Annotated in this window: 53 protein-coding genes (1 of these 53 only partly in view); 24 read left to right on the forward strand and 29 right to left on the reverse strand. The window is 57.0% G+C overall.

Going from position 1 to position 57,204, the window contains the following annotated elements; genetic code table 11:
* Both ABLO27_RS21990 and ABLO27_RS21995 read right to left on the reverse strand, forming a co-directional pair.
* Window positions 1-169 carry the beginning of a P-loop NTPase gene (locus ABLO27_RS21990; protein WP_353035752.1) on the reverse strand. 926 nt of this gene lie to the left of the window's left edge, so 169 of the gene's 1,095 nt are visible here — the first part of the coding sequence; the start codon lies at window positions 167-169; the stop codon falls past the left edge of the window.
* 7 nt (window positions 170-176) lie between these two features.
* A complete protein-coding gene (locus ABLO27_RS21995; protein ID WP_353035753.1) occupies window positions 177-365 on the reverse strand; it encodes a DUF6494 family protein in 189 nt (62 codons plus the stop codon).
* 149 nt (window positions 366-514) lie between these two features.
* Between ABLO27_RS21995 and ABLO27_RS22000 the strand changes: the two genes are divergently transcribed.
* Window positions 515-1,219, forward strand: a complete 705-nt coding sequence (locus ABLO27_RS22000) for a hypothetical protein (RefSeq protein WP_353035755.1) — start codon at window positions 515-517, stop codon at window positions 1,217-1,219.
* Window positions 1,220-1,235: 16 nt separating this feature from the next.
* Here the strand turns inward: ABLO27_RS22000 and ABLO27_RS22005 are convergent, their stop codons facing one another.
* Window positions 1,236-3,200: a 4Fe-4S binding protein gene (locus tag ABLO27_RS22005; RefSeq protein ID WP_353035756.1), complete on the reverse strand. Its 1,965-nt coding sequence runs from the start codon at window positions 3,198-3,200 to the stop codon at window positions 1,236-1,238.
* Window positions 3,201-3,405: 205 nt separating this feature from the next.
* Between ABLO27_RS22005 and ABLO27_RS22010 the strand changes: the two genes are divergently transcribed.
* From ABLO27_RS22010 to ABLO27_RS22050, 9 genes are all read left to right on the forward strand, one after another.
* Window positions 3,406-3,975, forward strand: coding sequence for a DUF3305 domain-containing protein (locus tag ABLO27_RS22010; RefSeq protein WP_353035758.1), 570 nt, complete (start codon window positions 3,406-3,408; stop codon window positions 3,973-3,975).
* Between the two features lie 13 nt (window positions 3,976-3,988).
* The gene (locus ABLO27_RS22015; RefSeq protein ID WP_353036058.1) at window positions 3,989-4,669 is read left to right on the forward strand and encodes a DUF3306 domain-containing protein; all 681 of its coding nucleotides are present in this window, start codon (window positions 3,989-3,991) and stop codon (window positions 4,667-4,669) included.
* 64 nt (window positions 4,670-4,733) lie between these two features.
* Entirely contained in the window at window positions 4,734-5,342 is a 609-nt protein-coding gene (locus tag ABLO27_RS22020; protein WP_353035760.1) for a TorD/DmsD family molecular chaperone, read from the forward strand.
* A gap of 58 nt (window positions 5,343-5,400) precedes the next feature.
* Entirely contained in the window at window positions 5,401-5,601 is a 201-nt protein-coding gene (locus tag ABLO27_RS22025) for a twin-arginine translocation signal domain-containing protein (protein WP_353035762.1), read from the forward strand.
* A gap of 103 nt (window positions 5,602-5,704) precedes the next feature.
* Entirely contained in the window at window positions 5,705-8,596 is a 2,892-nt protein-coding gene (locus tag ABLO27_RS22030) for a formate dehydrogenase subunit alpha (RefSeq protein ID WP_353035763.1), read from the forward strand.
* Between the two features lie 12 nt (window positions 8,597-8,608).
* Window positions 8,609-9,202 (forward strand): formate dehydrogenase FDH3 subunit beta, encoded by a 594-nt coding sequence (fdh3B, locus tag ABLO27_RS22035; RefSeq protein ID WP_352941558.1) that lies wholly within the window; start codon window positions 8,609-8,611, stop codon window positions 9,200-9,202.
* Window positions 9,203-9,355: 153 nt separating this feature from the next.
* Window positions 9,356-10,573 carry a formate dehydrogenase subunit gamma gene (locus ABLO27_RS22040; protein WP_353035764.1) on the forward strand — a complete coding sequence of 406 codons (1,218 nt, stop codon included), beginning with the start codon at window positions 9,356-9,358 and terminating at the stop codon, window positions 10,571-10,573.
* Between the two features lie 12 nt (window positions 10,574-10,585).
* Window positions 10,586-11,995, forward strand: coding sequence for a c-type cytochrome (locus ABLO27_RS22045; protein WP_353035766.1), 1,410 nt, complete (start codon window positions 10,586-10,588; stop codon window positions 11,993-11,995).
* On the forward strand, window positions 11,992-12,120 hold the full coding sequence (locus ABLO27_RS22050; RefSeq protein WP_353035767.1) for a hypothetical protein: 129 nt from the start codon (window positions 11,992-11,994) through the stop codon (window positions 12,118-12,120). Before ABLO27_RS22045 ends, ABLO27_RS22050 begins: the two co-directional genes overlap by 4 nt.
* 174 nt (window positions 12,121-12,294) lie before the next feature.
* Here the strand turns inward: ABLO27_RS22050 and ABLO27_RS22055 are convergent, their stop codons facing one another.
* From ABLO27_RS22055 to ABLO27_RS22065, 3 genes are read right to left on the reverse strand one after another with little or no spacing between them, the layout of a single operon-like run.
* Entirely contained in the window at window positions 12,295-13,131 is an 837-nt protein-coding gene (locus ABLO27_RS22055; RefSeq protein WP_353035769.1) for a substrate-binding domain-containing protein, read from the reverse strand.
* Window positions 13,128-13,946: an ATP-binding cassette domain-containing protein gene (locus ABLO27_RS22060; protein ID WP_353035771.1), complete on the reverse strand. Its 819-nt coding sequence runs from the start codon at window positions 13,944-13,946 to the stop codon at window positions 13,128-13,130. Before ABLO27_RS22060 ends, ABLO27_RS22055 begins: the two co-directional genes overlap by 4 nt.
* Window positions 13,939-14,646: an ABC transporter permease gene (locus ABLO27_RS22065; protein ID WP_352941545.1), complete on the reverse strand. Its 708-nt coding sequence runs from the start codon at window positions 14,644-14,646 to the stop codon at window positions 13,939-13,941. The genes ABLO27_RS22060 and ABLO27_RS22065 overlap by 8 nt, the downstream gene beginning before the upstream one ends.
* Before the next feature lie 325 nt (window positions 14,647-14,971).
* Between ABLO27_RS22065 and ABLO27_RS22070 the strand changes: the two genes are divergently transcribed.
* Window positions 14,972-16,351, forward strand: a complete 1,380-nt coding sequence (locus tag ABLO27_RS22070) for a glycoside hydrolase family 3 protein (RefSeq protein WP_353035772.1) — start codon at window positions 14,972-14,974, stop codon at window positions 16,349-16,351.
* Window positions 16,352-16,361: 10 nt separating this feature from the next.
* Here ABLO27_RS22070 and ABLO27_RS22075 read toward each other — a convergent pair whose 3' ends face one another.
* The 7 genes from ABLO27_RS22075 to hutI all read right to left on the reverse strand — a co-directional run bounded on the left by ABLO27_RS22075 (window position 16,362) and on the right by hutI (window position 25,070).
* Window positions 16,362-17,912, reverse strand: coding sequence for a TRAP transporter large permease (locus tag ABLO27_RS22075; RefSeq protein WP_353035774.1), 1,551 nt, complete (start codon window positions 17,910-17,912; stop codon window positions 16,362-16,364).
* Window positions 17,909-18,412, reverse strand: a complete 504-nt coding sequence (locus ABLO27_RS22080; RefSeq protein ID WP_353035776.1) for a TRAP transporter small permease subunit — start codon at window positions 18,410-18,412, stop codon at window positions 17,909-17,911. The genes ABLO27_RS22075 and ABLO27_RS22080 overlap by 4 nt, the downstream gene beginning before the upstream one ends.
* Before the next feature lie 260 nt (window positions 18,413-18,672).
* Window positions 18,673-19,773 carry a TRAP transporter substrate-binding protein gene (locus ABLO27_RS22085; RefSeq protein WP_352941538.1) on the reverse strand — a complete coding sequence of 367 codons (1,101 nt, stop codon included), beginning with the start codon at window positions 19,771-19,773 and terminating at the stop codon, window positions 18,673-18,675.
* Between the two features lie 51 nt (window positions 19,774-19,824).
* Window positions 19,825-21,498: a urocanate hydratase gene (gene hutU / locus ABLO27_RS22090; RefSeq protein ID WP_353035777.1), complete on the reverse strand. Its 1,674-nt coding sequence runs from the start codon at window positions 21,496-21,498 to the stop codon at window positions 19,825-19,827.
* Entirely contained in the window at window positions 21,495-22,325 is an 831-nt protein-coding gene (hutG, locus tag ABLO27_RS22095; RefSeq protein ID WP_353035779.1) for an N-formylglutamate deformylase, read from the reverse strand. Before hutG ends, hutU begins: the two co-directional genes overlap by 4 nt.
* Window positions 22,312-23,868: a histidine ammonia-lyase gene (gene hutH / locus ABLO27_RS22100; protein WP_353035781.1), complete on the reverse strand. Its 1,557-nt coding sequence runs from the start codon at window positions 23,866-23,868 to the stop codon at window positions 22,312-22,314. The genes hutG and hutH overlap by 14 nt, the downstream gene beginning before the upstream one ends.
* Complete coding sequence (gene hutI / locus ABLO27_RS22105; RefSeq protein ID WP_353035782.1) at window positions 23,865-25,070, reverse strand: imidazolonepropionase; 1,206 nt, start codon at window positions 25,068-25,070, stop codon at window positions 23,865-23,867. The genes hutH and hutI overlap by 4 nt, the downstream gene beginning before the upstream one ends.
* Before the next feature lie 80 nt (window positions 25,071-25,150).
* On the opposite strand from hutI, the gene ABLO27_RS22110 reads away from it, so the two are divergent.
* Both ABLO27_RS22110 and ABLO27_RS22115 read left to right on the forward strand, forming a co-directional pair.
* Window positions 25,151-26,530 carry a formimidoylglutamate deiminase gene (locus ABLO27_RS22110; RefSeq protein ID WP_353035784.1) on the forward strand — a complete coding sequence of 460 codons (1,380 nt, stop codon included), beginning with the start codon at window positions 25,151-25,153 and terminating at the stop codon, window positions 26,528-26,530.
* Window positions 26,531-26,546: 16 nt separating this feature from the next.
* Window positions 26,547-27,248, forward strand: a complete 702-nt coding sequence (locus ABLO27_RS22115; RefSeq protein ID WP_353035786.1) for a GntR family transcriptional regulator — start codon at window positions 26,547-26,549, stop codon at window positions 27,246-27,248.
* A gap of 85 nt (window positions 27,249-27,333) precedes the next feature.
* On the opposite strand, the gene ABLO27_RS22120 is transcribed toward ABLO27_RS22115, so the two are convergent.
* From ABLO27_RS22120 to ABLO27_RS22130, 3 genes are all read right to left on the reverse strand, one after another.
* Window positions 27,334-28,224 carry a hypothetical protein gene (locus tag ABLO27_RS22120; RefSeq protein ID WP_353035788.1) on the reverse strand — a complete coding sequence of 297 codons (891 nt, stop codon included), beginning with the start codon at window positions 28,222-28,224 and terminating at the stop codon, window positions 27,334-27,336.
* A gap of 156 nt (window positions 28,225-28,380) precedes the next feature.
* On the reverse strand, window positions 28,381-30,525 hold the full coding sequence (locus ABLO27_RS22125) for a xanthine dehydrogenase family protein molybdopterin-binding subunit (RefSeq protein WP_353035790.1): 2,145 nt from the start codon (window positions 30,523-30,525) through the stop codon (window positions 28,381-28,383).
* 9 nt (window positions 30,526-30,534) lie between these two features.
* Window positions 30,535-30,987 (reverse strand): (2Fe-2S)-binding protein, encoded by a 453-nt coding sequence (locus ABLO27_RS22130; RefSeq protein WP_353035791.1) that lies wholly within the window; start codon window positions 30,985-30,987, stop codon window positions 30,535-30,537.
* Window positions 30,988-31,108: 121 nt separating this feature from the next.
* Here ABLO27_RS22130 and ABLO27_RS22135 point away from each other — a divergent pair, with 121 nt between their 5' ends.
* Window positions 31,109-32,029: a LysR family transcriptional regulator gene (locus ABLO27_RS22135; protein ID WP_353035793.1), complete on the forward strand. Its 921-nt coding sequence runs from the start codon at window positions 31,109-31,111 to the stop codon at window positions 32,027-32,029.
* A gap of 378 nt (window positions 32,030-32,407) precedes the next feature.
* Here ABLO27_RS22135 and ABLO27_RS22140 read toward each other — a convergent pair whose 3' ends face one another.
* Window positions 32,408-33,292: a hypothetical protein gene (locus ABLO27_RS22140; RefSeq protein ID WP_353035795.1), complete on the reverse strand. Its 885-nt coding sequence runs from the start codon at window positions 33,290-33,292 to the stop codon at window positions 32,408-32,410.
* Window positions 33,293-33,645: 353 nt separating this feature from the next.
* Between ABLO27_RS22140 and ABLO27_RS22145 the strand changes: the two genes are divergently transcribed.
* Window positions 33,646-34,398 carry a class I SAM-dependent methyltransferase gene (locus ABLO27_RS22145; RefSeq protein ID WP_353035797.1) on the forward strand — a complete coding sequence of 251 codons (753 nt, stop codon included), beginning with the start codon at window positions 33,646-33,648 and terminating at the stop codon, window positions 34,396-34,398.
* Window positions 34,399-34,605: 207 nt separating this feature from the next.
* On the opposite strand, the gene ABLO27_RS22150 is transcribed toward ABLO27_RS22145, so the two are convergent.
* From ABLO27_RS22150 to ABLO27_RS22160, 3 genes are all read right to left on the reverse strand, one after another.
* Complete coding sequence (locus ABLO27_RS22150) at window positions 34,606-36,147, reverse strand: tripartite tricarboxylate transporter permease (RefSeq protein ID WP_352941512.1); 1,542 nt, start codon at window positions 36,145-36,147, stop codon at window positions 34,606-34,608.
* A 12-nt stretch (window positions 36,148-36,159) separates the two neighbouring features.
* The gene (locus ABLO27_RS22155; RefSeq protein WP_353035799.1) at window positions 36,160-36,591 is read right to left on the reverse strand and encodes a tripartite tricarboxylate transporter TctB family protein; all 432 of its coding nucleotides are present in this window, start codon (window positions 36,589-36,591) and stop codon (window positions 36,160-36,162) included.
* 113 nt (window positions 36,592-36,704) lie between these two features.
* The gene (locus ABLO27_RS22160) at window positions 36,705-37,694 is read right to left on the reverse strand and encodes a Bug family tripartite tricarboxylate transporter substrate binding protein (RefSeq protein WP_353035800.1); all 990 of its coding nucleotides are present in this window, start codon (window positions 37,692-37,694) and stop codon (window positions 36,705-36,707) included.
* Window positions 37,695-37,880: 186 nt separating this feature from the next.
* Between ABLO27_RS22160 and ABLO27_RS22165 the strand changes: the two genes are divergently transcribed.
* From ABLO27_RS22165 to ABLO27_RS22180, 4 genes are all read left to right on the forward strand, one after another.
* A complete protein-coding gene (locus ABLO27_RS22165; protein ID WP_353035802.1) occupies window positions 37,881-38,552 on the forward strand; it encodes a response regulator transcription factor in 672 nt (223 codons plus the stop codon).
* Entirely contained in the window at window positions 38,545-39,942 is a 1,398-nt protein-coding gene (locus ABLO27_RS22170; RefSeq protein WP_353035804.1) for a sensor histidine kinase N-terminal domain-containing protein, read from the forward strand. The genes ABLO27_RS22165 and ABLO27_RS22170 overlap by 8 nt, the downstream gene beginning before the upstream one ends.
* Window positions 39,939-41,009, forward strand: coding sequence for an ABC transporter substrate-binding protein (locus tag ABLO27_RS22175; RefSeq protein ID WP_353035806.1), 1,071 nt, complete (start codon window positions 39,939-39,941; stop codon window positions 41,007-41,009). The genes ABLO27_RS22170 and ABLO27_RS22175 overlap by 4 nt, the downstream gene beginning before the upstream one ends.
* A gap of 102 nt (window positions 41,010-41,111) precedes the next feature.
* The gene (locus ABLO27_RS22180; RefSeq protein ID WP_353035807.1) at window positions 41,112-41,489 is read left to right on the forward strand and encodes an iron chaperone; all 378 of its coding nucleotides are present in this window, start codon (window positions 41,112-41,114) and stop codon (window positions 41,487-41,489) included.
* A gap of 108 nt (window positions 41,490-41,597) precedes the next feature.
* On the opposite strand, the gene ABLO27_RS22185 is transcribed toward ABLO27_RS22180, so the two are convergent.
* Window positions 41,598-43,706, reverse strand: coding sequence for a TonB-dependent receptor domain-containing protein (locus ABLO27_RS22185; RefSeq protein WP_353035809.1), 2,109 nt, complete (start codon window positions 43,704-43,706; stop codon window positions 41,598-41,600).
* 239 nt (window positions 43,707-43,945) lie between these two features.
* Here ABLO27_RS22185 and ABLO27_RS22190 point away from each other — a divergent pair, with 239 nt between their 5' ends.
* The 5 genes from ABLO27_RS22190 to ABLO27_RS22210 all read left to right on the forward strand — a co-directional run bounded on the left by ABLO27_RS22190 (window position 43,946) and on the right by ABLO27_RS22210 (window position 48,681).
* Window positions 43,946-45,049: a hemin-degrading factor gene (locus tag ABLO27_RS22190; RefSeq protein ID WP_353035811.1), complete on the forward strand. Its 1,104-nt coding sequence runs from the start codon at window positions 43,946-43,948 to the stop codon at window positions 45,047-45,049.
* Complete coding sequence (locus ABLO27_RS22195) at window positions 45,046-45,942, forward strand: heme/hemin ABC transporter substrate-binding protein (RefSeq protein WP_353035813.1); 897 nt, start codon at window positions 45,046-45,048, stop codon at window positions 45,940-45,942. The genes ABLO27_RS22190 and ABLO27_RS22195 overlap by 4 nt, the downstream gene beginning before the upstream one ends.
* 44 nt (window positions 45,943-45,986) lie before the next feature.
* Window positions 45,987-47,084, forward strand: a complete 1,098-nt coding sequence (locus ABLO27_RS22200; protein ID WP_417714833.1) for a FecCD family ABC transporter permease — start codon at window positions 45,987-45,989, stop codon at window positions 47,082-47,084.
* Between the two features lie 10 nt (window positions 47,085-47,094).
* Window positions 47,095-47,922, forward strand: a complete 828-nt coding sequence (locus tag ABLO27_RS22205; protein WP_353035817.1) for a heme ABC transporter ATP-binding protein — start codon at window positions 47,095-47,097, stop codon at window positions 47,920-47,922.
* A 177-nt stretch (window positions 47,923-48,099) separates the two neighbouring features.
* Window positions 48,100-48,681 (forward strand): DUF6959 family protein, encoded by a 582-nt coding sequence (locus ABLO27_RS22210; protein ID WP_353035819.1) that lies wholly within the window; start codon window positions 48,100-48,102, stop codon window positions 48,679-48,681.
* A gap of 11 nt (window positions 48,682-48,692) precedes the next feature.
* Here the strand turns inward: ABLO27_RS22210 and ABLO27_RS22215 are convergent, their stop codons facing one another.
* The 8 genes from ABLO27_RS22215 to ABLO27_RS22250 all read right to left on the reverse strand — a co-directional run bounded on the left by ABLO27_RS22215 (window position 48,693) and on the right by ABLO27_RS22250 (window position 56,985).
* Window positions 48,693-49,241: a TlpA family protein disulfide reductase gene (locus ABLO27_RS22215; RefSeq protein ID WP_353035821.1), complete on the reverse strand. Its 549-nt coding sequence runs from the start codon at window positions 49,239-49,241 to the stop codon at window positions 48,693-48,695.
* Window positions 49,242-49,439: 198 nt separating this feature from the next.
* Entirely contained in the window at window positions 49,440-50,948 is a 1,509-nt protein-coding gene (locus ABLO27_RS22220) for a mannitol dehydrogenase family protein (protein WP_353035823.1), read from the reverse strand.
* Window positions 50,949-50,951: 3 nt separating this feature from the next.
* A complete protein-coding gene (locus ABLO27_RS22225) occupies window positions 50,952-51,725 on the reverse strand; it encodes an L-iditol 2-dehydrogenase (protein ID WP_353035825.1) in 774 nt (257 codons plus the stop codon).
* Entirely contained in the window at window positions 51,722-52,726 is a 1,005-nt protein-coding gene (locus tag ABLO27_RS22230; RefSeq protein ID WP_353035827.1) for an ABC transporter ATP-binding protein, read from the reverse strand. Before ABLO27_RS22230 ends, ABLO27_RS22225 begins: the two co-directional genes overlap by 4 nt.
* An 11-nt stretch (window positions 52,727-52,737) precedes the next feature.
* On the reverse strand, window positions 52,738-53,568 hold the full coding sequence (locus tag ABLO27_RS22235; protein WP_353035829.1) for a carbohydrate ABC transporter permease: 831 nt from the start codon (window positions 53,566-53,568) through the stop codon (window positions 52,738-52,740).
* Between the two features lie 12 nt (window positions 53,569-53,580).
* Window positions 53,581-54,447, reverse strand: coding sequence for a carbohydrate ABC transporter permease (locus ABLO27_RS22240; RefSeq protein WP_353035831.1), 867 nt, complete (start codon window positions 54,445-54,447; stop codon window positions 53,581-53,583).
* Between the two features lie 116 nt (window positions 54,448-54,563).
* Window positions 54,564-55,868 (reverse strand): ABC transporter substrate-binding protein, encoded by a 1,305-nt coding sequence (locus ABLO27_RS22245; protein ID WP_353035833.1) that lies wholly within the window; start codon window positions 55,866-55,868, stop codon window positions 54,564-54,566.
* 85 nt (window positions 55,869-55,953) lie between these two features.
* Entirely contained in the window at window positions 55,954-56,985 is a 1,032-nt protein-coding gene (locus ABLO27_RS22250) for a LacI family DNA-binding transcriptional regulator (protein WP_353035835.1), read from the reverse strand.
* Window positions 56,986-57,204 lie beyond the last annotated feature (219 nt).

Raw genomic sequence — 57,204 nt, forward strand, 5'->3', positions numbered from 1 at the left:
GGTCATCCATCTCGCTGACGCGACCTGCATCAATCTCCATGACGAAACGGACATTGCCTCCGCCCACCTGAAGGGCGCGCATCATGCCGGAGGCCACGATATCGTCACCGGTGATCGGGTCAGCGATCGTTTTCAGTGCATTCAGAACGGTTTCGCGCGTCAGGGACACGTTTGGCTTACCCCTCTATTTCGCCGTCAACCACGTGTTCAAGACCGAGTTCCTCGATCGTGACGACGGCCTTGACCTTGAACGTTTTGCCGTCGGCAGGGCCTGCCTTGCGCACGGCTTCTTCGATCGCCTGCTGAGAGGTAACGCCCACCTGCTTCAGGAATTTGCGCATCGACATGTTGAAATCGTCACTCATCTTGTTCTCCTTGTGATGGCAGGGTGCATTGACGGCTCATGGAATTGGCTCCTAACCTATGGCCACTTGCCAGCAACGTGAGGGAGGAGCGCGTGTGCTGCCGTTTTCTGGTTTTGTGCCTGTTCAGTTTGATAATAAGTGCCGGATTCATGTCATCTGGCAAGGCCAACTCGCGGTCATTCCGGCTGAGTGCGCCGGAGACGCTGGTTGCGTCGGGATTTCTGAAACACCTGCTTCCGAGATTTTCTCTCAAGACCGGCGTCCGGATTGAGATCGTTTCCGAGGCAACTGATGCAGACGCGCGGTTTTCAGGTTCGTCTGACGGGATTCCCGTATTCTCCGGGCTGGATAGCGAATGGGTTCTGGTGATTCCCAGGGAAAACGAACATGTGATCCGGTTCAGGGACTGGATCACCGGCGAGGTCGGCAGAAAGACCATTGACGCGTTTCGTGCTGACGGGAAAGCGGTCTTTACCGCCTCTGTCGCCAAACCCAAAGACGAAGGTCCGCAACTGATTTCCGGAGACGTCGTATCCGGAGAAAAGCTTGCTGTTCTCCATTGCGGACGCTGCCACATGGTCAACGAAACGACTCGCTTGACCACGATCGGCTCGACGCCGTCATTTGCGATCATGCGGAATTTTTCGGACTGGCGGACACGCTTTGAGGCCTTTTTCTCACTCAACCCGCATCCGTCCTTCACCCAGGTTGAAGGTGTCACGGAGCCCTTCGACGTCAGCCGGCCGCCCTCGATTGTTCCTCTGGAACTGACGCTTGACGAGCTTGACGCCATTCTGGCTTTCGTCTCGCGGATCCAGCCTGCGGATCTTGGAGCACCAATCCAGTACGATTGATCGGGTCTATTCGGCGTCAATGGTCACGCCGTTTGCTGATATAATCGTCGGTCGTGCGAACGCGCGGACGTTCTCCCATGGCGAAGGGATTGTTTTGCGAGTGGTAGACCGAATTCACCCGGCAGTCGTCGCACATTTGAATGAGCTTGATAGCCTTGTTGTCCTGGAACATGGAATGATTGCCGGCAAGCTTTTCCGTGAGCCTTTCAACAGTGGATCGCACGCCGAACGGCTTGCCACATTCGATGCACGAAAACGGCTCTTCCTCCTTGAGGACAACAGGTGCAAGAGCCTCGTCGCCAAGGTTCAGGCGCGGCTCCAGCGTCAGGGCACTTTCCGGGCACAGGTTGGCGCAGATGCCGCATTGCAGGCAGGCGTCCTCCTGGAAACGCAGCTGCGGCATGTCCGGGTTTTCCTTCAGAGCTCCGGAGGGGCACAGAGAAACGCAGGAGAGGCACAGCGTGCAGGCAGCGACGTTCAGATTGACAGCGCCATAAGGCGCCCCTGATGGCAGCGCAATGACAGCATCGGATTCATTGAGTGCTTTGGCCGCCAGCCGGGTCACTTGTCTGCGCGAACCGAGAGGCAGGATGGGTTGGGTGGCCCGAACCTCATCATGGTCGCTGTAGAGGTCAGTTTCCAGCGCATCCGGATCTACCGCTTCAATCAACTGGACACGGTCTTGACCGGCCACGGTATTTGCCAGGCCCAACTGAAGCGGCATGCCGTCCTTTTCCGTCTTCGGCGACAGAAGAATGGTGACGGTAGCGAAACCGGCTGCCAGTGCGGCGAGGGCTTCCGCATGGCCGAAGCTGGCCAATGCTGTCATCTCCAGCGGTATGACATCAGTGGGCAGGCCTTTGCCATAACGGGCACTCAGACGGATGAGATCGGCGCCGTGACTGCCGTCATGAACCAGGAGGCGCGGGGCATTGGCGTCAAGTTTCCTCCAGGTGGAGGCAAGCGTTTCAATTCGCTTGAACGTATGGTCCACCGGTGGTGCATCGTAGGAGATGGCACCGGAAGGGCAGACAGCGGAGCAATTGCCGCAACCGGCGCAGGTCATGGCATCAACGGCGACATGATCGCCATTGGGTGTGATGGCTCCGGTTGGGCACAGGTCCAGACATCGTGTGCAGCCGGTTTTCTGTGCTCTTGAATGAGCACAAAGATGCTCATCGAGCTTGATATAGATCGGTTTTTCAAAGGTTCCGACAAGCTGAGAGGCTTCCAGCAAAGCCTTTGTTCGGGCTTGGATGCTGCCAGGATCAGCGCGCAGATAACCTTCACGCTTCTCCGGTGCCGGGAACAACGGGCCCGCTCGTCCGAGATCAAGAACGATGTCGCATTCGGTCCTGCCACCGCTGCGGGGAGCTGTCCAACTGAAGGCACCACGTCCACCCGGAATGCGCTCCTGCAAGGCGTCGAAGGAGAGTTGGAACTGACCGAGTGAACCTTTCGCAGATTTGATCCGACCTCTGACAATGTCGAAACGGCGATCATCAGAGAGCGGTAATTCGGCATCCGGATCAAGGAGAACGGTTATGCTCAGAATATCGCAAAGGTCCTCAGCAGCTGAAAGTGCTGTTTCCGTATCCCCCAGAATGAGACAGGTGCCACCGGACGTGACATCCACGACCTTTTCACCAGGCTGCGGTAAAGCCGCTTCAGCAATCAAGGCTGCCATCTTCGCGGTTGGCGGAGGGCTGGCTTCCACCCAGCCCGCGCGGTCCCGGATATCAACCGTTCTCGGGTCATCAGTTTCCAGGTCGCCGGCAATCTCTTCGAAAAAGTGCTGTTCCTGGCTGCAGGCAATCATCACATCGCCGTCCCGGATCGCCTCTTCGGTGATTGCCGCTTCAGACCGGCAGAGTTCTGAATGGACCTTGGAGCACGGAATGCCGGTTGCCGATTCGATCTGTTCTGCGTTGATCGACTGACTTTTCAGGCAGTCGCACAGCAGAATCTTGCTGTATGCCATTGCTTGCGCGTCCTCTCCCCCGGACCATCGCCTCCCAATTCTCCTCGCGGAAAGTCGATTTGTCCGACTGACATAACAAGGGCGGTTGTCCGCCCGCGTCAAGTTCGACTTCTGCGGGGCTTGAAATTTGTCCGGCTTGCTACAGCATGTAGGACAAATAACAAAAAACGAAATGGAAACCGGCGGGTGGGAGGAACGATCCGCAGTGACAAGCGAACGAACACGCACAATGCCGGTCGGTGTTGTGGTCAGACGGTTGCCGGGTGTGACGCGCTGGCAGAAGTGGTCCTGGCGACCTGTATCGCTTCTGCCCGGAGCCAAGGAAGCGGACTGGGCGGTGCTCCGGGAAGAGGGGGACGCGGTGGAGTACCACGCTGCGACCCTGAGCCTTGAGTTGCACCGCACGGACACGGAAGCCTATCTGACCGCGCTATCGGACAAGGTGCCTTCAATCTACGTCGTCATGCGTCCGGCCGACGAGACCGAGCGCGACGTGCCGATGGATGTGATGTTCCTGACCGCATCTGCCTATGAAGGTCAGGATTATGCCGATGCCAGCGACGTCATGGTCGAAAAGGTGCCGATGCCTCCGGGGTTGATCGCCTGGATCAGGGAATTCGTCGAGGCGCACCATGAAGAGGAAATCTTCATCAAGCGGAAGCGGGACAAGAAGAGGATCGATCTGGTGGAAGACGGCGTCGGAGACCCGAGGATCCGGCAGCTCAGCGATGTCTACCGGGCGCCGCGCCGCAAACCGAAGGACACTTTGCAGTGATCGGGTGGAAGCGATGAGCGGATCTGAAAAGACGGGCACGGATTTCTGGTCCCGCCGCAAGGCAGCTGTGCGCCAGGCGGATGAAGCGGAACAGGCTGAAAAACAAGCCGAAGCACAGGCAGAGGCCCGGGCTGAACTGGAGCAGAAGACCGATGAGGACATTCTGCAGGAGCTGGAACTGCCGGATCCGGACACGCTCGGCGAGGGGGATGACTTTTCCAGGTTCCTCTCCGGCGCGGTGCCGGAACGCCTGCGCCGCCGGGCGCTGCGCCGGCTCTGGGCATTGAACCCGGTTCTGGCCAATCTGGACGGTCTTGTAGAATATGCCGAGGATTATACCGACGCTGCTACGGTCGTCCCCGATCTTCAGACGGTCTACAAGATCGGAAGGGGAATGCTGGACCAGTTTGCTGCGGACGATGAGGCGGATAAGGCGGAAGTCGAAATTACCGAGGTGACCGAGGCAGAGGAAATACAGGAAAGTGGTTCTGAGTTGCAGTGCGAAGAAAATACTGCGCCGCACAATGATTTTTTACAAAAAAGAAAAACATCTATGCAATTGACGCAAAGTGACGAACTCGTGCACTCTAGAAAACAAGGGGCCGACTCACTTGACTTACCAGATTCTGCCCTAGTTGATGCTGAAGAAGAACCTCGTCCATCGAGGCGCCGAATGCGATTCGACTACTCTTAATACTAAAGTCGAATGTCGGGCTGAAAGTAAAGTTACTGCTGCGTTTGAGGGAGGAGCATCGCGGATGTCCGCAGTGTCAATGGAATACGTGATCGATCCGGAAGATCGGGCGCGAGCGGATCTCTACGACTTCATGGGTCTTCTTCTTGTCAAACCTGCTGATGCCGAGCTTCTGCAGAAGCTTGCCGGCCTCAAGGGTGACGACACTCCCATCGGAAATGCCCTCAGTGTTCTGGCAAAGATTGCTTCGGTGACTTCACCTGAAACTGCGGAAAGAGAATTCAACGCCCTTTTCATCGGACTGGGCCGGGGTGAGCTGCTGCCCTATGCCAGCCACTACCTGACCGGGTTCCTGAATGAAAAGCCACTTGCCAACCTGCGCGAGGATATGGCGAAACGCGGCATCAGCCGTGCTGAGGGAAAACACGAACCGGAAGACAACATCGCGTCACTCATGGAAATGATGGGCGGGATGATCGTCGGCCGGTTCGGTTCGGTTACCTCCGTTGGCGAGCAACGCGCATTTTTTAAGGCTCATGTCGAACCATGGGCCATTCATTTTTTCACCGATTTGGAAGCAACGAAGAGCTCCGTGTTCTACGGAGCAATCGGATCACTTGGCCGGCATTTCATGGAGGTTGAAACAGAAGCTTTCGGCATGCTGCCCAATTGAAATTCGCGTTGGCAATTTAGGCGGCAGCTGCCGCCGCAAGGAGAGGAGGATTGCAACGATGAAACGACCCGAACAGGCGAAGCCCAAGGAGGGGGCTGGACGCCGGGACTTTTTGAAACTGGCTGCCTTGTCGGCACCGGCTGCCGTGGCTGCAACCGCAGTCAGCGGTACAGCCGAAGCCGCTGAAGCTGATCCCACATCGACCAAGATGCAGGACACCGCGCATACACGCGCTTATTTCGACAGCGCCCGGTTCTAACTGGACCCTGTGAGTACCCCCGGCCGATGGTTGCGTGACGCCCGATGGCCGGATCACTGAAAACCCAGCCACATCAGAAATGATGCTAGCAAGGTAGGGCAATATGCTTAGGAAAAAGACCAATGGGGTTGCGCGACGCCCCCAGGGTGCAAGTATCCTTAGAGACGCTGCACATAAATCGGTGGACCGCCGAACCTTTCTGAAGGGATCCGGTCTTGCCGCAGGCGGCCTGGCCGCCATTACTGCCACAGGTGGTTCCGTAACCAGAGCCAAGGCACAATCCGCAAACGATGCGGTCAATCTGGTAAAATCCGTATGTACGCACTGTTCCGTGGGATGCACGGTCATTGCTGAAGTAAAGAATGGCGTCTGGACCGGCCAGGAGCCGGGGTGGGACAGCCCGTTTAACCTCGGCGCTCACTGCGCCAAAGGCGCCTCGGTGCGTGAACACGCCCATGGTGAGCGCCGCCTGAAATACCCGATGAAGAAGGTGGATGGCGAGTGGAAGCGGATCAGCTGGGACGAGGCGATCAACGAGATCGGCGACCAGATGATGCAGATCCGCGAAGAAAGCGGTCCCGACAGCGTCTACTGGCTGGGCTCGGCGAAACACAACAACGAGCAGGCCTATCTCTTCCGCAAGTTTGCGGCCTACTGGGGAACCAACAACGTCGATCACCAGGCACGTATCTGCCACTCGACGACGGTTGCCGGCGTAGCCAACACATGGGGCTACGGCGCCATGACCAACAGCTACAACGACATTCACAATTCCCAGGCGATCTTCATCATCGGCGGTAATCCGGCGGAAGCCCATCCGGTTTCGCTGCTGCACGTGCTGCGCGCCAAGGAGCAGAACAACGCGCCGCTGATCGTTTGTGATCCGCGCTTCACCCGCACCGCGGCCCATGCCGACGAATATGTGCGCTTCCGTCCGGGTACGGACGTTGCCCTGATCTGGGGCATTTTATGGCACATCTTCGAAAACGGCTGGGAAGACAAGGAGTTCATCCGCACCCGTGTCTGGGGCATGGACCAGATCCGCGAGGAAGTCGCCAAGTGGTCGCCGGATGAAGTCGAGCGGGTCACCGGTACGCCCGAAAGCCAGCTGAGACGCGTTGCCCGCACATTGGCAAACAACCGTCCGGGCACCGTGATCTGGTGCATGGGTGGCACACAGCACACCAACGGCAACAACAACACCCGTGCCTACTGCATTCTGCAGCTTGCCCTCGGCAATATGGGCACGAGCGGTGGTGGCACCAACATCTTCCGCGGCCACGACAACGTTCAGGGCGCAACCGACCTTGGTGTTCTCAGCCACACCTTGCCCGGCTATTACGGCCTGAGCGCAGGCGCCTGGGGGCATTGGTCCCGCGTTTGGGAGGAAGATCCGGAGTGGCTCAAGAGCCAGTTCGCAACCGTCAAAGGTGCGGACGGCAAGGATAAGAACCTGATGAACCTGACCGGTATCCCGGTCAGCCGCTGGATTGACGGCGTTCTGGAGGATCCGGCCAACACGGATCAGCCGAATGCGGTCCGTGCGATGGTTCTGTGGGGGCACGCTCCAAACTCGCAGACCCGTATGACGGAAATGAAAACGGCAATGGAAAAGCTGGATATGCTGGTCGTGGTCGACCCCTATCCGACCGTTTCCGCCGTGCTTCACGACCGGACCGACGGCGTCTACCTCTTGCCGGCCTGCACCCAGTTCGAAACCCGCGGTTCCGTGACCGCGTCGAACCGGTCTCTGCAGTGGCGCGACAAGATCGTCGATCCGTTGTTCGAGAGCTTGCCGGATGAAGTCATCATGGCCAAGTTCGCGAACAAGTTCGGTTGGGCCGATCGTCTTTTCCGCAACATCGAAATGGAAGATGCGGAAACGCCGAATGTCGAGAGCATCACCCGCGAGTTCAACCGCGGTCTCTGGACGATCGGCTATACCGGTCAGTCGCCTGAGCGGATCAAGTCGCACATGGCCAACCAGCACACATTCGACCGAACGACGCTTCAGGCGGTCGGCGGCCCGAATGACGGCGAATATTACGGAATGCCGTGGCCGTGCTGGGGAACCGCGGACATGAAACATCCCGGAACGCCAAACCTCTACGACATGTCAAAACCTGTCGGTGAGGGCGGGCTGTGCTTCCGTGCGCGCTTCGGCGTGGAACGGGACGGCGACAACCTGCTTGCGGATGGAGTTTCCAATCCGGGTGCGGAAATCCAGGATGGCTATCCCGAGTTCACCATGCAGATGCTGATGGACCTGGGATGGGATAGCGATCTGACGGAAGAGGAACGGCTTGCCATTGAAGGTGTCGCCGGTCCGAAGACCAACTGGAAGACCGACCTGTCCGGCGGCATCCAGAGAGTGGCCATCAAGCATGGCTGCGCGCCATTCGGCAACGCCAAGGCCCGTGCGGTCGTCTGGACGTTCCCGGATCCGGTGCCGCTCCACCGCGAGCCGCTCTACACCAACCGCCGGGATCTGGTGGTGGACTATCCGACCTACGAGGATCGGAAGTTCTACCGTCTGCCAACCCTTTATGCCTCGATCCAGAAGCAGGATTTCTCGAAAGAGTTTCCGATTATCCTGACCTCCGGACGCTTGGTGGAATACGAGGGTGGCGGTGACGAAACCCGGTCGAACCCATGGCTTGCTGAACTTCAGCAGGACATGTTTGTCGAAATCAATCCAAGGGATGCCAACAATCTCGGAATCCGGGACGGCGCTCAGGTCTGGGTTGAAGGTCCGGAAGGCGGCAAGGTCAAGGTCATGGCAATGGTGACCGAACGGGTCGGAGAAGGCGTTGCCTTCATGCCGTTCCACTTCGGCGGTCATTTCCAGGGCGAGGACCAGCGGTCCAAGTATCCGAAAGGTGCCGATCCGTATGTTCTGGGGGAAAGCAGTAACACCGCTCAAACCTACGGCTACGACTCGGTGACTCAAATGCAGGAGACCAAAGCGACTCTCTGCAGGATCTCGGCAGCGTAAGGAGGAGACGCAATGGCAAGATCAAAGTTCCTTTGTGATGCCGAACGCTGCATTGAGTGCAATGCCTGCGTTACGGCGTGTAAGAACGAAAACGAAGTGCCGTGGGGGATCAATCGACGCCGCGTCGTGACCATCAACGATGGTAAGCCCGGCGAACGGTCGATCTCCGTGGCCTGCATGCACTGTTCGGACGCGCCCTGCATGGCGGTGTGCCCGGTCGATTGTTTCTACCAGACCGAAGAAGGTGTGGTCCTGCATTCCAAGGACCTTTGCATTGGCTGCGGCTACTGCTTCTATGCCTGTCCGTTCGGTGCACCGCAGTTCCCGCAGGCGGGCAACTTCGGTTCGCGCGGCAAAATGGACAAGTGCACCTTCTGCGCTGGTGGTCCGGAAGAAAACAATTCGACCGTCGAAAAGGCAAAATACGGCAGCAACCGTATTGCCGAAGGCAAACTGCCGCTCTGTGCGGAAATGTGCTCCACCAAGGCTCTGCTGGCCGGTAATGGCGACGTTGTTTCAGCCATCTACCGTGAACGCGTCGTTGCACGCGGCTTCGGCTCGGGTGCCTGGGGTTGGGGTACGGCCTACGGCCAGAAAGGCGGCTGACCCGAACTCAAGGATGCGGGTACCCGTTCACGCGGGTAGCCGCTGACATTGAGTAGGTAGCAACAATATTTGGACAGGGGCGGTGCTTGCCGGCATGCGTTGGCGCGTGCCGCCCCGTCTGTCTCCGTTGATTTCAGGTGTGAGGATCCCGTCATGAAGCGTTTGATACTGGCGGCTGTCGTTCTTCTTGCTTTCCTGACACAAGGGTTTGCGCAGGATCAGGCTCCGAGCCAGGAACAGGCAACTGAGCGGGCCGCGACCGGCGGTGCACAAACGCTGGAAGACATCATGCGGCGTCAACGCGGTGAAAAGGTGGATTATGATTTCCGCCGAAGCGCCACCGGGGATCCAAATTCAGCTGCATCAATCTCTTCACAGCTGGGCACGCTGGGCGGAGTTTCCGACCCTGAGCTCTGGAGGGCGTTGCGGTACGGCACCGCAGACATCACCGTATCGTCCGGCGGAACACCCGCTACGGTTCTGATGCAGGATGGCGGTATGCGCTGGCTGGAGTGGCGCAAGGGGCCGTTGGCGACTTACGGTGCCTACCTGCTGCTCGGCACACTCGTGTTTCTTGCGCTCTTTTATCTCCTTCGCGGCCGCATCAGGATAGACGGCCAGAAAACCGGCCAGACCATCACCCGCTTCAAGGCAATTGAGAGGTTTGGTCACTGGCTGCTTGCCGGAAGTTTCATCCTGCTTGCAATCACCGGATTGCTGACCCTATTCGGTCGGTTCGCGATCATCCCGCTGATCGGCAAGGATGCCTTTGCTCCTGTTGCCCTGGCCTCAAAGTGGATCCACAACAATGTCGCCTGGGCCTTTATTCTTGGCCTCATCATGGTCTTTGTTATGTGGGTTTCTCATAACATACCGAACAAGACCGACCTGAAATGGATCGCAGTCGGCGGAGGACTGTTCAAGAAGGGCGTGCACCCGCCAGCGCGAAAATTCAATTTCGGCCAGAAACTCATTTTCTGGGGCGTGATCGTCCTGGGAGCTTCCATTTCTATCTCCGGAGTATCGCTTCTCTTTCCCTTCGAATTTCCGATGTTTGCGGCCACTTTCGAGGTTCTGAACGCAACCGGTATTCCGCAGCTTCTCGGGTTCGGCACGTTGCCGACGCAACTTGCTCCTCATGAGGAGATGCAATTCGCGCAACTTTGGCATGCCATTGTCGCCTTCCTGATGATGGCGATGATCCTGGCACATATCTATATCGGCTCGGTCGGCATGGAAGGCGCGTATGAAGCGATGGGATCAGGTGAGGTTGAACTGCAGTGGGCGCGCGAACACCACGGCCTCTGGGTGGAAGAGGTAGAGGAAGCCGAAAGGCAGGCCGATGCCAAACACGCTGTACCAGCCGAATAGGCGCAAGACATCATGCGTGTTTCCCGCGGCTTTCGTTCGTTGATCGGCAGTCTGAAGGGCGTGGCAGATAAGTGGCGTGTTTCCGTGACTGTCGCGCCAACCGCTTTCGCCGTTCTGCTCTTCACCTGTTTGAGTTCGCCGGGGTCCGGAGCTGAATTTCAAACCCTGAAAGGGCATGGCGGGCCGGTGATGGATATCTCCGTTTCACCGACAAACGGACTTGTCGCAACGGCGAGTTTCGACAATTCGGTAGGGGTCTGGTCGGGCCGGACGCCCCGTTGGCTTGAGGGGCACGAGGCGGCTGTGAAGGTGGTTCAGTTCGTTGACGGAACCCGCATCGTTTCTGCCGGTGACGACAATGACCTGATCCTTTGGGATCTGGAGACCGGAACAAAGACCCGTTTGCAGGGGCACACGGCCAAGGTGACAGGGCTTGCCGTTTCTCCTGATCGTCAATTGATTGCCAGCGCCAGCTGGGACACCCGTATCGGGCTTTGGCCTTTGAGCGGTGGCGAGCCAGTGTTTCTTGAAGGACACACCGCAGGCGTCAACAAGATTGCGTTTTCGCGGGATGGCAAGTGGCTTTTTTCTGCCTCCGTCGACGGCTCGATCAAGCTCTGGGAACTCGGAGAGAATGTCGAGAAGCGCGTCATTGACCGGAATGGCTTCGGCATCAACGTGATGGTGCTCGGGGGTGACAAGGCGGGATCGGCTGCATGGGTTGCCTATGGCTCGCAAGATGGTGTGACCCGGATCGTTGACCTTGCGACGGATGAGAGGTTGCATGACTTTGCGCTTGAGCGCCGCCCAATCCTGGCAATGGCACTCAGTCCGGATGGGTCGCGGCTGGCAACGGGGGACGGTCACGGTTTCATTACCGTTATCGACACGAAATCCTGGTCGATCGAAAAGGATTTCAAGGCGGCGTTGAAAGGGCCAATCTGGGCGCTGGCGTTTTCAAAGGATGGTCAGGTGCTGCATGCCGGGGGGATCGAGAACATCGTTTATTCCTGGCCGGTGGCAGATCTTGCGTCCTACGATCCCATGGCACAGGAAACACCACAGTTTCTGCGCAAACCGGAAGACATGTCCAACGGCGAGCGGCAATTCGCGCGCAAGTGTTCGATCTGTCACGCCCTGACCATTGATGGCGGACGCAAGGCCGGGCCGACGCTTTACAATGTTTTCGGCAGGAAGGCGGGGACCCTGGAAGGGTATCCCTATTCAGAGACCCTGGCCGGTTCTGATATTATCTGGTCGGAAGAGACGATCGACCAACTGTTCCTGGATGGGCCGGATCACTTCATTCCGGGATCCAAAATGCCAATGCAGCGGATAACCGGCTCGGAAGACCGCGACGATCTGATAGACTTCCTGAAAACGGCAACAAACGCCGAAACAACTGGTGGAGGAACGCAATGAAAGCCATGCTTCTTGCCTTTGTTGCGATCGCGGTTATTGCGATCGGGGCCAACCAGGTCCTGGAACATCTGGGTTTCTCCAGTGCCGAGCAGACGAGCAGTTCTTCAGTACGATTGGGAGATTAGGTGCCGGAGGCGAGACGTCATGGGCATGAGAGCTACTCCCTCTCCTTGTGGGGAGGAGAGGGAGCGGGTTAGAGGGCAGACATTCGCGACGCCGAGTGTCTGCCCTCTCCCAATTTGGTTACGAGCAAGGGCAATTTCATCTGCTTGCAGCTGAAAACGTTGACAAAAATGAAGTCAGCTGGACCCGTCATTCGCATTCGGGAAAAACAGCTGCTGTCCGTCCACCTTGTAGGACGCTATCGCCGCCTGACCTTCCTTTGACAGCAACCAGTCGACAAAAGCCTGTCCCAACTTCGCCTTTACATGCGGATGGGTCTCTGGGTTCACCAGAACAACGCCATACTGGTTGAACATCTTCGGGTCACCCTCAACCATGATTTCGAAGTCGGCCTTGTTGCCGAAGGCGATCCAGGTGGCGCGATCGGTCATGATGTAAGCGCCCATTCCGGTGCCGGTGTTCAGGGTTGCGCCCATTCCCGAACCGGTCTCCCGGTACCAATCGCCAGATGCCGCGCCGGCATCAATTTCAGCAGCTTTCCATATTCTCAGCTCAGCCTTGTGCGTGCCGCTATCGTCGCCTCGGGAAGCGAACAGAGCTTTGGCTTCGGCGATCTTCCGAAGGGCCTCAATCACATTGTTCGAACCGGATATCTTCGCCGGGTCGGAGGCCGGACCTACGATTACAAAGTCATTGTACATGACATCCGAGCGGGCGACGCCAAAGCCGTCGGCAACAAATTTCTCTTCAGATGGTTTTGAATGAACCAGCAGAACATCGCCGTCGCCATTGGCGGCATTCCTGATAGCCTGTCCGGTGCCAACGGCAACCACTCTGACCTGAATGCCGGTCCTGTCCTGGAACCTGGGCAGAAGATAATCGAACAGACCCGAATTCTGGGTAGACGTGGTCGATTGAACGATGATGAATTTCTCGTCTGCCTCTGCCTGTTGACCTGCTAGTTGAAAAATCATGGCGGCGCCGAGGAGCGCCAGAAAAGCTCTTTTGATCAACTGATCCTCCCGGAGTGATCACGCAAAATTTGGGTGTTGGGTCCAAGATAGAGACGACCGTCGCGCCAGGCGCGTACTGGTTCGCTTTGAGGAGAATTGAGAACCTCTTCGACTGAACCGGTCTCGGCAACCTTGCCGCCCTGCAGAAAGATCACGTCTTCGCCCAATCGCCTGGCCTGGCCGGCGTCATGGGTCACCAGAACAATGGTTACGCCACGGGCATTGGCATCCATCAGCAGGTCTTCAATGGCTGCGGTGGAGGCGGGGTCCAGGTTGGCAGTCGGCTCATCCAGAAAGAGAAGCGACGGTTCACATGCAATCGCCCGCACCACGGCAAGGCGTTGTTGTTCACCACCGGAAAGCAGGCGGGCTGGCCGCTGCGCCAGATGCGACAGGCCTGCCGATGCCAGGGCCTTGTCGATTTTCCTGGCCCGATCTCCACCGCGCAGACCGCGTACAGAAAGCGCAAACTTGAGATTGGCCAGAACGGAGCGGCGCAGCAGAACCGGGCGCTGGAAAACCATTGCCTGTGTGCGCCGCGCCTGCGCGCTCAACGGTTTCGATTGCCAGAGTACCTCGCCCTGATGGGCTTTGAGCAGCCCGTGAAGAAGACGTAGCAACAGGCTTTTGCCTGCTCCGTTGGGGCCCATGATCAATGTGCGCGAGCCTTGCCGGATTTGAAGGTCGACACCATCGAGCAGAACTTCCTTGCCGGCTGAAAACGTAAGTCCGTTGGCCTCCAGAAGGGGAGCCTCCTGATGGGCGAGCGGCGACGAGGAAGGTGCGGATGCCGTGTCGAAAGCAAGATCACGCATAGGCGGCCCTCGCGGCTGATGCCCGAAGGGCCATGACGCAGGCATTCACGACGAAAGCGATCAGAAGGAGAATGACGCCGAGTGCCAGGGCAAGCTGAAGATTGCCCTTTGAGGTTTCCAGCGCGATTGTTGTCGTCATGACGCGGGTCACGTGGTTGATGTTGCCTCCAACGATGATCACGGCTCCGACTTCTGCAACGGCGCGGCCAAAGCCGGCGAGCGCAACCGTGAGAAGGCTGTAACGAGCATCCCACAGGAGCGACGTCAATCGGTCGAGCGGACCGACGCCCATCGAGGCAAACTGCTCGGAATACTCACGATAGAGATCCTCAACGAGTTGCCGGGTCAGGGCGGCAACGATGGGTGTCACCAGAACCATCTGCGCGATGATCATGGCAGTTGGGGTATAGAGCAGTCTGAGCGGACCGAGAGGACCGGTTGCAGACAGCATCAGGTAAACAAGCAGGCCGACAACGACCGGGGGCAGCCCCATGAGAGCATTCAGGACAACAGCCAGAAATGTGCGACCTGGAAACCGGAAAGCTCCGACTGCGGCACCGAGGGGAAGGCCGATCAGGCAGGCGAAAAAGACAGCCGTCAGGGTCACCCGCATGGACAGGCCAATGATTTCCATCAGGTCCGGATCAAGTGCGAAGACAAGGCCGAAAGCGCCGCCGAGCACACTCCAGAAACTGTCCATTCCTGTATTTCCTCCCGTTCATGGGAAAAAATAACGTAAAATGCATAAAAATAAAAGCTGAATGCGCCTCATTCAGCATCAAAAGCGCCATAGTTGCTGCTTGGGTACTCGTGTCTCGAATGAGATTTGGTGAGTGCCGCACTTTCGGGAGATTGTTTCTACGTTCCGTGTTCAATTCAATATGGATCGGGACTGTGGTGATCACGACCTTGTTTTCAGAATGTCGGGTCATGGCGCGCCAGATTGCGTCGCGACGGGAGCTCTCGTAAAATTTCGCTCGCGGAATTTGGCCTCTAGCTGTTTGGACTGAAAGGCGGTGCCGGTTGTGAGGGGTTTGAGCATCCTGAGTTCCGGTGTCTTGTTTGCCCTGCAATTGCTCTTTGCAGAGGCTCATCCAACTGTCGCGCATGAGGCGCCCTCGTCAACCATCTCGCGTCACATCACTGAGGTCGAATTACCTGCCGGTGCAATTCCCGGTTCGAAGCCGGAAAAGGCCGATGCGGTTGCGAAAGCCGAGGCTGAAAGGGAACTCAAGCGAAAAATCGGCCAGATGATCCTTGTCGGTTTTCTGGGAAACGGCACCGGACAGTCCGGCTATCAGCTGGTTCAACGTCAACTGAAGAATGGCGAAGTGACCGGCGTCCTTTATCTCGGCAGGAACCTCAAGAACCGAGCGGCAATCCTGCAGATGAACGCGGGACTGAAGGAGGTTGCTTCAGCGCATGCACCGCCGCTCATTGCAATCGATCAGGAAGGAGGAAAGGTACAACGCCTCAAGCGGTGGCATGGATTCCCGCAGACCTTGTCTGCAAAACGGATGGCACGGGCGCGCAATCGGGAAAAGGCGGCAGCTGCTTATCGCCTTCTGGCCAAGAACCTGTCGAACTGGGGATTCAATCTCAATCTAGGACCGGTCGTCGATCTCGACATCAATCCTCGCAATCCGATAATCGGTCGTCTCGGGCGATCCTATTCCAGAAACCCGGAAGTGGTGATCAGCTACAGCGCAGCCTTCATTGACGAGCATCGCAGTGAAGGCGTCATGACGGCGTTGAAGCATTTTCCCGGCCATGGATCCAGCTGGCGGGACAGTCACAAGGGGATGGTCGATGTTTCCAGGACATGGTCACCAAAGGAGCTGGAGCCGTTCGAACGCCTGATATCGCAAGGGCGAGCGGATCTGATCATGACGGCACATGTTCATAACAAGGCATTGCAGACGCCGGACGAAACGTTTCCGGTCTCGCTCTCCGCCACCGCCCTGACAGAAGTCTTGCGTGGCAAGCTTGGATTTCAGGGGGTGATCATCTCGGACGATTTGCAGATGGATGCGATCCGAAGAAATTATGCCTTTGCCGATGCAGTTGTTGGCGCAGTGAATGCGGGTACCGATATTCTTCTGTTCGCGAACGACAAGCGCCCCGATCCGAACATACCTGCCAAGGTTGCCGCCATTCTGATTGAAGCCGTCGGGAAGGATCCGAAGCTCGAGCAGAAAATAACGGCCGCGTATGAGCGCATACGCGAGCTGAAACATCGCCTTGAAGTGATCCCGTCACCTCCAATTCCGAAGCCTGGCTCCGATCGCTCTGCAGCCGCGGCACCAGAAGCAGGATTGGACAACCGGCAAAACCGGATACCCGAAAATGCTGATGCTTCCTTGCACGGCCCGCGGCTGAACCTGCCGGAAGGTTTCGCGCCTTAGGACGCGACCCTCAATAGAGCGTTCGTGGCAGCCATGTCGCGATTATCGGGAAGATCCAGAGAATGCCGACCGCCAATATCTGCAACAGGATGAAGGGCACGACGCCTCGATAGATCTGACCGGTGGTGATTTCCTTTGGTGCCGCTCCTCTCAGATAGAACAGCGAAAAGCCAAACGGCGGGGTCAGGAAGGAGGTTTGAAGGTTGATCGCGATCAGAACCGTCAACCAGATCGGATCGATGCCCATCAGGATAAGCGGCGGGATCAGCACCGGCAGCAGGATCACCGAGATCTCGACAAAATCAAGGAAGAAGCCGAGAACGAAAACAAACAGCATGGCAAAGATGAGGGCGCCTGTCGGTCCGCCGGGCATTTCGTTGAGAATGTCATGCACGCGGTCTTCACCGCCGAGGCCAACAAAGACCAGGGAAAAGAAACTTGCCATCAGGATGGTCGCGAAGATCATCGAGGTGACGGTGAGGGTCGACAGAAGAGAGGCCTTCAGAAGACCGTCGGAAAAAGCTGCTTTCAGGATGCGCAGGACAACGCCAAGCGAGAAAATGGCCAATCCGGCGTAGACCGCTGCAAGAATGTAGCCGCCGATGGTGATGTCCGAGCGTTGCAGGCGGACGGGCATTACCGTTGCCGCAACGGCCAGAAAGAGAAGAGCGGCTGTTGCCAGAACGATCAGGCGGGTGGAAACGCCCAGGCGACGACCCGCAAGAAGAATGGCGCCGATAGCCCCAACCGAAGCTGCTTCGTTGGGGGAGGCGATGCCGCCGAGGATCGACCCAAGAACCGCGATGATCAGGAGAATGGGCGGTACGATTGCGGCCGCGATTTCTCTGGTCGAAGGTTGGTCGACATGCTCTTTCATTGCCGGAGCGTCGCTGGGGAACAGCCGCGCACGGCCAAGAATGTAGAGGCAATAGACGACCACGAGCAGCAGGCCCGGCACCATGGCGGCGGCAAAGGTCTGGCCCACCGAAATGGTCTCGATGGTGAATTTGCCTTGGGCATACTGCGCCTGTTGGAAGGCGTTCGACATGACATCTGCGAGAATGATCAGCAGCGTCGAGGGCGGAATGATCTGGCCGAGTGTCCCGGCGGTGCAAACCATGCCGGAAGCAAGTTTCGGATCGTAACCATTGCGCAACATGGTCGGCAGGGCAATCAGGCCCATGGCAACAACCGTTGCTCCGACGATGCCTGTGGAGGCTGCGAGCAACGCACCGACCAGGACAACGGACACACCGAGCCCGCCATTCATGCGGCCGAAGAGGCGGCCCATCGTTTCCAGAAGCTCCTCGGCGATCCGGCTCTTTTCCAGAATGACACCCATCAACACGAAGAGCGGAATGGCCGTCAGGACCGGATTGGTCAGAACCCCGAAAAAGCGCTGGCCCATGGCGCCCATGAGTTGAATGTTGAAGTCGCCGAGTATCCAGCCAAGAAGGGCAAAACCGGTGGCAACGCCGGCAATGGTGAAGGCAACCGGATAACCAAGCAGGATGAAGGCGATCAGTGCGCCGAACATGATGAGGTCGAGAGGCAGGCTCATGCTTGGTGGCCTTTCAGGCGCAAGATGTCACGGATCAGTGCCGCCAGGCCTTGAACAAGCAGCAATATGCAATAGGCCGGAATAAGTGATTTCAGAAGAAAGGAGGCTGGAATTCCGCCAACTGAAATCGGACCCTCCAATATGGCCCAGCTTCCGCGGACATAAGGCCAGGAAAACCACATGAGGACGACAAGTGCCGGTGTGAGCAGGAACAGATGGCCGAATAGGTCAATCCAGGCCTGGGTGCGTTTGGTGCACTTGGCGTAAAAGATATCTACCCGGACGTGGGCGTTTACGAGAAACGTATATCCGGCCCCCAGCATGAAGATCGCTGCGTGGAAATAGAGCACGCCTTCATCAAGGAAAATGAAACTGTACCCGAAGACGTAGCGTAGCAGCACGATCACGAATTGCAGCAACAGCATGCCGAGAGCTGCCCAGCAAAGCGTGTGGCCTATTACGGCATTGACGCGCTCCAGCGCGCCCGCAAGTCTTTCCATCGCAGTTGGTCCTGCCGTTTTAAAGTGTCGTCGCCCGACATGCTCTGTCTGAAAAGGGAACAGTTTTGCACTGGTTGTCATCCCGGTTTGACGCGTCAGCGGCAAGACCGGGATCCAGCAATCCGGGTCGTCAGATGTAGCATAAGCACGATTCGGCCTGGTACTGGATCCCCGCCTTCGCAGGGATGACAATTCAGGCAGTAGAGGGGCTGAAAAGTCCCTCCACTGTGAGTTTGGTCAGTTCACTCGATCGTGTTTGCTCAGTCGTACTGATAGTCGAGCAGACGTGCGTTCATCTGGCCGTTGTCGGCGTACGGCATGTATTCACGCATCAGTTTGCGGTAGGCGAGGAAGCTTTCGGTGATCCGCTGGACAAGCTCGTCGTCACTTGCGCGCAGGTCGGCAATCACTTCGCCCGCTGCATTGCCCATGGCAACGATGACATCGTCCGGAAGCTTGCGCACCATCACGTCATGCTCGTTGACCAGCTGGGTCAGGGCCTGGGCGTGCTTGGTGTTGTACTCAGTCAGGACGTCGTTGTAGAGGCTGGCACAAGCGTGGGAAACCGCTGCTTTCAGATCATCCGGCAGGTCGTTATAGGCTTCCAGGTTGACCGCGCACTCTTCTGCAGATGACGGTTCGCCAACACCCGGCCAGTAGTAGTTCTTTGCGATCTGATAGTAACCGAGGGCACTGTCCGTCCACGGGCCAATGAATTCACCCGCGTCGAGGGCACCGGACTGGAGGGCCTGGAACATTGCCGGGCCACTCATGGCCTGAACGGCCATTCCGAGCTTGGAGCACATTTCGGAAGCAAGACCCGTTGAACGGAACTTCAGGCCTTTCAGGTCGTCAACGCTGTTGATCTCGGTACGGAACCAGCCGGCCCACTGCGGTCCGGAGTTGCCGCAAAGGAATGGCTTCAGGTTGAAGCGGCCATAGATTTCATCATAGAGCGCCTGACCTCCACCATGGATCAGCCAGCCTGCCTGTTCCGGTGCTGTCAGACCAAATGGCTGGGAACCGAACAGAAGAATGCCCTTGGACTTGGAGCCCCAGTAGGCAGGAACCGCGTGGTACAATTCGGCAGTTCCCTGGCCAACGGCATCGAAGACGCCGTTGCCCGGCACGATTTCGCCGGCAGCGAACAGCTTGACTTCGATGCGGCCACCGGACAGGGCGGTGATGCGGTCAGCCAGCATCTGTGCGGCAACACCTGGGCCGGGAAGGTTTTTCGGCCATGCGGTGACCATTCGCCACTGGCGCACGTCCTGTGCAATGGCGGGAGCGGCCAGAGTTGTTGCTGCTGCGGCGGCCACGGTTCCCGTTGCACCGGCTTTCAGAAAATCACGTCTTTTCATACTATTTCCCCTCGTTTCAAGGTTCCGGATAAGAGCGTTCTGCCTTGGGTTCTAATTGCCCAATATCCCCGGCAGGTTAAGCCCCTGTTCTTTCGCGCAATCAAGCGCGATTTCGTAACCGGCATCGGCGTGACGCATCACACCGGTGGCCGGGTCGTTCCAAAGCACGCGTTCAATGCGGCGGTCGGCATCTTCAGTGCCATCGCAGCAAATCACCATGCCGGAATGCTGTGAAAAGCCCATGCCGACACCGCCGCCATGGTGCAGCGACACCCAGGTCGCGCCCGAGGCCGTGTTCAGCAAGGCGTTGAGAAGCGGCCAGTCCGAGACGGCGTCGGAACCGTCCTGCATGGCTTCGGTTTCGCGGTTCGGCGAGGCGACGGAACCGGAGTCCAGGTGGTCGCGGCCGATCACGATCGGTGCCTTCAGCTCGCCGTTGCGAACCATTTCGTTGAAGGCAAGGCCCAGACGGTGACGCTGGCCAAGGCCAACCCAGCAGATGCGTGCCGGAAGACCCTGGAATGAAATCCGCTCCCTGGCCATGTCCAGCCAGTTGTGCAAATGCGGATCATCCGAGATCAGTTCCTTCACCTTGGCATCGGTCTTGTAGATATCCTCAGGGTCACCGGAAAGCGCGCACCAACGGAACGGTCCGATGCCACGGCAAAAGAGCGGACGAATATAGGCCGGAACGAACCCCGGGAAGGCAAAGGCGTTTTCGAAACCTTCTTCCAGCGCGACCTGGCGAATGTTGTTGCCGTAGTCGAGCGTCGGCACACCGGCATTCCAGAAATCGACCATGGCCTCGACATGAACGCGCATGGAAGCGCGGGCGGCTTTCTCGACCGCCTTCGGATCGGTCTCGGCCCTGGCGCGCCATTCGGCAACGGTCCAGCCTTGCGGCAGGTAACCGTTGACCGGGTCATGAGCGGAAGTCTGATCCGTGACGATGTCCGGCTTCACACCGCGCTTGACCAGTTCTGCGAAAACATCTGCCGCATTGCCGATGAGTGCCACGGACTTGGCGTCGCCTGCCTTCGTCCAGCGATCGATCAGCTCAAGAGCCTCATCGAGCGAGTGGGTCTTTTCATCGACGTAACGGGTGCGCAGACGGAAGTCGGCGCTTTTCTCGTCACATTCAACGGCAAGGCAGCAGGCCCCGGCCATAACCGCTGCCAGAGGCTGAGCACCACCCATGCCACCGAGACCGCCTGTCAGGATCCAGCGTCCTTTCAGATTGCCGTCATAGTGCTGGCGACCGGCTTCCATGAAGGTCTCATAAGTGCCCTGAACGATGCCTTGTGTGCCGATATAGATCCACGATCCGGCGGTCATCTGGCCGTACATGGCCAGGCCCTTCTTGTCGAGCTCGTGGAAGTGATCCCAGTTTGCCCAGTTCGGCACCAGGTTCGAGTTTGCGATCAGAACTCTCGGAGCATCCTTGTGGGTCTTGAAGACACCAACAGGCTTGCCGGACTGCACCAGAAGCGTCTCGTCTTCGTTCAATGTCTTGAGGCTGGAGACGATGCGGTCGAAATCTTCCCAGGTACGGGCTGCGCGGCCGATTCCGCCATAAACGACCAGCTCATGCGGGTTCTCCGCGACATCCGGATGAAGATTGTTCATCAGCATGCGCAACGGAGCTTCGGTCAGCCATGACTTGGTGTTGAGTTCAGTGCCGGTTGGCGGAAATACGTCGCGTGCGTTGTGGCGGCGATCTGTCATCGTTCGCTCCCTGGAGTTTTTTTGTCTTGTTCGGCGAGTGCCGGCGCGAGATCTTGCAGCGCGCCGAGGATGTTCTTGAGGTGATGGCGCAAGCGCTCCGCCTTTTCTTCGTCATAGGCAAAGGGCGTGTCTTCGGTGGCAAGATGGGTCTTTTGGGCAAGTTCCATCTGAACGGCGTGGAAGCCTTCGTCAGGCCGGCCATAGTGGCGCGTTGTCCACCCACCCTTGAACCTGCCGTTCAAGACGCACGTGTAGTCTTCAGCAGCTTTGGTTCTTTCGTAAACGGCGGCTTCGATCGCCGGGGCGCAAGTCGCGCCGTTGTTGGTGCCGGTGTTGAAGTCGGGCAGCGTGCCTTCAAACAGAAAGGGCACCACCGAGCGAATGGAGTGGCAATCGTAGAGGATCGCAACACCGTGCTTTGCCCTTACCCGTTCCAGTTCGGCCAGCAGGGCTGCATGATAGGGCGCGTGCCATGAAAGACGGCGAGCCTCGATCTCGGCAACGCCTGGTTCCTGTCCCTCAAGATAAATCGGGCGACCGTCAAAGTCGGTGGTCGGACACAAGGTGGTCGTATTCTGACCTGGGTAGAGGCTGACGCCTTCCGGATCGCGATTTGCGTCGATGACGTAGCGATGGAAGTTTGCCCGCACCATCGTGGCGCCCGGAAGCAGGTCGGAATAAAGCCGGTCTACATGCCAGTCGGTGTCGGCAAGCTTTTGACCGGTCGCATTCAGCTTGTCCCAGATTTCGGCAGGCACATGCGTGCCGGAATGCGGGACGCCCAGAACAATCGGACCTTCACCCCGAAAAACGTCAACCGGCTGCATAGGCGTCTCCAAGCTTGATCATGTGATCTTCGGAGAGAACCGACACCAGTGCCCGCGACCGTACCAGGTCGGCCGCCTTTTCCAGGTCGGGTGCAAGGTAGCGATCCTGCGTCAATGCCGGAACATGCGAGCGCAGTTCATCGATAACGGCTTGAAGCGCCGGGCTGGTCTTCAATGGTGCGCGGTGCTCGATCCCCTCAATCGCGCAAAGCAGTTCAACACCCAGAATGTGAGAGAGGTTTGCGTTCATCCGACCCAGGCGCCGGGCACCATGCGCCGCCATGGAAACATGGTCTTCCTGGTTGGCACTGGTTGGCGTGGAGTCGGTCGAGCAGGGATTGGCAAGATGCTTGTTCTCGCTCATCAGGGCAGCCGTGGTGACTTCGGCAATCATCATGCCGGAGTTGAGGCCCGGGTCCTTGGCGAGGAATGGAGGCAGGTCGAAGGAAAGGGTGGGGTCGACCATCAGAGCAATCCGGCGCTGGGCGATTGCGCCAAGTTCCGCCACGGCCAGAGCGATCTGGTCTGCCGCGAAGGCGACCGGTTCGGCGTGGAAGTTGCCACCCGACACGATCCGGTCTGTATCGATGAGAACAAGCGGATTGTCCGTTGCCGCATTGGCTTCGATCTCGAGCGTCGTTGCCGCCATGCGCAGCAGGTCGACACAGGCACCGGCCACCTGCGGCTGGCAGCGAATGCAATAAGGATCCTGAACGCGCTGATCGCCTTCCCGGTGACTTTCCCTGATTTCGGATCCGGCCATGACTTCGCGCATGCTGCGGGCAACTTCAATCTGGCCCCGGTGGCCACGCAACTCGTGGATTTCCGGCAGCAACGGTGCGGTCGATCCCATGATTGCGTCGGTGGAAAGGCTTGCCGACACCAGCGTTGCTTCAGCCAGCCTCCAGGCTTCCATCAGACCGACAAGTGCGCAGGCTGTCGAAAACTGCGTGCCGTTAATGAGGCCGAGACCTTCCTTCGGGCCAAGCACCACCGGTGTCAGGCCTGCCCGGGAGAGGGCTTCGCCACCCGGCATCCGTTCACCGGCAAACTCGGCTTCGCCTTCGCCGATCAGAACCGCTGTCATATGCGCAAGTGGAGCCAGGTCACCGGACGCGCCAACAGAGCCCTGTGCCGGAATGACGGGTGTCACACCTTTTTCCAGGCAATCTTCAATGAGTTTCAGAACCTCGAAGCGGACCCCGGATGCCCCGCGACCTAGCGAAAGCAGCTTCAGAACCATCATCAGCCGCGTCGTTGTCTGGTCCAGTGCTTCGCCGACGCCACAGCAATGAGACAGGATCAGGTTCCGCTGCAGCGTTTCGGTATCTTCGGCAGCAATCTTGACGCTGGCAAGCTTGCCGAAGCCGGTGTTGACGCCATAGACGGCGTCGTCGCCCTGTGCTGCCCTGGCAACACGTTCCGCAGCCAGATTGATTGCCGCTTCGGCGGACCTGTCGACGCGCACGGGAAGCTGCTCCCGGTAGATGCGTTCCAGGTCGGCCAGGGTGACGGACCCCGGTGTCAGGATAAGGGCGCTCATTCAGAGCCTCCGAAGATGCGTTTTTCAAGTGCGTTGAAGCCGATCCGGTAGCTGAGTTCGGCCGGATGGCGAACGTTCCAGACGGCAAGGTCGGCCCGGTTTCCGGCTTTCAGCGTGCCCTGATCGTTCAGGCCAAGGGCCTTGGCTGCTTCTCGGGTCACGCCTGCCAGTGCTTCTTCCGGTGTCATGCGAAAGAGTGTGCAGCCCATGTTCATTGTCAGCAGCAGAGACGCGAGCGGAGAGGAGCCCGGATTGCAGTCCGTTGCCAGTGCGACCGGTACCTTGTGCTGGCGAAGCAACGCCAAAGGCGGCTGCTGGGTTTCATGAAGCGTGTAGAACGCGCCTGGCAGGAGAACGGCAACTGAGCCGCTTGACGCCATTGCCTTGACGCCGGCTTCGTCAAGATATTCCAGATGATCGGCGGACAGTGCGCCATAGGATGCGGCAAGCGCCGTTCCACCGAGATTGGACAATTGCTCGGCGTGAAGCTTGACCGGAATGCCCAGTGCGCGCGCCTTGTCGAACACCAGGGCGATTTGCGCAGGTGAAAACGCGATGCCCTCACAGAAGCCGTCGACCGCATCAACAAGCCCTTCTGCGTGGGCGGCTTCCAGAGCGGGAAGGCAGACCTCTTTCAGGTAATCGTCAGGGCGATCCTTGAATTCGGGCGGAATGGCATGGGCGCCGAGGAAACTGGTGCGGACGTTGACAGGCCGTTCTTCGGCGATCCGCCGGGCGGCCCGCAACATCCTGAGTTCGGTGTCCCGGTCGAGGCCGTATCCGGACTTGATCTCAAGGGACGTGACACCTTCGGCGATCAGGGCGTCGACGCGCGGAAGCGCAAGCTGGAGCAATTCGTCTTCGCTGGCTTCGCGGGTTGCCTTGACGGTCGATACGATGCCGCCGCCTGCGCGGGCGACTTCCTCGTATGAAGCGCCTTCGAGCCGCATTTCAAACTCGCGAGCCCGGTCGCCTCCGAAAACCACATGGGTGTGGCAATCGATCAGACCAGGCGTAACGAGCCTTCCCTGAAGATCGTCGCAAGGCCAATCGGAATAGCGCTCAGGAAGATCCAAACCTTTGCCGCACCAGCAGATTTTCCCGTCTTCGATCGCCAGCGCACCGTCTTCAATCAAACCATAGGGCTCACCTGTTTCAGTGAGCGTTGCCAGCTTGGCATTGGTCAGAACACGCTGGGACACGAGTGATCTCCGGCTTGATTAGATTGCGTTATACGATAATATGCATGCACATATTAACGTGTCAACGAAGGAATAGCGGCATGTCGACAGTCAGTGGTGCGACGGTTTTTGCAGGCAAGGCGCTTCTGCCCGAAGGGTGGGCCAAAAACGTCGCGGTGACCTTTGACGAAAAGGGCGTGATCACGTCCGTCCGGCAAGGAGCTGAACCGGAAGGCGTGCAGGCCGGAACTCTGCTGCCGGCTCCAGTCAACCTGCACAGCCATGCGTTCCAGCGCGCAATGGCGGGCATGAGCGAACGGCGCGGAGCCGAAGCGCGGGACAGTTTCTGGACCTGGCGGCAGATCATGTTCCGCTTCCTGGATGCGCTGACACCAGACGACGTCGAGGCCATCGCCGCATTCGTGCAGATGGAGATGCTGGAGGCGGGGTATTCGGCCGTTGGCGAATTTCACTACCTGCATCATCAGGCGGGAGGTGCCACTTACGATAACCTCGCGGAGATGTCGGAGCGGATCGTTGCGGCAGCACAGGAGACAGGCATCGGTCTGACGCATTTGCCGGTTTTCTACCAGTATGGAGGCTGCGACCGCCGGCCGCTTGCACCGGGACAAATCCGGTTCGGCAATGATTTCGACCGTTTCCAGAAGCTGCACGAGTTGGCATCAAAAGCAATTCAGTCACTGCCGTCCGACGCGGTTATTGGTGTTGCGCCCCACTCCCTTCGCGCAGTCGACCAGCAAGACCTGAAGAATGCGGTGGCCCTCGCCGGCGCAAGCCCCTTGCACATGCATCTGGCCGAACAGGTTGCTGAAGTCGACGAAGTTCAGGCAGCGTGGGGCAGACGGCCGGTGGAGTGGCTGCTTGCCAACCAGGATGTGTCAACCAACTGGTGTCTGATCCACTGCACGCAGATGACGCCGGAAGAAACGGTTGGACTGGCAAAATCCGGTGCTGTTGCAGGCCTTTGCCCGATCACCGAATCCAGCCTTGGTGACGGCATTTTCGATGGGGTTCGGTATCTTGCAAATAACGGCCGCTTCGGTGTCGGTTCGGATTCCAATATCAGAATTTCCCTGTCGGAAGAGCTGCGCACGCTGGAATATTCGCAGCGCCTCAGAGACAAGTGCCGGGCTTCCGTGGCAACTCCGGAAAAGTCGACCGGCCGCGTCATTTTCGAAGGCGCCGTCGCCGGTGGAGCACAGGCCGCCGGGCGCAAGGCCGGCGTGCTGGCGGAAGGGGCCTACGCGGACTTCCTCGCATTGGATGACAAGGCCATCGACCTTGAAGGCCGCGAAGGTGATGAAATCCTCGATACTTACATCTTTGCCGGCGACGACCGGATGGTTTCGGATGTCTGGTCTGCCGGAAGGCATGTTGTTCAGCACGGAAAACATGTAAAAGGCGACGCCATCCGTGCGAGATACCGGGCAACCATGGCCTCGCTGCGCAACAGGCTCTGATAGAACAGGCTCCGATTTGACGCTGACCGATACAAATTCCTGGACAGGCATCCGCGAAGTGCTTTTGCGGAGGATCCACGACCGGGTCTGGCAACCGGGGGAGCAGATCCCTCATGAGGCAGACCTGGCGCAGGAATTTGGCTGCGCACGAACCACCGTCAATCGGGCTTTGCGGGACCTGGCGGAGAGTGGCCTCGTCATCCGCAAGCGCCGCGCCGGAACCCGCGTGGCACTCAATCCGCCGCAGCGGGCAACATTGACCATTCCGATTATCCGTGAAGAGGTCGAGGCGCTCGGCCGGACCTACAGGCACTCCTTGCTGGAGCGGGATCTCAGGCCGCTGCCCCCCATGCTGCATGGCGCGTTTCAGGTTTCACTGGGTGAAGACGTTCTGTTTTTGAAGACACTGCATTTTGCCGACGACCGGCCATATGCCTTTGAAGAACGCTACATCAATCTGAAAGCCGCGCCCGGCGCTCAAGACATGTCTTTCGAAGACGTCAGCGCGAACGAATGGCTGGTGCACAACGCACCCTACAGCCACGGCGACCTGTCGTTTTTTGCGGTGAATGCAGACAAGACACTGTCCCGAAAACTGGACACAGCTTCCGGAACAGCCTTGTTCGCGATGGAGCGCATTACCTGGTCAGGGGAGGTGCCGATCACACATGTCCGCCTGATCTTCGCTCCCGGCTATCGCATGCGCACGGAGATCTGAGGGGGAAGGGGCGGCCTTGGCGCTGAAAGGTGGGTTCTGAATGGGGCCGGGAGTGGACTGTCGGGTTTTCGGCGTTTCGATTGGGTTATTGCACGACTGAAAAGCGTTTGGCCGGTAGTGCAGAAAACGAAGCATCATAGAAATAGGTTAGCCACACGGTCCCGCCGTCGAAATAGATATCCGAAACGCCTTGCGTATCGGCGCCAAGTTTCAATGGCCGCACGTTTCTCTTGGCATCCAAACTCATCAACTTGGACTCTTGATGGTCTTCATGGCCACGATAGGCGCCGAGGATCAATTGCCCATCAATCACCTCGACAGATTCGAGGTTACCAAAACCATCCGAGAGTTTTTCAGACACCGCGGTTCCATGTATGTCTGAGACACGAAAGATAGCGCTGTCCCAGGCGTCGTCAGCGCCCCATGACGCAGCAAAGATTTTGTCGTTATCGATTTCAAACCTGGCAAGGCCGTTTATTTGGATTTTCGGGAGATAGGGCTGAATGGTGCCCGTTTCGGACGAAACACTCACAAAGACCCCGCGCCCGAAATCGCTGACAACGAGCGTGGTCTTGTCCAACACTTCGATATCATAGAAAAAAACACCGTCCACATCGAAGCTTGTGCGCCAGTTGACAATACCGTCAGGTGTCGTGGAAATAACCTGCTTTCCGTCTACGATTATGATCTGGTCGTTGACTTCGACCATTCCAGTAGGGTTCCGCAACCCTTCACCATCCGAGAGTGTGACGATTTTGAAAGAACCGTCAGCACCGATCTCATAAAGCCCACCATTTGCAGCATCTGAGCCAAACTCCTCCCCTGGACCACCTGGACCAATCGCAACCGCGAAGAGTTCTGATCCGATTGGCAGAACCGCTTCGCTATAGGGCGGCAGACCGCCGCCAGTTGTCTCGTCGGCAAAGGCCGGTTGGACCATCATCAAAACGATCAGAGAATGCAGAGTTTTCATCATTGGAATATGCCTTTGACTTTTTTTGAAAATGCTGGGGAGGCCTGAAACGCGTGATCGTGCAAACGAGGCGAAATCTGTGTGGCCTCATGGCTGATCGGCGAACGCTACTGAAACGAAGGTCATGACCCTTCTGTTCTTGTAACCAGACACTCCCTGTTAAGGCCGGAAAGGCAGTTGCGTCACGCGCTCGCCAGTCAGGCTGAACACCGCATTTGCAACAGCTGGCAAGAGTGGGGGAAGACCCGGTTCGCCGACACCACCCGGTTCTTCAGCCCCTTCCAAAATACTTACGTTGATTTGCGGCATTTCCGGCAGGCGGAGCGGCTCATAGTCATGAAAATTGGACTGATCTATCTCTCCATCGGATAACGTGATTTCTCCGCGAAGAAATGCACTCAATCCAAACACGATGCTGGAGTGCATCTGTGCCTCGACTTGCCCAGGGTTCACCGCAACCCCGCAGTCTATGACGCAAGTTACCTTGTGAACATGCAGTTCGCCATCAACGATCTGCACCTCAGCCACCTCTCCGACAATGCTCTCAAAGGATGTAACCAGAGCAACACCGCGTCCCACATCGGCATTAATCGGGGCTGACCACCCGGCTTCGTCGGCAAGCTTGTCCAGAACAGCAAGATGGCGCGGTTTGCTCCGCAGGAGTTTCCGGCGTAACCCCAACGGATCTTGACCGCTGACATGTGCCAGATCGTCGATCAAACTCTCTACGACAAATGGATTGTGCGACGCACCGACCGCCCGCCAGAAATGGACGGGAAGCCCCGGATCATGATCAATCCATTCGATGCGTGTGTTTGGGATGTCATAAGGTAAGTTGACCAACCCTTCGACAGCTTGTTCGTCGACACCATCATCCCGGATAAGAAAAGGCAGGCGCGACCATTTGGAGACTGACGGCTTTGCGATTTTGATATCAAGCGCGGCGATTTCTCCAACCTTGTCAAGGGTTCCGGTGGCGCGCGTCAGGTTGAATGCCCGATATCTTCCAGCACGCATATCGTCTTCCCGAGAGTAGATGAGTTGGACAGGTCGACCGGTCGCCATCGCGATTTCTGTCGCAGCCTCGATGAAGTCCTGAGCGGACCGGCGCCCGAATCCGCCGCCCAGGAAAGTCGTGTGCACAGTAACGTTTTCCGGATCGATCCCGGCTATCTTGCCAACGGACGACTGAACGAGACTTTGCGCCTGAGTAGGGCCCCAGACTTCGGCAACTCCATCACCGATGGAAACTGTGAAGTTCATCGGCTCCATACAGGCATGAGCCAGATAGGGCTGTTCGAACTCGCGGGTAATCCTTCTTCCATCAACGACTGCCTCGCCATCACCAGTGGCTTCGGCAATTTTTCCTGGAGTGTCGAGAGCTCTGCGATAGCCGTCGCGAAGATCATCCATGTCAATGCCCGCAAACGGCCCGCGACCCCATACGATGTCCACATCTTCACTGGCTGAATGGGCTGCCCAAAAATGATCCGCAACGATCGCCACGCCTGTCGAGATTGATAAGACATCAATGACACCCGGACGGGCCAGCGCTCGTTCAGCATCAAAAGTCTGAACGGGTGCCTGAAACTGCGGAGCGGAGATCACTACCGCGGTTACCATGTTCGGAATCCTAACATCAATGCCGTAAACCGCCTGACCGGTGGTCTTCTGGTTTGTATCCAGCCGTTTGACCAGTCTACCGATGACCGAACGTTCACCGGCAGACTTCAGCGAAGGATCGTCCGGGACAGGCAGCTTCGAGGCATCAGATACGAGGCTGGCGAATGTCGCTCGTCTTCCATCTGGAGCGGCAACGACGCCCTCGGCTACCGAAAGGGTCTTGATATCGACGCTCCACTTGTTGGCTGCAGCTTGTTCCAGCATCATGCGGGCTGCTGCTCCCATTTTTCGCATTCGCGTCCATTCGCTGCGGAGCCCGCTTGATCCACCGGTGATCATAAAGCCATTGAATGGAAACCCGAATATTGGTGCAGACTTCGCCTGCACCACTGAAATTGATCCCCAAGAACATCCAAGTTCATCTGCTATCAGCTGAGCTATGCCGGTCTGCGTGCCTTGTCCCATTTCGGACTTTCCGACGGTAAGGGTTACCTGCCCGTCCGAAGTAATCTCGATGAAGGCATTGGGCGCGAATCCATTTCCATCGGTATCGGCATCATCGCGAAGGGTTGTCTCGGCGAGTGAGGGATTTGAAGCGAACGCGGCCACAATCAATCCACCGCCGAGCGCGGCGCCAGAAGCCAAGAAGCCACGACGGCTGAAGACAGTAATTTCAGACACGATAGTCACCTAAGCCTGCGCAGCAGCAACAATGGCTGCACGAATGCGTGCGTAGGTACCGCATCGACACAGATTTCCAGCCATAGCGGCATCTATCGCGGCGTCATCAGGAGTTGGACTGTTCGACAGAAGAGCGACGGCTGACATTATCTGCCCGGGTTGGCAGTATCCGCATTGCGGGACATCTATGTCCTGCCATGCGGCCTGAACTTGAGCGCCGATGTCTGTTGTGCCGACATGTTCAATGGTTATGACGGTACTATCGGCTGCGTCATCCAGGCTGGTTTGGCAGGAACGCACGGCCACACCGTTCAGGTGGACGGTGCATGCACCGCATAGGCCTGCACCACAGCCAAACTTTGTTCCGGTCAAACCAGCTAAATCGCGGATTACCCAGAGCAGAGGCATGTCCCCTGGCGCGTCGACGTCATGGTGGACATCGTTGATAATCAACGTGGTCATGGGGCTTCTCCGTGGATTTTTGAGGCTTGATCGCGGTGCAAACCTTTGTCTTTCGATTGCGCTGATGAGAAAAATATATTTACTCAAGCATTCTTGGAATGACTAATAGTGGATAAGAAGCATGCAAAAAATGAATACAGAAATTGCCAATCTGGGTATGCGCGTGCTGAGTTTTCTCGATGTCCTGCTTCAGACTGGAAGCGTGACACGCACTGGTGAAATAATTGGGATAAGCCAACCATCTGCCAGTCGCATGCTTGCGCGCACCCGACATTTGATCGGCGATCCGCTGCTTATCAGGACCCAAAAGGGTTATCAGTTGACCGATCACGCCAGGTCTTTGCGGGAGCCGGTCTTAGAAGCGATTTCCGCCCTGCAGGCGGTTTTCACAAATCCTGAATTCAATCCGGCTGAGTCTGGCAGAAAGTTTCGTATCGCCTGTACCGACTATGCGGTGGCTTGTGTCATCGGCCCGTTGATGCGGAACCTGACAAAAGAAGCGCCTTCAGTTTCGATGGATGTGTTGCCATTGGTACCAGAAAGCTTCGTGATGCTAGACGACGGTGAGATTGACTTCGTGCTCTACGCGACACTGAACATGAAGGGCGATTACATCGTCCAGAAGCTGTTCGATGAAGGTTATGCTTTGGTCATGCGCAAAGGCCATCCCTTACAAGACCTTCTTGCAGAGCGCAGTGCCCTCGAGCCGGAAGATATCGCCGGATTTCCGCATGTAGAATTCTCCTATCCAACACAAGAGTTTCTACAAGCAGATCCGGTGTTAAGGGGCGAAAGCGGGAATGCCAAATCCGCGCTGTCGGTGCCGTTTTTTACTGCAATGCCATTCATAGTCGCCGGCACTGATGCAGTTGCACCTGTTCCCGGCCGATTTGGTGCAGTGTTAGCTCGTGATTACAACGTCAACGCAGTACCATATCGTCCTAGCCACGTTTTCCCTTATCATTTGATTTGGCACGAGCGCTCGCGCAGCAATCCGGCCATCTGTTGGATGGTCGAGCAAATTGTTAAGACGACAAAGTAATGAGTCTCTCCATTCGTGTGCTCCACATGTGTAAGTGAGACAGTGGGGCAAAGTAGAGCTGCGAAACAGACTCTTTCTCACAGCGAATGACCAGTTCCGCAGCCTAGTTGCTAGCCACGGTATTGCTTATGTGAGGGCGCAGTGTGGACCTTGATGCACGCCGCAATAAACGGCCACTCTCCGTCCAACTGCGAATTCACCGCATCCGCAATAAACATCAGCTTTTGGAGGCATGTATTGAAGCAGTGAACCTCCGAATTTGCGGCGTATTATTGTCGTTCAGTGCACTCGCAGCGAAAGTCGGTTTTGAGCCTTAGAGGGGACGGTTGGGAATTGCGCGCATTCTCGCAGCAAAAAATGACCCCGGCCAACGTAAAATCAATTCAATCCGTTCAAATAACCTGACGCAGAACCGCTTCCTGACATGGAGAAAAAGACGCCGTTATCGCGCTCAGCGCTGTTTGACTTCTGCCGGACCCTGTTCCTCAGAGCCTCTGCTGTAATGGACACCCCGACCTCAAGATTTGAATGGTGTTCACCAAGGCTTGGATCAATCAGGCCATGCTGGTAATGGTCGACAAGCGCTTCGGGGAGATCAACCAGCCAGAAGTTTTCATCAGACTGGAAGGACAGAAGGATCTTATACGGGTCAATCCCGTGTTCCTTGATCATCGCCTCAATCAGAACCATGCCGTCATCAGGTGAAAGGCCCATCTCCTCGCGAATGGCCCGGGGGGCTTCTGTAAATCTATAGGCGGGTGGTGCCCTACGCGGCAGTCGAAAGAACAATGGAGGCTTTTCAAGCAGGCTGGGGCAGAGAACACCAATTTTTTCGATGAAGACTTTTCCGACGCCGAAATCGTCGCCAAGAAAGGCAATCATGTGCTCAACAGATTTGAAGGCAATGTGTTCGTGCCCGGCGAATTCGGCGGAATTGGCATCACCGATCCAAACGTCGTTCTGGTAATCGACATCCAAAAGCGTGAATTCACATCCGGTGATCCCGATGCTGAAATTCCATTGGTGCTCAAAAAGACGATCTGCGTCTCCGGGATTGCGCATCAGGATCTTGATCCCGATGACGCCAAATGGTGCTTCGCGCGAGATCATCTTTTGAACGGAGCCGTCCTGAATATCAAAGACTGTGGAGGTGTTCCACAAGTCGATGAGATGAGACTGGAACTCTGCGCCTATCGTATCAATCAGTCTTTCAACGCGGCCCTTGCTTGGCGACACATCAGTCTCCGGTCTCTGTCTGGTCACTCGTTCTTCCAGACCAATATATGTCATCTGCGCAGTGTCGGTAACTCCCCGCCTTTCAAAAAAGCGCCCCTGAAAAAGCGCTCCAGAAAAGGTTTGGTGAGCCCGGCACATCAGACCTTCATCCGACCCACAATGAACGGCTATTCCACGCCCAGCTTGAGAATTCAATCCGTCTGCGGTGAAGATCAGCTTTCGGGAGCGAAGGGAAAATCGGCACATGTCCGATTTCGCGGCGCAAAGCTGTCATTCAGCACGCGCGAACTGTAGGTCGGCTTCGAGCCCAGAGTCACCGATGCTGCGTTGAAAACGAATGGCGGCTTTCAGTCTAGAATGCGGTTGTTTATGCTGTGAGCATGTCAGGCAATACTTCGAAAAATCTAAGTGCGGAAAACAGGCTCGCATGGGAAACCAAGCGGCTTGATGCGTGGAACTTAGCGTTTGGTGGCCCGAAGGCCGAAGCAGAGCGCATAATAGCAAACCCGCGACACACTTTGCGTCGGCTTCTTCCCTATCTGCCCGATGTCAAAGACCAACATGTGTGTAGTGTTCAGGGGTCACATGGTCGGGTTGCTGTTGCGTTTTCTGCGCTAGGGGCAAAGGCGCATGTTGTGGATTTTTCCGAAGAAAATTCAATGTTTGCCTTGGCTCTTGCACAAGCCGCCGGGGTGCCGCTTGACTACACAGTCTGCGACATCCTGGAAGCAGAAAAATATGTCACGCCCAAGACATTCGACATTCTTGTCTTGGAGCTTGGTATCCTCCATTACCATCAGGACCTAGACAGGTTCTTTACCGTCATGCGCCGACTGGCAAAGGATGGATCTCTACTTCTTGTAAATGAATTTCACCCGACCCAACGCAAACTGTTTTGGACATCGGGCCCGCAAGACTATTTTTCTGAAGAGCTTATTGAAGGGGAGGTTCCAAACCCAAATGACGACGGGCAAAAACTAGGGGTTTGCAGGTATCGCTTTTGGACTTTGGGCGAGATTGTAACGGCAACGCTTCGGAACGGTTTCAGGCTACAATTGTTGGACGAACACCCAGATTGGGACGACCCAAAACAACCGGGCACATTTACCTTGCTTTCGAAAGCGGTGGTTTAGACCAGCATCGGTAACGACAGCTTTGTCCGCCTCTTAGCCATTGGTTCTGAAAGCAACGAATGTCGATTTCCGGGACAAACCTGCGAAACAACGATTGACCGAATTGGCGGCGCGAAGCAGACGCCAGAAGGACTTGCTGAATGAGACAAAACGCCCTCTCCGTTGGAAGAGGGCGTTTCGCACTTCTTTCTTAGGTTCAGCGTGCGATCAGTCGATCACCGCACCTTCTTCATCCTTCGCCATATGACGCATGCGGGTCTTGAGGACCTTGCCGAAGATGATCGGCAGCACGAAGCCGATGGCCGCCAGCGCCCAGAGCGTGATGGAGAGCGGGCTGTCGACCAGCGTCCACCAGTCGCCATTGCTGATTGTGATCGCACGGCGGAGATTGTTCTCCATGGCGTTGCCAAGCAGCGTGCCCAGAATGATCGGCACCAGCGGCACATCCAGTTTGCGCAGGATCCAGCCGGCGACACCGAAGCCGATCATCACCAGGAGATCGAACGAGGAACCGGAAATACCGTAGATTCCGACGAAGCTGACCATCGCGACGATCGGCATGAGGATGCGCGGCGGGACCAGCAGAACGCGGGTGAACAGGCCGATCATCGGAATGTTCATGGCAAGCAGCATGAAATTGGCGATGAACAGCGCCGCGATCAGGCCCCAGACCACGTCCGGCTGCTGGGTGAACAGCAGCGGACCCGGCGTGATGTTGAGTGCGAGCAGGACCGCCAGAAGAACAGCCGTTGTCCCGGACCCCGGAACGCCGAGCGCCAGCATCGGCACCAACGCGCCACCTGCGGCAGCATTGTTGCCAGCTTCAGGTGCTGCGACACCACGCGGGTCGCCGGTTCCGAAGGTGTTCTCCTTGTCGACCAGTTTCTTTTCCATCGTGTAGGAAATGAACGACCCGAGGGATGCGCCCGCACCGGGCAGAACGCCTGCGATAAAGCCAAGAAAGCTCGTGCGCAGCATGGTGGGAGTGCAGGACTTCAACAGGGAGAAGCTTGGCATCATCCGGCCGACGGAAACTTTGTGGCCGCTGGCGTCTGATTTTCCATGGCGATGTTCAAGGAACAGGAACACTTCCGACAGGGCGAACAGGCCGACGATTGCGACCAGGAAGTCGATGCCGTCGTAAAGGTGCACTTCGCCGAAGGTGAAGCGCGGTACGCCGGTCTGGGTGTCGACCCCGACGGTGGCAAGACCGATGCCGATGGCCGCTGCGAAAGCGGTTTTCGCCTGGTTGGTCGAGGCGACCCCTCCTAGGGTGGCGAAGGCCAGAGTGAAGAGGGCGAAATATTCTGCGGGACCGAAGAGCAGCGCGATCTTGACCAGCTGCGGAGCCAGAAGGATCAGGCCCCAGGTTGCCAGAAACGCACCGACAAACGAGGCGACACCGGAAAGCGACAGGGCTTCACCCGCTCGTCCGTTCTTGGCCATGGGATAGCCGTCGAGGCAGGTCATCATGGCGGGTTCGTCGCCCGGGATATTCAGGAGGATCGACGAAATACGTCCGCCATACATCGCGCCATAGTAGACCGAGGTCAACAGGATCAGGGATGGGGTTGCCCCGAGGCCGAGCGTGAAGGCCAGGGGGATCAGGATCGCGACGCCGTTTGACGGTCCAAGGCCGGGCAGGGCGCCCATCATGGTGCCGAGAAAGCAGCCGAGCAGTGCCAGCAGCAGGTTCTGCCAGGTGAGGGCGATTGCGAAGCCGTCGGCCAGAGATGCAAGAGTTTCCATGGGCTTGCTCCGTTAAAATCCCAAGGGACCCTTGGCCAGCGAAAGGCCGAGGACGAGGTGGAACACCGCGTAGATGCCGACGGATGTCAGACAGCCGGAGACCACTGATGACAGAGGCCGGGTGCCGAGACGCCAGGTCAGGTAGGTGGCGGCAAGTGCGGTTGCGATCACGAAGCCGATTTCAGGCAGGTAGATCGCGTAAAGGATCATCACCACAATGGCGGCTCCCACTTCCATGAAGCGCATGAAAGAAGGCCATTCCGGAGCCTTGTCCGGCTTGAAGATGATAACGAGGGATGACAGTCCGAGAACTGTTGCGATGATCAGCGGAAAGGCTTTCGGGCCGACGGCGTCGGAGAGAAAGCTTTCTTCGATGACAAGAGCAGCCCAGGCATATCCGAGTGCGAGGAGAAGCCCGACCACCCCAAAGATGCGGTCGCTCATGGATACCTTCCAGCAAGCGGTCGGCTCTTGTTCAGGAGACCGCTTGATAACGTGTCATAAGGTAAGAAATTGGGGGCACGCCAAGGGTGCCCCCAGTTCCGGATTTGGCAGATTTACTTGATGATGCCGATCTCTTTGGAGATCTGCTGGATCTGCGCGACCGACTCGGCCACGAACTGCTGGAATTCTTCGCCCTGCAGGTCGAGCGGTGCCAGGCCGTTGGCAGCCATGACGCCCTTCCATTCATCGCTTGCGTAGAGATCGGAGATCTTTCCGACCCACGCATTATAGGCATCGTCGGACATCTTGCCCGGAGCGTAGAAGCCGCGCCAGTTCGCGCCGATGGCATCAACGCCTTGTTCCTTTGCCGTCGGGAAGTCGGCAAACTCACCCGGCAGACGCTCTGGAGCCAGTACGGCGATTACCTTGATGTCGCCGCTGTCGACGAAGCCCTTTGCTTCGGAAATGTCGCCGGTAAAGGCCTGAACGGATCCGGCAAGCAGCTGGGTAACAGCTTCACCACCACCATCGAAGGCGATGTATTTGACCGAGCGAACGTCATCGATACCGTAAGCGTTGGCTGCGATCAGGACCTTGAGGTGATCCCAGCCACCGACCGCGGAACCACCGGCAACGGACACGGAAGTTGGATCGGACTTGATCTGGTCGAGCAGTTCGGGAAGCGTGTTGATCGGGCTGTCAGCGGCAACGGCTATCACACCGTAGTCAGCGCCGATGGATGCGAGCCAGCGCACCTGGTCCATGGTGTTGCCCGGATAAGCGCCCTGAGCAAGACGGGTCGCGGTTGCGGATGAGGCTGCCACGATCAGGTCGTTGTCGCTGTCGCGCTTGTTGACGACTTCAGCAAAGGCAACGCCACCGCCGCCACCGGCGAGGTTGACCACCTGCATGGTCTTGTCGAGCAGCTTGAGGTCCTGAAGAGACTTGCCGACCTGGCGACAGGTAAAGTCCCAGCCACCGCCCGGGTTTGCCGGAGCGATACACTCGGGATTTTCCGGTTTGAAGTCTGCTGCTGATACGCCAAACGCGGACGCGCCAAGCAGTGCTGCCGCCAAAAGCAGGCGGGTCGATTTGAATGCCATGATTTGTTTCCTCCACATGATCAGGCTTTTTCCGGCCTTGGTATCCGTCGGCCCAGATTGCTGGCCCTCCCAACGGATGTGATGTCAGCCTAGCGCGAAACCCTGTCATCAACCTGTCACCTGGTGTCAGGTCGCTTGCATGCGGGAAAAAGCCGGGGCAAGAGTTTAGGTGGGAGGACCTTATCTGTGCGCCTTTTGCTCGTTGAAGATACCTTTGACATGGCTGAAGCGATCATGATCCGGCTTGAACGGTCGGGTATCGCCTGTGATTTGGCCAAAACGCTGGAGCAGGCACGCGCCTGCCTGGAGGTTCAGCGTTACGATGTCATCGTTCTGGATATCAATCTGCCGGACGGGCTCGGAACCGAGCTCTTGAAGGAAATGCGCTCGCGGGGCGATCGCACGCCGGTTCTGATGCTGACCGCGGAGTTTTCGGTCGATGACCGTGTGTCGTCGTTGAATTCGGGTGCCGATGATTATCTCGTGAAGCCGTTCGATCACCGGGAGCTCGAGGCTCGCATCCGGGCTTTGTTCCGCAGGGAACAGAGCGACAAGGCCGAAGAGCTGGAACTGGGAAACCTGACGTTCAATGCTTCCGCGCGGGTCGCCAGGCAGGGCGACAGCCCGATCAACCTGACACGCAGGGAGTTTTCGCTTCTGGAACTTCTGATCCGAAACCGGGGCAAGACAGTCAGCAAGGAGCGGCTTTTTGAAGGGGTGTTCAGTTTTCAGGACACCGATGTCAGCATGAATGCGCTGGAACTTTACATCGCCCGCCTGCGCAAGAAGCTCTCCGGCTGTACAATCAGGATCGAAACGCAAAGAGGGCTTGGCTACAAGCTGGAAGTTGATGACTGAGTTCATTCGCAGGCTGGCGAACACGTCTCTCACGGCCCGTGTTGCTCTCGGGATCGCCCTGCTTTTGATGATCGGTGGTGTCATTGTTTCGATTGCGGCATTTGCCTATGGCCGCGAGGCTGCCCGCAGTGCCTATGACAGGTTGCTGCTGGGAGCTGCGAATGACATCGCCTCGGCAATCACGGTGCAGGATGGCCGCCCGGTCATTGAACTGCCCGTTTCAGCCTTCGAACTTCTTGCTTTTGCACCGGATGACAGGATCGGCTATCGGATCATCGGACCTGACGGTGAAACTCTGACAGGATATGAAGAAATTGCCCTTCCCGAAGGGCGGCGGGAGATCGATGAAGGGTTTTTCGACAGCCGGTTCTTCGAGGAGCCGGCGCGCTTCGCCGTCGTCTCCCGGCGGTTTGCGGAACGCACCTTGAACGGCACCGTCAAGGTGGTTGTCGGGCAAACCCTGCAGGCACGCAACTCCATGGCCTATGACATAACGCGCAAGGCGCTTTACGTTCTGGCGGCCTCCGGCCTGGCGATGATCCTGCTTGCTGTTGTGGTTGTCAGATCCGTGCTCAGGCCCTTGGAGAAAATTGCAGGGGGATTGTCCGCCCGTGACCCGCACGACCTGACCCCGGTCGATACGAGTGTGCCCAAGGAAACCGCAGCCATGATCAACGCGCTCAACGGGTTCATGGCACGGCTCGACAGGCAGATGAACTCCATGCGTCACCTGATCTCCGACACAGCGCATCAGCTGAGGACGCCGGTGGCGGCCCTGAGGGCCCAGGCGGATCTGTTCACCGACGAGCCGGATATCGGCCGCAAGGAAAAGATCGTTGAGCGGATCCAGACACGGTCCGCCAGCCTTGGCCGGTTGCTCGACCAGATGCTGAGCCAGGCGCTCGTCATCCACCGGGGCGACAGTGCACGCCGGGAGGTGGTGGACCTGCGCGACATTGCCCTTGATGTTTTCGAGAGCGGTGACCACACGGTTCTCAATCCGGATGCTGACGTCATGCTTGATATCGGTGAAGAACCGGTCCCTGTTCTGGCCGATGCGCCGTCATTGGAAGAAGCCTTGAAGAACCTCTTGAACAACGCACTTCGATACGGACAGTCACCTGTGCGGATCGGAGCGTCGCAAGACGGTGGCAAAGCGGCGATCTGGGTGGAGGACACCGGATCAGGGCCGGGCGAGGATGTTCTTGCGGAACTGGGGAGTCGGTTCAACAAGGACAACCTTTCCCGCAAGGCTGGTTCGGGGCTGGGCATCGCGATTGCTCATTCCGTTGCCGTGTCCTTTGGCGGCGAACTCGCACTCGACAAGACTGATGAGGGCCGGTTTCGAGCAGCGCTTGTGTTTTCAAGAGCCGGGGAGAAATCCTCATGAACCGGTTGGGGAAAATCTGTTCCGTGATATCCGGACTGTTCTTCCTGACAATTGGCGGTTCTGCTGCTGCGCAGGAAATGGTTGAGATCTTCGGGACAGAGACCGCCCAGGAAGAATTGGTGCTGCGTTCGACGACCGACATTTCCGTTTTCGGGCCGGTGGTCGAGACCTTCCTGAGCACACGACCGGAAATTCGCTTTCGCTATGAACAATGGGGCTCGAACGAGCTCTACCGGCTGACGCGACAGGAATGCCGTGAAAACAAGCCTGGCGCCGACATCGTGATCAGCTCCGGTGTGCATCAGATGGTGCAGCTTGTGAATGAGGCGTGTGCCGCCTCCTACCGGTCTCGCTTGACGGAGCAGCTGCCAGCAGCACTCAACTGGCGTGATGAACTTTGGGGCATTACCCGGGAACCGGCGGTGATGGTCTTCAATCGCGAATTGGTGCCCGACGGGGATGTTCCGCAAACACGTTTTGATCTCCTGGATCTTTTGAGGCCGTCCAACTCCCCTTATGCGGGGCGGATCGCCACCTACGACATTGAAGAGTCCGGTCTTGGTTATCTGTTTGCGTTTTCAGATGCGCAGGAAGCGTCGACATTCGGTGCCCTGCAGGAGTCTTTTGGCAGGACGCAGGCAATATCGACCTGCTGTTCCGCGGACATCATCAGAAACGTTGCTGAAGGCAATTATCTGATCGCCTACAATGTTCTGGGATCGTATGCGCAAGGGTATCAGCAGACAGACGACCGTATCGGGATCATTTTGCCTTCAGACTATACGCTTGTTCTTTCAAGGGCGCTGATGATCCCGAAACAGGCAAAGGACAAGGAACAGGCGAAAGAGTTTCTGGACTTCCTGCTCTCGCCACAAGGCACGTTGGCGCTTCGGGATGCACTGTTGATCAGTCCGCTTCTGGAAACGGATGACGGCAACGAAGGTGAAGGTCTGAGCCCGACGGCGCTCAGGCCGATCGGGCTGTCTCCCTCACTCATGGTGGCTCTTGATGCGTTGACCCGAGAAACCTTTCTGAGACGCTGGCGGTCGACTTTTCCCGGACCATGATAATGTTGTTCGAGCGGGTGATGCCGACGCTTGTCTTGTCGTTGCCCCTTTGGGCAGTTCATTGGCTTTTGACAAAAGAGCTTGGATTGAAAGGTTCCGGAGATGCAATACGACGCCAAGACTCCCGAGGACTATCTTGCTCAGCTTGACAATGACTGGCGGCGCTCGAAGCTGCTTGAACTGCGCAACCTGATCAGATCCTCCGCACCGGGCCTGGAAGAGAGCATTCACTACAAGATGCTCGGCTATGGGGACGGAGCTTCCTTCGCTTTTCACCTGAATGCTCAAAGCGGCTACGTGAGCCTCTATGTCGGAAACATCGCCAAAATCGACCCGGCCGGAGACCTGTTGAGCGGACTTAACCTCGGAAAGGGGTGTGTTCGATTTACAAAGACGAAAGAGGTCAATGAAGACCGGATCGGTCAATTCATCGAACGTGCCTTCCGAATGTGGAAGGACGGGGAGGAAATGGGGTGCTGAGGGCAAAACGAAAGGGAACAAGCGCTTGACGTCGATTGTTCCCTTTCTTTGTTTCAAATAGTCCCGTGGTTAACCCGCCGCCTGCGGAGACAGGCGGCGGGCTTGTTCTCAGAATTTTTTTGCAAAGCTTAGCTTGAAGCTGCGCCCGGCACCTTCGTCATCGCTCAGGTGATGTCGGTAGGACTTGTCGAAGATATTGTCGACGTTGAAACGAACCTCGCTTCCCGCCAGATGACCTTCAGTTGGTTTCCAGAATGCGTAAAGGTTGTGAAGGACGTAACCTGCCGTTTTGCTTTCGTCTGTACCGACACGATCCTGGGAAGCGAAGAAGTCACCCTTCCAGCCAATATCAAGGTTCCATGGCTTATGAACATAACCGACCTTGAGGAACGCATTGTCTGCCGGAACGGCGTTCAAGTATCCACCGGTATTGGCGTTCTCACCTCTGACCAAAGAAGCTCCCAGAGTGCCGTAGACGCTGTCAGTCCAATATGAAGCTTCAAGTTCCAGGCCTTCGTAGCGCGCTTTGGGAATGATTTCGGTCACAACCGATGTGCCGTTCCAGTAGCTGGCATAATAGTCGGTGATGTTGTTTCGAAACGCCGTTGTTTTGAGACGGAATGCGTCTCCTTCCAACGCAACGTTGTCGAAGGACAGTGTGAAACCGGCCTCAAAGTTGTTCGACTTTTCTTTTTCGATCGCATTCACTGTGTAGTTGGAAAAAACCTCATCAAGCGATGGAAGACGTTCTGTGTGGGCAACGGATCCAAAGACACCAAGCCAATCTGTCATTTTGATCAAGGCAGCGAATTTGGGAGAGTAGCCGATTTTTGTCTTGTCTTCGTTGAGGTCTACGGTGTTGCCACTGCTGTTCACATAGCTTCCGACATGAACGTTGCTATAGTCGATGCGCATCCCCGGTATCAGCGAGATTACATCGTTCCAAACGAATTCAGACTGCGCATAGACACCAAGCGTTGTGCTATCGCCTTCCGGGTGGGAACCTGATCCGCTTCGTACATAGGTGCCGAAGTCGCGCGGATTTCTTCTTTCCTGGAACTGTGCATTGAGACCGGTGGTCAAAAAAGCCTGCCAGCTCTCGCCAAGCTCGAATTCGGAATCATTGTCGATTCTCGCCTGCCAGGTTTCGTACGAATATTCGGAACTGTAGCCGAAGGGGTAGTAACAGGTGGGGGGGGCGGGAGGAGGTGCAAACTGAGCACACAGCTGGTCTTGGTTGTCTTGTTCGACACGCGTGTCGGACCAACTCATCTGGGCCTTGATATTGAGAAGGTCGTTGCCGGTAAACGCGTTTTCGTAACCCAATATAGCTGTCTGATCGGTGACCTTCCGGTCCACGTCGCCGAAACCACCGCTCCAGGTCAGCTGGTCGTAATTTTGATTGTCTTCGTCGCTTTGCCAGCGCTGATAACTTGCAAAAACCGACTGATCATCGTTTTCGCCAAATGTGTAGCGGGCCTTTATCAGTCCGTTCACCGAGTTGAAATCAGAGTCCGGTATCTTGTTTCCCTGACCATCGCTGATGTCTTGCGACTGCCGATAATTGAGCGCTCCCAGGAGTTCGAAATTCTTGACCGGCTCCGCTGCAACAATGGCGCTGCCAAGCCAGCCGTTTCCATTGGAATCCCACGAAGTCTTCAAGCGACCTCCGAGCATGTCTCCCGGATCGAGGAAATCGCTGGCATCTTTCGTGGTGAAGGTAACGACACCACCCATCGCTCCGGATCCGTAAAGAGTGGAGGATGCGGGGCCACGAAGCACTTCGACCTGTTTGTAGAGCTCCGGGTCGGAAAAGAACGAGCCTAGTCGATACTGTTCATAGAACTTGTTGACGCCGTCGACCCGAATGATGATGCGGGTTTCATCGCCAGATAATGCTTCACCAATACCGCGTATATTGATGCTTTCGCCCAGAACCGAGTTACTGCCAATGGCTGTAACGCCTGGGATTTCGTTAAATACGTCTCCGATCGTGCGCGGTTGCTGAGCGTCGATTGCTTCCTGATCCAGCACCGTTACCGCTTGCGGTGTGTCTATTGCAACCTTCGGAACGCCGGTGCCTATAACGATCCGATCCAGCGGAATCGATTCATCCGTAGTCACCGCATCCTGTGCGACTGCTTCTCCATTAAAAGCCAAAACCCAAAGGGCGACACCACCCATTAGCCGGGTGCGGTTGGTTTTATTGAGCCCCATTCAATTCTCCAAGAGTGCGCGTTGGCGCGTCCGTCCTGCTGCCCCTCGATCAGCAATTTTTAAACATGAGTCGATGACTCAGGTATTGCGGTCATTAAAAAACATGAATATAAGAGTCAAGTATTAGATTGCAGGTTTGAGTGTTTTCTTCTCTCTTTAGAAGAATTCAAAAAATCCATACATTTCAGAATGTTATGTATGTGATGAGGTTTAAGCCTGCGATAGATGAAGTCCATGAAATGAAGGCCGGACCGATGACCGTCGATCAGATTTCTTTCGAAGAAAAACCGAGTGCAGCTGAAATACGTGAAGCGCGTGCTCAAAATCCCAAGATGCGGGAACGGGATCTGGCTCAAATTCTGGGTATCAGCGAAGCCGAATTTGTCGCGAGTTTCGTCGGTTATGGAGTGCATCGGATAGAGCCGCGCTTTGAGAACCTGTTTCCCGGCCTGCAAGAGGTTGGCGAGGTCATGGCTCTGACCCGGAACGAAAGCGCGGTGCATGAAAAGATCGGTCCGTTCGAACAATTCATCAACGGCAAACGTGCCGCCCTGATGTTGGGAGAGCAGATCGACACGCGCATGTTCCCCGCAAACTGGATACACGGATTTGCTGTCGAGAAATCCGACGGCAAGGAGGTTCGCCGATCCCTTCAATTCTTCGATGCCCATGGCGACGCGGTTCAGAAAATCCACGCCCGCACTGATACGGACCTCGTGGCCTGGAACAAGTTGGTCGGCCAACTAACGCTGGAAGACCAGTCGGTAGATACTCTGCCCGAGCCGACCCCTGCAGAACCTTTTTCCCGAAAATTACCTGCGACGGGAGTGGAGGAAGTGCTGCAGGAACGATGGCAGGCGATGACCGACCCACACCAGTTCCACGGCCTTTTGAGGGAACTGGAGCTTGACCGGGTCAGCGCGTTCGAACTTGTCGGTGATGCCTGGGCCTGGCCTCTGGACACCGGATCCGTGCCCGCGCTTCTCAGACTGGCGGCACTGGAGAGCATTCCGATCATGTGTTTCGTCGGGAACAGGGGATGTATTCAGATCCATTCCGGTCCGGTCGAGACGGTCATGACCAAAGGTCCATGGATCAATGTCATGGATCCAAACTTCCACCTGCATCTGAGAACCGATCACATTTACGAAGTTTGGGCGGTGCGCAAACCGGCGGATATCGGCCACGTGACATCGGTGGAAGCCTATAACAGCGATGGCGAACAGATCATCCAGTTCTTTGGTGTCCGAGGTGAAGGCAATGCGGAGCGATCGGATTGGCGCGGCCTTGCTGAAAACCTGCCACGCCTTGATCGTTCAGTCACGCTGGGAGCAGCAGAATGAGACCGCAACTGTTTTCCAATCCTTGCAGCCTTCTCGCAGCCTGCGCCTTGACCGTTGCTGCATTTGTTGCACCAAGCAAGCCGCTCTTTGCCGAGGGAACGACAGCTGAAGCCGCGCATCGCATCGTTGCGGTGGGAGGTGCGGTAACGGAAATTGTCTTTGCTCTGGGAGAAGAGGAGCGTCTGGTTGCCAGAGACACGACCAGCAATTTTCCTGAGGCGGCAGCCCAGCTTCCCGATATCGGTTACATCCGGGCATTGTCGCCGGAAGGTGTCATGTCGGTGGATCCGGATCTGATCCTGATGCTCGAGGGCAGCGGACCACAGGAAGCCGTGGATGTTCTGAAGAAATCCGGTGTGGCGATTGCTGATATTCCGGAAGGCTTCACAGAGGAAGATATCCTGAAAAAGGTCGAAGCCGTCGGTGAGGCACTGGGAGTTCCGGAAAAGGCTGATGAGCTGGTGCAAGAGCTGGGGGACGATCTTGAAGATGCCCGGGCGCACGCGCAAAGCAATTCGACCGAGTTTCGGGTTCTCTTTGTTCTGACGACCAGAGGCGGGCGCATCCTGGCTTCCGGAACTGACACGGCAGCCCACGGTATCATTGAGTTGGCAGGTGCGGAGAATGCCGTTGCGGACTTTTCCGGATACAAGCAGTTGAGCGACGAAGCCATCCTGAGTGCAGCTCCCGATGTTGTCTTGATGATGCAACGCGGACCAAATCATGAAGTCGCGGCAGAAGAGGTGTTTACGCACCCGGCGCTGGCGCAGACCCCGGCGGGCCAGAACAAGCGGGTCATCGTCATGGGCGGTCAATATCTGCTGGGGTTCGGACCGCGCACCGCTGACGCTATCCGCGACCTGTCACAGCAGCTATCGGACATTCGGAGCTGAACCGGCGCATGAGCCATACGACGATTTCAGTGCGCAAGTTGCGAATGGGGCGTTGGTTCGGGGTCACTGAAGCTAGAAACGGCAACCGCGAACAGCTTGCTCGAGCAGTCATTGTGCTTCTGATTGTCGCGACAGCAACAACCATGCTTGCCAGCCTTGCAATCGGGCCGATCGCCGTACCGGTGTTTGAGCTTTTGCCGAAGATCGCAACGCATGTGCTGTCTTCAGCTGAAGGAGCGCCGGAGGGCGTGTCGCTTCGCGATTGGGTTGTCGTCATGGATATCCGGTTGCCTCGCGTCGTCCTTGGTGCCCTGGTTGGTGCCGCGCTTGCGGTATCGGGCGCTGTCATGCAGGGGCTTTTTCGCAACCCGTTGGCGGATCCGGGTATTGTCGGCGTGTCGGCTGGAGCTGGCCTTGGAGCTGCTGCATTCATCGTGCTTGGAAACACGGTGCTGGGTCCCGTTGTGGCAGTGCTTGGCATTTATGCCGTTCCGATTGCCGCATTCGCGGGTGGTCTTGTCACAACGCTTTTGCTCTACCGGATCGGAACGCGCGGTGGGATCACGTCTGTCGCCACTCTCTTGCTGGCGGGAATTGCGCTTGGAGCCCTCACTGGTGCAATGACCGGCATCCTGGTCTATGTGGCCGACGATCAGGAATTGCGAGATCTGCAATTCTGGGGCTTGGGTTCTCTGGCCGGGGCCAATTGGGAAAAGGTCGCTTCTGCCGCACCGATCATATTGTTGATGCTTGTGAGTGTTCCCTTTCTGGCGCGTGGCCTCAATGGATTGACACTGGGAGAGGCGGCGGCATCTCACATCGGAGTCCGCGTTCAGCGCTTGAAGAACATCAGTATTCTCCTGGTCGCCGCCGCGACAGGGGCATCGGTTGCCGTCAGTGGAGGCATCGGCTTTGTCGGCATCGTCGTGCCGCATCTGTTGCGACTGACCATAGGCCCGGATCACAGGTTTCTTTTGCCGGCGGCAGCTCTTCTTGGTGCAATCCTATTGATTGCAGCCGACACGCTCAGCCGCACCATTGTCGCGCCTGCGGAACTGCCCATCGGGATCATTACCGCCTTTGCCGGTGCACCCTTCTTTCTCTGGATTTTGTTGCGCAAGCGCGGTCTGACCGGCCTTTAAGGAGTTGCAAATGTTGCATCAGAAAATCGAGGCAGCCGATCGCTCGGTCTCCGGACTTCTGGTAGATCATGTCAGTGTCCGCATTGGCGCGACACCGATTGTGAATGACGTTTCTTTCCACGCGAAACCCGGCGAAGTTCTGGCAATCATCGGACCGAGCGGGTCGGGGAAGACGACACTTCTGCGGGCAATGACAGGTGAACTTCAATACATCGGCCATGTCCTGCTGAGTGGGTTGGAAATTGGCGACCTCTCGCCTGAAGCGCAAGCTCAGATAAGAGGCGTGTTGCCCCAGTTGAGCCAGATCTCGTTCCCGCTGAACGTCTCGGAAGTCATTGGTTTGGGTTTGATCGACAGGCAGCAAGCAAGACGCACGCGTCTTGTGCGAATTGCCGAAGCCTTGTCGAAGGTCGGATTGGCCGGTTTCGAGGGTAGGAACTATCAGGATCTGTCAGGCGGCGAGCAGCAACGTGTGCAACTTGCCAGGGTTCTCTGCCAGGTCTGGGAGCCGGTGTCTGGAGACGGGACACCGCGATGGCTCTTTCTCGATGAACCGGTTTCCAGTCTTGATATCAAGCATCAGTATCAGATCATGCGGCTTGCCGCCGACTTTGCCGCGAAAGGTGGCGGGGTTGTCTCTGTCATGCACGATCTCAACCTGACACTGACCTTTGCCGACAGGGTTCTGGTGATGCGAAAGGGTGAGACACTGGCTTTCGGAGCAAGAGAAAAGGTCATGCGGACAGACCTTCTCTCGCGCGCCTACGACTTCCCATTGACCCTGACCAGATGCGCTGTCGCCGGCGCACCCATCGTAGTTCCAGTCACCGGGCGTTGAACAGGGGCAGCTGTTGAAGTCGATAAAAAACCGAGTGAGCAAATGACGACTTGAATTTGTTGTAGTAATACCGAACTCGATCAGGTTCTGTATCGTGCAAAACCATGTTGTCGTTCTACTGCCCCATGGTCGTGGGTGCCTGATATCAAGTGAATTTTCGACACAGGGTATTCTGACTTGTCTCCTTCAGTAAAACTGCTTTCACGGCCGAATAATTTTGCGGTAGTTCAGTTGCCTGACCGGCAGTTTCCGGGTGTTGTTGTGCAAGGGGATACCTTGAATGCAATTATCGGTGACCTCGAGCTTTCTCTCACATCTTCCGAAGGTCCAGAGCTGATTGATGACCTAATCGAAACTCTTGATGATGCGCGAGACGCCTACGAAGCCGTGTGCAGCAAGGAAGGAATTTCTCTTCCTTATAATAAACCTTCTTCTGGCGAGGCCGATGTACAGAAACAGGTCGTGGTTGGCCAAAAATACGCCGTGGATGGCTTTGAGTTTATTCTACCTGACGACTTCGATGAGTATGCTTGGGAAGTCGAGGCAAAGGGCTGGTTTTCAGACGCTGAGATAGTACTAAACGGCATGAGACACAGCGTAAATTTTTATGACCCAGCGCGATTGAGACAGGATGTTGTCAGCGAATTGGCCGGAGCAGTCTCATATACGCAGCGCAATCTTGTAGTTGTCGAAGCCGTGACCCGCGCCAACATGGAGCGGGCCGCAGAAAAGCTGGCTAAATCGGATTTTTTCAAATGACTGCAACAACTTCATGAAGACTCATGAATGGATCTGATGCCTGAAACCATGGCCGGGGAATCCCAGACCCTTTCGCCAATTGCGCCGTAGGCAACTTCGCCGGACGGGTTGAGGATATAGGTAACTGGCAGGCCGCGCAGAAACCACTTGCTTGGCAGTTCCGTGTTCTGATCCATAAGGATCGGCATGCCTTCATGGTCGATCTGATCCAGGAACGACGTGATCTTTTCAGGTTTGTCGCCGACGTTCACAGCCAGAACCGCATAGTCATCGGTGCCCAGCTCCCGGCTGAGACGGGCAAGGGTCGGCATTTCCTTTCGGCAGGGAGGACACCAGGTCGCCCAGAAGGACACAAGCACCGTCTTGCCCTTGTAGTCGCCTACCTGGTGAATTTTACCTGCCAGGTCTGGAATGTTGAGTTCGGGTGTATCGATCGCGAGCGCCGGTTTTGCCAGTCCAAGAAACTGTAGATGTCCCTCGTCGGCTGCCATTGCAGGTAGACTTGTTGCTGCCAGAGCAGCACAGCCGGCCAGTAATTCCCGTCGATTCAACCTCACCATTTTCAAACCCCGTCATTGAACTGAACCTGGCCATCCTCAAGCGGAGCTCCGCTTTCGCGTTTGACCGTTTCCACCTAGGTAAGTGGTCCGGGCTGTCAGGCAACTTCACGCTTGTTCACATCCCGGGTAGGTCTGAAATGGGGCACTGATACGGTCAGTTTTTCAGAGGCTTGGTCCAGCGAAATCTGAATGGTGTTTTCAGACCTTTGCTGACTCCAAAGCCGGGGCGCCACCATTGTGACCTTGCACAAAGGATGCGAGCGTTGCCGCAACTCCCTTGGAGGCAATCAGGTGCGCTGCGTCTGCGAAAGCGGAAAGGAATTCCTGATTTGAACTGAGAGATCCGAATTGCTCAGGCCACTTGGTCGGCTCGTTTGGCGTCGTGAAGACGCTCTGCGCCCAGGTCTTCAGGTGTGTGGCATTTTCGTCTTCCAGAAGCAGCTCGTTGCCGTCTTCGTCATGTCCGAGGCAGTAGCGGCACCAGAGCGCGGTTTCCAGGGACAAGCCGTCGATTGACCTGCCATCGTCGAGCCTGTCCTGGATCGCAGGCAAGATGAATTTCGGCTGACGGTTGGAACCATCGAGGCAGAGGCGGGGGATCGTGTCGCCCACCGCCGGATTGGAAAACCGCTCCATGACCTGTGTCAGATATTCCTCGAAATCAACTCCGGGGATTTGCGGGACGGTCGGCAGAATTTCCTGTGTTTCCAACTTGCTCAGATAGGCGCGGATAAGCGGATTAGCCATCGCTTCATGAACGAAGTGATGGCCCAGAAGAGCACCCGGGTAAGCAATGGCAGCGTGACCGCCATTCAGGATACGCAGCTTCATCAACTCGTATGGTGCAACATCATCGACAAACTCGACACCGACTTTTTCAAGCGGAGGGCGACCAGATGGAAAATTGTCCTCAAGCACCCACTGGCGGAAGGGTTCGCAGACAACAGGTGCGGCATCGCGAAGGCCGAACTTCTCGCTGACGAGTGCGCGCTCCCTGTCACCGGTCGCAGGTGTAATGCAGTCAACCATTCCATTTGGAAATGCGACGTTTTCAGAAATCCAGCTGGCGGCATTTTCCGACAATGCCCGTGCATAACCGACAACCGCCTGTCTCGCCATGTGACCGTTTTCAGGGAGGTTGTCGCAAGACATGACCGTAAACGGAGCAACACCGCTTTCTTTTCGCTCCAGCAAGGCAGAGACGAGAATGCCGAAGACTGTCTGAGGTTGTTCCGGGTTTGCGAGATCCGACAGAATATCCGGGTGGCCGGCATCGAAACCGCCTGTATTTGGATCGACGAAGTAACCGCCTTCGGTGATCGTCAGAGATACAATGCGGATTTCAGAGGCGCACAATCTGGAGGTCAAAACTGCGGGATCGACATCGACAAAGTCGATCATTGCGCCGCAGATACGCGCGTTCAACCCCGCAGGGTCCAACTCAACGACGCTCGTCAACCAGTCCTGGTCGCGCAACCGTTCCCGCATCACACTGTCGTAGGATTTCAGGCCTGCGCCGACGATGGCCCAGTCGCTGGCTTCATTCATGGCAAACAGGCGGTCCATGTAGACTGCCTGATGGGCACGATGAAAATTGCCGACGCCGATGTGCAGTATTCCGGCGGAAAGTTGCGACCGGTCGTATTCAGCTGACCGCACGCCGGACGGTGGCGCTGCAAACGCCTTGTTGTCGAGTTTCATGGTCATTGGTCAGCTCATCCAATTGCCGCCGTCGACGTTGTAAGTCTGCGACACGATGTAGTCCGCGTCGCCGGAGGCCAGAAAGACGGCCATGCCGGCAAGGTCCTCTGCGGTGCCCATTCGCCCGTATGGAACGGCAGCCCCGACCTCGGCTTTCTTCTGGCCGGGTTTCAACCCCTCGTATCTTGCAAAGAGTGCATCAACGCCGTCCCAATGCTCGCCATCGACCACGCCAGGCGCGATGGCGTTCACGTTGATGCCGTGTTGAATGAGATTGAGTCCGGCTGATTGGGTCAGGCTGATGACGGCGGCTTTGGTCGCGCAATAGACCCCGACCAAAGCTTCGCCGCGACGACCGGCCTGGCTTGCCATGTTGATGATCTTGCCGCCCTTTCCGCGGGCGATCATGGATCGGGCGGCCGCCTGCATCGTGAACAGGGTTCCGGCGACGTTGATGTCGAACAGTCGCTGGTAACTCTCACGGGAGATTTCGGTGATTGGTGCCAGATCGAACAGTGCGGCGTTGTTGACCAGGATATCGAGGCCGCCCGCTTTCAATTCAACAGCCGCTATTGCTGCATCGATCGAGGCCTGGCTGGTGACATCAAGTTCAACGGCATAGGCGTTTGGACCAATTTCGTTTGCGGTTTCCTCTGCACCAGCCAGATTGATGTCGCCGATGGCAACCGTTGCGCCTTCTTCCGCATACCGAGCGGCAAAGGCTTTGCCGATCCCCCGGGCAGCACCGGTGATCAACGCGGATTTTCCTTCAAGCCGCATCATGCAATCCTCAGGCCCTGGTTGTCGAAACGATGGATTTTTTCCGGATCGGGGGTCAGATGAATGGTGTCGCCATGACGGAACCCCACTTCACCGGAAGAGCGGACGGTGACAGGGTCACTCAGGCCTTCCACTTCGACGTAAAGGAATGTGTCCGATCCAAGATGCTCGGAAACGCCGACCCTGCCGGACCATTTTCCCTCGCTGTGGGACACGGACAGGTGCTCGGGCCGGATGCCGATGGTGGTTGCACCGTACTCGGAAGCAAACTCGCCCATCATGAAATTCATCTTCGGAGAACCAATGAACCCGGCGACGAACTTGTTGCGTGGAGTGTGGTAGAGTTCCAGCGGGGAGCCGACCTGCTCAATGACACCGGCCTGTAGCACAACGATCTTGTCGGCCATCGTCATCGCTTCCACCTGATCGTGGGTCACGTAGATCATGGTTGTCTCGAGCGACTGGTGAAGTTCCGAGATCTCAAGGCGCATGTTGACCCGGAGCGCGGCGTCGAGGTTCGACAGCGGTTCGTCGAACAGAAAGGCGGCCGGTTCACGAACAATTGCCCGCCCAATGGCAACGCGCTGCCGCTGGCCGCCAGAAAGCTGGCCGGGTCGTCGGTCGAGATAGTCGGTGAGGTTCAGCACCTTGGCCGCCGCTTCCACCTTGGCGTTCTGGGCGTCCTTGTCGAGACCGGCCATCCGCAGCGGAAAGGCAATGTTCTTGCGCACGGACATGTGCGGGTAAAGCGCATAGGACTGAAAGACCATTGCAAGGCCGCGCTTTGCAGGCGGGATCTCGGTGGCGTTGGTGCCGTCGATGTCGATTTCGCCTGTCGTGACGTCTTCCAGACCCGCAATCAGGCGCAGAAGCGTGGACTTGCCGCAACCGGAGGGGCCAACGAAGACGACAAATTCACCATCGTTGATCTGCAGGTCCAGTGGCGGAATGACCTGGACGTCCCCGAAGCTTTTTGTAATTTGGTTGAGCGTTATTTGACCCATGTCGGGAACTCCTATTTAACCGCGCCGAAGGTCAGGCCACGAACAAGCTGTTTCTGGCTGAACCAGCCGAGAATGAGGATGGGAGCGATCGCCATGGTCGAGGCGGCGCTCAGCTTGGCGTAAAACAGACCTTCCGGGCTGGAATAGCTGGCGATGAAGGCGGTCAAGGGCGCTGCCTTTGCTGCAGTCAGGTTCAGGGTCCAGAACGCTTCGTTCCAGGCCAGAATGATGTTGAGCAGCAGCGTCGAAGCGATGCCGGGGACGGCCATGGGTGTCAGGATGTAAAGGATCTCTTCTTTCAGCGTTGCACCGTCCATGCGGGCCGCTTCCAGGATCTCCCCCGGGATTTCCTTGAAGTAGGTGTAGAGCATCCAGATAATGATCGGCAGGTTGATCAGCATCAGTACGAAGGTCAGGCCGACGCGGGTGTCGAGCAGGCCGAGCTTGATGAACAACAGATAGATCGGATAGAGCACGCCGACTGCCGGGAGCATCTTGGTCGACAGCATCCACATCAGGATATCCTTGGTGCGTTTGGAAGGCACGAAGGCCATCGACCAGGCAGCTGGAACGCCGATGACAATTCCGAGCAGCGTCGAGCCGCCGGCTATGATCACCGAGTTCCAAAGATACCGCATATAATCGGAGCGCTCCTGTACCACCGCGTAGTTGTCCAGCGTCCAGTCAAAGAACAGGAATACGGGCGGGTCGCTGATCGCCTGCGCCTCGGTCTTGAAGCTTGTCAGGATCGTCCAGAGGATCGGGAAGAAGATCAGAAGTCCGATTGCCCATGCGGCAATGGTGTTGATCGTCTTGCGGCGGGGTGTGACAGCACGGGCCATTTCGTTCCCTCCTCAGGCGTCCAGGTTTTTGCCGACAATGCGCATCAGGAAGATCGCAACAATGTTGGCGAGAATGATTGCGTAGACACCACCTGCCGAGCCAAGACCGACATTCTGGCTTTCCAGCACGCGCTGGAAGATCAGGTAGGTCAGCGTCCGGGTTCCGAAGGCGCCGCCCGTGGTGACAAAGATCTCCGCGAAGATCGCCAGCAGGAAGATCGTCTGGATCAGGATGACGATGGTGATGGCGCGCGAGAGGTGCGGCAGGATGATGAAACCGAAGCGTGCCAGGGGAGGAGCCCCGTCCATTTCGGCCGCCTCTAGCTGCTCGCTGTCGAGTGACTGAATTGCCGTCAGCAGGATCAAAGTGGCGAAAGGCAACCATTGCCAGGAAACGATCAGAATTATCGAAAACAGCGGAGCATCGCTGAGCCAGGCAATCGGCTCGGCTCCAAAAGCTTCCCATACGTGCGCGAAGAGGCCGTTCACCGGATCCATGAACATGTTCTTCCAAACCAGCGCCGAAACGGTCGGCATGACGAAGAACGGTGCGATTACGAGGATACGCACGATGCCCTGTCCCCACATGGGCTGATCGAGCAGGATCGACAGCAAGATGCCCAGTACGACGGTGATAATCAGCACGCCGCCGACGATCACGAGGGTTGTCTGTACGCTTGGCCAGAATGCGCTGGAGGAGACAAACCGGACGTAATTGTCGAAGCCCACCCATCCGAGATCACCTCCCCGGAGCGGTAGATATTTCTTGAATGAGAATACCAGGGTCATCGTGAGTGGGATGAGCATCCAGCCGAGCAACAGGATGACGGCCGGTGCCATCATAAAGCGAGCGGCGGAGCGGGAGTGCTGGGTTGCCATGGACACACCTTCTCTGTTGACGGCAGCAGTCTACCGTGGCGAGCTGGGCGATGGGATGCTGGTGAATAAAAAGGGAGGGCGGACCCGATCCGCCCTCCCAGTCGGGGAGGAGACCCTTAGTAGCCTGCGGCTTCCATTTCTTCAGCGGTCAGCTCCTGGGCTTTCGCAAGAGCTTCGTCGACAGATTGCTGACCTGCGACCATTGCCGAGAATTCCTGGCCGGCAGCGGTGCCGATACCTGCCCATTCAGGAATTGCGACATACTGGATGCCGACATAAGGAACGGGTTGTACGGTGGGGCTGTCGGGATTGGCCGCATTGATGCTTTCCAGCGTCATTTTGGCAAACGGAACCTTCTGGTACTCCGGATTTTCATAGAGCGAAGTCCGCGCACCAGGAGGCACATTTGCCCAACCTTCCTTCGAGGCGACAAGTTCGATGTAATCCTTGGACGTTGCCCATTCGATGAACTGCTTTGCGGCGGCCTCTTTCTGTGTGCCCGCCGGGATGGCCAGCGCCCAGGCCCAGAGCCAGTTCGCGCGCTTGTCGACGCCTTCCTTGTTCGGCGCGAGAGCAAAGCCAACCTTGTCGGCCACGGTGGAGTCGTTCGGGTTGGTCACAAAGGAGGCGGCAACGGTCGCATCAATCCACATTCCGCACTTGCCTTGCTGGAAGAGTGCCAGATTTTCGTTGAACCCGTTCGTGGATGCGCCCGGAGGGCCGTAGTTGTTCAGCAAGTCATTGTAAAAGCTGACGGCTTCCTTCCATTCCGGTGTATCGAGTTGCGGTTTCCACTCTTCGTCGAACCAGCGCGCGCCGAAGGAGTTGGCGACAGTGGTGATGAACGCCATGTTCTCACCCCAGCCGGCTTTGCCACGCAAGCACACACCGTAGATTTCGTTGTCCTTGTCGGTCATGGCCTTGGCCGCCGCCGCGACATCGCTCCATGTCGGCGCATCAGGCATCTTCAAACCTGCTTTTTCCATCAGGTCCGTGCGGTACATGATCATCGAAGATTCGCCGTAAAACGGTGCAGCAAACAGGCTGCCGTTATGGCTCAGGCCTGCGCGCATCGCCGGTAGAATGTCGTCCTTGTCATAGTCGGCCGGCAGGTCATCAAGTGAAACAAGCCATTCATTGGCCGCCCAGATCGGGGTTTCGTACATGCCGATGGTCATGATGTCGAACTGACCGCCCTTGGCGGCGATGTCCTGAGTGACGCGCTGGCGAAGAACGTTTTCCTCAAGCGTGACCCATTCAACGTCGTGGCCGGTTTTTTCGGTGAAGTCCTTGGTAAGACCCTGCATGCGGATCATGTCGCCATTGTTCACGGTGGCGATGGTGATCGTATCCGCGAAGGCGCCGGTCGTGGTGATCAAGGTAAGTGCTGTGACCGCACATAATGCGTTCTTCAAAGACATCCTGTGTCCTCCCTGGCTTGGATGTTGACCAAACCTTGAGGCAATATTTGTCTGGCGTCAAGAAAAAATTAGCGCGCGTAAAATTTCAAGCGGATGCGCGAAGTACCAATCGGGCAGCAAACAAGGTTTCCTGCCGGTTTTCGAATGTGCCTCCGGCCTCGATGAGATTCATCAAAGTGCTGAAGGCGTGGTTCGCAACGGAATCGTAGTCATGGGCAGCGGTGGTCAGAGATGGGCAGGTGAATTTGGAAAAGGGGTGGTCGTCATGTGAGGCAACCCGAAGGGCGCAACCTTCTCCGCGCCCGACCCGGAAGCCCTTTTCATAGCATGCAGACAGGAGGCCGATGGCGAGACGGTCGTTGCTACACAGTATTGTGTTGGTCGGAAAGCCGTGCACTTCCAGGATACGCAGCGCTCCCTCGCGGCCGATTTCCTCGAACGCCCAGCCTTCGCCGTCGATCTTGAGCACATGCGGTTCGAAACCGAGACGATCCATCATTTCAAGATACGCCGTGCGCCGCTTGTTCGCGTTGGGGTTCGCAGGTGTGCTCATCTCGAAGAAGCAGGGTGGTTCACCTGACCGTGTCAGGTACTCAACCGTTTGAGAAACAAAGCTGAAATTGTCTGATCCGACAAAAGCTTCGCCGATATCTTCCAAATTGCTGTCAAACAGGACGGTCGGAACATCCCTGCAGAACTTTTCGATGTACCCCCGGTCCGAAGCCCGGCCGAGCGGGGCAAGCAGAACGCCGGCCGGTTTCATGGAGCGAAGACTGCCGAGAATGTCATTCTCAAGGCTTTGTTGCCCGTGAGAGCTGAACAATGTGGGCCAGTAACCGGCGTCGATGCAGCGCCGTTCGATGTTTCTGGCGATTTCCGCGAAGAACGGGTCGGCCAGATAAGGGACGACCACGCCGATGTTCTTGGTCAGTCGCCTGTTCTGGTTGATGGCGAAAATATTCGGGCGAAAGTCATAGCGTTCAAGGGCTTGCTCTATTCGATCGCGGGTCGACTGCCGAACACTCTCCGGATCGTTGAAGTATTTTGAAACGGTCGGTCTGGAGATGCCGCTGACGGAGGCAAACTCCTCCATGTTCTTGATTTTTCGATCCGTCATCTGGGTGCCCTGACGTGCTGCCTTGTCCTGCTCGTTGCCGGTTTGTGTCCTTGGTGTAGGCAAATCGGCGCAAAACTTTCCGCGTGTAAATTTATTTGTTTACATTAGAAACTTTTGAGCGAAGGGGTCAAGAAACATCGGCGTTGTTTGCAACGTTGACGAGACCGATCCGCTAGTTCTTCAGGATGTTCAGCCGGAGGTGGTCCTTGCCGGTCTTGC

Source organism: Roseibium sp. SCP15, from assembly GCF_040329435.1.
In the GTDB taxonomy this organism is placed as follows: Bacteria; Pseudomonadota; Alphaproteobacteria; order Rhizobiales; family Stappiaceae; genus Roseibium.

Excerpts from the sequence above, each read along its gene's own strand:
- ABLO27_RS21995 (WP_353035753.1), bottom strand. The coding sequence starts at position 365 with ATGAGTGACGATTTCAACATGTCGATGCGCAAATTCCTGAAGCAGGTG.
- ABLO27_RS22000 (WP_353035755.1), top strand. The coding sequence starts at position 515 with ATGTCATCTGGCAAGGCCAACTCGCGGTCATTCCGGCTGAGTGCGCCG.
- ABLO27_RS22005 (WP_353035756.1), bottom strand. The coding sequence starts at position 3,200 with ATGGCATACAGCAAGATTCTGCTGTGCGACTGCCTGAAAAGTCAGTCG.
- ABLO27_RS22015 (WP_353036058.1), top strand. The coding sequence starts at position 3,989 with ATGAGCGGATCTGAAAAGACGGGCACGGATTTCTGGTCCCGCCGCAAG.
- ABLO27_RS22020 (WP_353035760.1), top strand. The coding sequence starts at position 4,734 with ATGTCCGCAGTGTCAATGGAATACGTGATCGATCCGGAAGATCGGGCG.
- ABLO27_RS22025 (WP_353035762.1), top strand. The coding sequence starts at position 5,401 with ATGAAACGACCCGAACAGGCGAAGCCCAAGGAGGGGGCTGGACGCCGG.
- ABLO27_RS22030 (WP_353035763.1), top strand. The coding sequence starts at position 5,705 with ATGCTTAGGAAAAAGACCAATGGGGTTGCGCGACGCCCCCAGGGTGCA.
- fdh3B (WP_352941558.1), top strand. The coding sequence starts at position 8,609 with ATGGCAAGATCAAAGTTCCTTTGTGATGCCGAACGCTGCATTGAGTGC.
- ABLO27_RS22040 (WP_353035764.1), top strand. The coding sequence starts at position 9,356 with ATGAAGCGTTTGATACTGGCGGCTGTCGTTCTTCTTGCTTTCCTGACA.
- ABLO27_RS22045 (WP_353035766.1), top strand. The coding sequence starts at position 10,586 with ATGCGTGTTTCCCGCGGCTTTCGTTCGTTGATCGGCAGTCTGAAGGGC.
- ABLO27_RS22050 (WP_353035767.1), top strand. The coding sequence starts at position 11,992 with ATGAAAGCCATGCTTCTTGCCTTTGTTGCGATCGCGGTTATTGCGATC.
- ABLO27_RS22060 (WP_353035771.1), bottom strand. The coding sequence starts at position 13,946 with ATGCGTGATCTTGCTTTCGACACGGCATCCGCACCTTCCTCGTCGCCG.
- ABLO27_RS22065 (WP_352941545.1), bottom strand. The coding sequence starts at position 14,646 with ATGGACAGTTTCTGGAGTGTGCTCGGCGGCGCTTTCGGCCTTGTCTTC.
- ABLO27_RS22075 (WP_353035774.1), bottom strand. The coding sequence starts at position 17,912 with ATGAGCCTGCCTCTCGACCTCATCATGTTCGGCGCACTGATCGCCTTC.
- ABLO27_RS22080 (WP_353035776.1), bottom strand. The coding sequence starts at position 18,412 with ATGGAAAGACTTGCGGGCGCGCTGGAGCGCGTCAATGCCGTAATAGGC.
- ABLO27_RS22085 (WP_352941538.1), bottom strand. The coding sequence starts at position 19,773 with ATGAAAAGACGTGATTTTCTGAAAGCCGGTGCAACGGGAACCGTGGCC.
- hutU (WP_353035777.1), bottom strand. The coding sequence starts at position 21,498 with ATGACAGATCGCCGCCACAACGCACGCGACGTATTTCCGCCAACCGGC.
- hutG (WP_353035779.1), bottom strand. The coding sequence starts at position 22,325 with ATGCAGCCGGTTGACGTTTTTCGGGGTGAAGGTCCGATTGTTCTGGGC.
- hutH (WP_353035781.1), bottom strand. The coding sequence starts at position 23,868 with ATGAGCGCCCTTATCCTGACACCGGGGTCCGTCACCCTGGCCGACCTG.
- ABLO27_RS22110 (WP_353035784.1), top strand. The coding sequence starts at position 25,151 with ATGTCGACAGTCAGTGGTGCGACGGTTTTTGCAGGCAAGGCGCTTCTG.
- ABLO27_RS22120 (WP_353035788.1), bottom strand. The coding sequence starts at position 28,224 with ATGATGAAAACTCTGCATTCTCTGATCGTTTTGATGATGGTCCAACCG.
- ABLO27_RS22130 (WP_353035791.1), bottom strand. The coding sequence starts at position 30,987 with ATGACCACGTTGATTATCAACGATGTCCACCATGACGTCGACGCGCCA.
- ABLO27_RS22135 (WP_353035793.1), top strand. The coding sequence starts at position 31,109 with ATGCAAAAAATGAATACAGAAATTGCCAATCTGGGTATGCGCGTGCTG.
- ABLO27_RS22145 (WP_353035797.1), top strand. The coding sequence starts at position 33,646 with ATGTCAGGCAATACTTCGAAAAATCTAAGTGCGGAAAACAGGCTCGCA.
- ABLO27_RS22150 (WP_352941512.1), bottom strand. The coding sequence starts at position 36,147 with ATGGAAACTCTTGCATCTCTGGCCGACGGCTTCGCAATCGCCCTCACC.
- ABLO27_RS22155 (WP_353035799.1), bottom strand. The coding sequence starts at position 36,591 with ATGAGCGACCGCATCTTTGGGGTGGTCGGGCTTCTCCTCGCACTCGGA.
- ABLO27_RS22160 (WP_353035800.1), bottom strand. The coding sequence starts at position 37,694 with ATGGCATTCAAATCGACCCGCCTGCTTTTGGCGGCAGCACTGCTTGGC.
- ABLO27_RS22170 (WP_353035804.1), top strand. The coding sequence starts at position 38,545 with ATGACTGAGTTCATTCGCAGGCTGGCGAACACGTCTCTCACGGCCCGT.
- ABLO27_RS22175 (WP_353035806.1), top strand. The coding sequence starts at position 39,939 with ATGAACCGGTTGGGGAAAATCTGTTCCGTGATATCCGGACTGTTCTTC.
- ABLO27_RS22180 (WP_353035807.1), top strand. The coding sequence starts at position 41,112 with ATGCAATACGACGCCAAGACTCCCGAGGACTATCTTGCTCAGCTTGAC.
- ABLO27_RS22185 (WP_353035809.1), bottom strand. The coding sequence starts at position 43,706 with ATGGGGCTCAATAAAACCAACCGCACCCGGCTAATGGGTGGTGTCGCC.
- ABLO27_RS22190 (WP_353035811.1), top strand. The coding sequence starts at position 43,946 with ATGAAGGCCGGACCGATGACCGTCGATCAGATTTCTTTCGAAGAAAAA.
- ABLO27_RS22195 (WP_353035813.1), top strand. The coding sequence starts at position 45,046 with ATGAGACCGCAACTGTTTTCCAATCCTTGCAGCCTTCTCGCAGCCTGC.
- ABLO27_RS22200 (WP_417714833.1), top strand. The coding sequence starts at position 45,987 with ATGGGGCGTTGGTTCGGGGTCACTGAAGCTAGAAACGGCAACCGCGAA.
- ABLO27_RS22205 (WP_353035817.1), top strand. The coding sequence starts at position 47,095 with ATGTTGCATCAGAAAATCGAGGCAGCCGATCGCTCGGTCTCCGGACTT.
- ABLO27_RS22215 (WP_353035821.1), bottom strand. The coding sequence starts at position 49,241 with ATGGTGAGGTTGAATCGACGGGAATTACTGGCCGGCTGTGCTGCTCTG.
- ABLO27_RS22220 (WP_353035823.1), bottom strand. The coding sequence starts at position 50,948 with ATGACCATGAAACTCGACAACAAGGCGTTTGCAGCGCCACCGTCCGGC.
- ABLO27_RS22225 (WP_353035825.1), bottom strand. The coding sequence starts at position 51,725 with ATGATGCGGCTTGAAGGAAAATCCGCGTTGATCACCGGTGCTGCCCGG.
- ABLO27_RS22230 (WP_353035827.1), bottom strand. The coding sequence starts at position 52,726 with ATGGGTCAAATAACGCTCAACCAAATTACAAAAAGCTTCGGGGACGTC.
- ABLO27_RS22235 (WP_353035829.1), bottom strand. The coding sequence starts at position 53,568 with ATGGCCCGTGCTGTCACACCCCGCCGCAAGACGATCAACACCATTGCC.
- ABLO27_RS22240 (WP_353035831.1), bottom strand. The coding sequence starts at position 54,447 with ATGGCAACCCAGCACTCCCGCTCCGCCGCTCGCTTTATGATGGCACCG.
- ABLO27_RS22245 (WP_353035833.1), bottom strand. The coding sequence starts at position 55,868 with ATGTCTTTGAAGAACGCATTATGTGCGGTCACAGCACTTACCTTGATC.
- ABLO27_RS22250 (WP_353035835.1), bottom strand. The coding sequence starts at position 56,985 with ATGACGGATCGAAAAATCAAGAACATGGAGGAGTTTGCCTCCGTCAGC.